Annotated in this window: 51 protein-coding genes and 3 pseudogenes (1 of these 54 running past the window's edge); 27 read left to right on the forward strand and 27 right to left on the reverse strand. The window is 64.0% G+C overall.

From position 1 onward, the window contains the following. The 4 genes and pseudogenes from H156_RS16525 to parE all read right to left on the reverse strand — a co-directional run. Positions 1–423 (reverse strand): annotated as a pseudogene (locus tag H156_RS16525) (transposase); the annotation flags it as partial. Between the two features lie 135 nt (positions 424–558). After that, a pseudogene (locus H156_RS17405) lies at positions 559–660 on the reverse strand (transposase); the annotation flags it as partial. A gap of 7 nt (positions 661–667) precedes the next feature. Continuing rightward, positions 668–2,902 (reverse strand): DNA topoisomerase IV subunit A, encoded by a 2,235-nt coding sequence (gene parC, locus H156_RS0100440; RefSeq protein ID WP_017365095.1) that lies wholly within the window; start codon positions 2,900–2,902, stop codon positions 668–670. A 19-nt stretch (positions 2,903–2,921) separates the two neighbouring features. After that, positions 2,922–4,808, reverse strand: a complete 1,887-nt coding sequence (parE, locus tag H156_RS0100445) for a DNA topoisomerase IV subunit B (RefSeq protein WP_017365094.1) — start codon at positions 4,806–4,808, stop codon at positions 2,922–2,924. 156 nt (positions 4,809–4,964) lie between these two features. On the opposite strand from parE, the gene H156_RS0100450 reads away from it, so the two are divergent. From H156_RS0100450 to H156_RS0100465, 4 genes are all read left to right on the forward strand, one after another. Then, positions 4,965–5,195, forward strand: a complete 231-nt coding sequence (locus H156_RS0100450) for an exodeoxyribonuclease VII small subunit (RefSeq protein WP_010960143.1) — start codon at positions 4,965–4,967, stop codon at positions 5,193–5,195. After that, positions 5,185–6,087 carry a (2E,6E)-farnesyl diphosphate synthase gene (ispA, locus tag H156_RS0100455; protein ID WP_017365093.1) on the forward strand — a complete coding sequence of 301 codons (903 nt, stop codon included), beginning with the start codon at positions 5,185–5,187 and terminating at the stop codon, positions 6,085–6,087. Before H156_RS0100450 ends, ispA begins: the two co-directional genes overlap by 11 nt. Positions 6,088–6,226: 139 nt before the next feature. After that, the gene (gene dxs, locus H156_RS0100460) at positions 6,227–8,146 is read left to right on the forward strand and encodes a 1-deoxy-D-xylulose-5-phosphate synthase (protein ID WP_017365092.1); all 1,920 of its coding nucleotides are present in this window, start codon (positions 6,227–6,229) and stop codon (positions 8,144–8,146) included. After that, a complete protein-coding gene (locus H156_RS0100465) occupies positions 8,146–8,661 on the forward strand; it encodes an adenine phosphoribosyltransferase (protein WP_017365091.1) in 516 nt (171 codons plus the stop codon). Before dxs ends, H156_RS0100465 begins: the two co-directional genes overlap by 1 nt. Before the next feature lie 75 nt (positions 8,662–8,736). On the opposite strand, the gene hpnH is transcribed toward H156_RS0100465, so the two are convergent. Next, on the reverse strand, positions 8,737–9,852 hold the full coding sequence (gene hpnH, locus H156_RS0100470) for an adenosyl-hopene transferase HpnH (protein WP_010960139.1): 1,116 nt from the start codon (positions 9,850–9,852) through the stop codon (positions 8,737–8,739). Positions 9,853–10,240: 388 nt separating this feature from the next. Here hpnH and H156_RS0100475 point away from each other — a divergent pair, with 388 nt between their 5' ends. The 7 genes from H156_RS0100475 to H156_RS0100505 are packed head-to-tail and all read left to right on the forward strand — an operon-like array spanning position 10,241 to position 20,230. Then, on the forward strand, positions 10,241–11,317 hold the full coding sequence (locus H156_RS0100475) for a phytoene/squalene synthase family protein (RefSeq protein ID WP_017365090.1): 1,077 nt from the start codon (positions 10,241–10,243) through the stop codon (positions 11,315–11,317). 31 nt (positions 11,318–11,348) lie between these two features. Continuing rightward, entirely contained in the window at positions 11,349–13,313 is a 1,965-nt protein-coding gene (gene shc / locus H156_RS0100480; RefSeq protein ID WP_017365089.1) for a squalene--hopene cyclase, read from the forward strand. Further along, the gene (locus H156_RS0100485) at positions 13,310–14,020 is read left to right on the forward strand and encodes a phosphorylase family protein (protein WP_010960136.1); all 711 of its coding nucleotides are present in this window, start codon (positions 13,310–13,312) and stop codon (positions 14,018–14,020) included. Before shc ends, H156_RS0100485 begins: the two co-directional genes overlap by 4 nt. Positions 14,021–14,028: 8 nt before the next feature. Then, positions 14,029–16,683: an MMPL family transporter gene (locus H156_RS0100490; RefSeq protein WP_017365088.1), complete on the forward strand. Its 2,655-nt coding sequence runs from the start codon at positions 14,029–14,031 to the stop codon at positions 16,681–16,683. Between the two features lie 53 nt (positions 16,684–16,736). Next, the gene (locus tag H156_RS0100495) at positions 16,737–18,125 is read left to right on the forward strand and encodes an aspartate aminotransferase family protein (protein WP_010960134.1); all 1,389 of its coding nucleotides are present in this window, start codon (positions 16,737–16,739) and stop codon (positions 18,123–18,125) included. A gap of 26 nt (positions 18,126–18,151) precedes the next feature. After that, on the forward strand, positions 18,152–18,532 hold the full coding sequence (locus tag H156_RS0100500) for a copper resistance CopC family protein (RefSeq protein ID WP_010960133.1): 381 nt from the start codon (positions 18,152–18,154) through the stop codon (positions 18,530–18,532). An 18-nt stretch (positions 18,533–18,550) separates the two neighbouring features. Further along, entirely contained in the window at positions 18,551–20,230 is a 1,680-nt protein-coding gene (locus H156_RS0100505; RefSeq protein WP_010960132.1) for a copper resistance D family protein, read from the forward strand. Positions 20,231–20,305: 75 nt separating this feature from the next. On the opposite strand, the gene H156_RS0100510 is transcribed toward H156_RS0100505, so the two are convergent. The 6 genes from H156_RS0100510 to H156_RS15565 all read right to left on the reverse strand — a co-directional run bounded on the left by H156_RS0100510 (position 20,306) and on the right by H156_RS15565 (position 25,348). After that, entirely contained in the window at positions 20,306–20,935 is a 630-nt protein-coding gene (locus H156_RS0100510; RefSeq protein WP_161625722.1) for an HpnM family protein, read from the reverse strand. 173 nt (positions 20,936–21,108) lie between these two features. Further along, a complete protein-coding gene (locus tag H156_RS0100515; protein WP_017365086.1) occupies positions 21,109–23,604 on the reverse strand; it encodes a heavy metal translocating P-type ATPase in 2,496 nt (831 codons plus the stop codon). Further along, positions 23,597–24,181: a heavy-metal-associated domain-containing protein gene (locus H156_RS0100520; RefSeq protein ID WP_017365085.1), complete on the reverse strand. Its 585-nt coding sequence runs from the start codon at positions 24,179–24,181 to the stop codon at positions 23,597–23,599. Before H156_RS0100520 ends, H156_RS0100515 begins: the two co-directional genes overlap by 8 nt. A 50-nt stretch (positions 24,182–24,231) precedes the next feature. Beyond that, positions 24,232–24,666 (reverse strand): hypothetical protein, encoded by a 435-nt coding sequence (locus H156_RS17175; protein WP_154656616.1) that lies wholly within the window; start codon positions 24,664–24,666, stop codon positions 24,232–24,234. 73 nt (positions 24,667–24,739) lie between these two features. Next, entirely contained in the window at positions 24,740–24,949 is a 210-nt protein-coding gene (locus H156_RS0100530) for a hypothetical protein (RefSeq protein WP_017365083.1), read from the reverse strand. 126 nt (positions 24,950–25,075) lie between these two features. Then, positions 25,076–25,348 (reverse strand): hypothetical protein, encoded by a 273-nt coding sequence (locus H156_RS15565; RefSeq protein WP_017365082.1) that lies wholly within the window; start codon positions 25,346–25,348, stop codon positions 25,076–25,078. Between the two features lie 319 nt (positions 25,349–25,667). Between H156_RS15565 and H156_RS0100540 the strand changes: the two genes are divergently transcribed. From H156_RS0100540 to H156_RS0100570, 7 genes are all read left to right on the forward strand, one after another. Beyond that, the gene (locus tag H156_RS0100540) at positions 25,668–26,600 is read left to right on the forward strand and encodes a sulfite exporter TauE/SafE family protein (RefSeq protein ID WP_017365081.1); all 933 of its coding nucleotides are present in this window, start codon (positions 25,668–25,670) and stop codon (positions 26,598–26,600) included. 64 nt (positions 26,601–26,664) lie between these two features. Beyond that, entirely contained in the window at positions 26,665–27,348 is a 684-nt protein-coding gene (locus tag H156_RS0100545) for a methylthioribulose 1-phosphate dehydratase (protein ID WP_017365080.1), read from the forward strand. Continuing rightward, complete coding sequence (locus tag H156_RS0100550) at positions 27,345–27,905, forward strand: 1,2-dihydroxy-3-keto-5-methylthiopentene dioxygenase (protein ID WP_017365079.1); 561 nt, start codon at positions 27,345–27,347, stop codon at positions 27,903–27,905. The genes H156_RS0100545 and H156_RS0100550 overlap by 4 nt, the downstream gene beginning before the upstream one ends. Further along, positions 27,902–28,585 carry an acireductone synthase gene (mtnC, locus tag H156_RS0100555; protein ID WP_017365078.1) on the forward strand — a complete coding sequence of 228 codons (684 nt, stop codon included), beginning with the start codon at positions 27,902–27,904 and terminating at the stop codon, positions 28,583–28,585. Before H156_RS0100550 ends, mtnC begins: the two co-directional genes overlap by 4 nt. A gap of 235 nt (positions 28,586–28,820) precedes the next feature. Continuing rightward, on the forward strand, positions 28,821–29,408 hold the full coding sequence (locus H156_RS0100560; protein ID WP_017365077.1) for a YcbK family protein: 588 nt from the start codon (positions 28,821–28,823) through the stop codon (positions 29,406–29,408). A 178-nt stretch (positions 29,409–29,586) separates the two neighbouring features. Continuing rightward, positions 29,587–29,931 carry a hypothetical protein gene (locus H156_RS0100565; RefSeq protein ID WP_017365076.1) on the forward strand — a complete coding sequence of 115 codons (345 nt, stop codon included), beginning with the start codon at positions 29,587–29,589 and terminating at the stop codon, positions 29,929–29,931. 19 nt (positions 29,932–29,950) lie between these two features. Then, entirely contained in the window at positions 29,951–30,619 is a 669-nt protein-coding gene (locus tag H156_RS0100570) for a thiopurine S-methyltransferase (RefSeq protein ID WP_010960120.1), read from the forward strand. A 15-nt stretch (positions 30,620–30,634) separates the two neighbouring features. Here the strand turns inward: H156_RS0100570 and H156_RS0100575 are convergent, their stop codons facing one another. The 3 genes from H156_RS0100575 to H156_RS15570 form a co-directional block, all read right to left on the reverse strand. Next, positions 30,635–30,901 (reverse strand): RNA recognition motif domain-containing protein, encoded by a 267-nt coding sequence (locus H156_RS0100575; protein ID WP_026045904.1) that lies wholly within the window; start codon positions 30,899–30,901, stop codon positions 30,635–30,637. A 172-nt stretch (positions 30,902–31,073) separates the two neighbouring features. Continuing rightward, positions 31,074–31,283 carry a cold-shock protein gene (locus tag H156_RS0100580; protein ID WP_010960118.1) on the reverse strand — a complete coding sequence of 70 codons (210 nt, stop codon included), beginning with the start codon at positions 31,281–31,283 and terminating at the stop codon, positions 31,074–31,076. A 160-nt stretch (positions 31,284–31,443) separates the two neighbouring features. After that, entirely contained in the window at positions 31,444–32,718 is a 1,275-nt protein-coding gene (locus H156_RS15570; protein WP_238536840.1) for an ArsB/NhaD family transporter, read from the reverse strand. Between the two features lie 256 nt (positions 32,719–32,974). Between H156_RS15570 and H156_RS15575 the strand changes: the two are divergent. Next, positions 32,975–33,582, forward strand: a pseudogene (locus H156_RS15575) (transposase); the annotation flags it as partial. 163 nt (positions 33,583–33,745) lie between these two features. On the opposite strand, the gene H156_RS0100595 reads toward H156_RS15575, so the two are convergent. From H156_RS0100595 to H156_RS0100645, 11 genes are all read right to left on the reverse strand, one after another. Then, positions 33,746–34,270, reverse strand: a complete 525-nt coding sequence (locus H156_RS0100595) for an SRPBCC family protein (protein WP_017365074.1) — start codon at positions 34,268–34,270, stop codon at positions 33,746–33,748. Between the two features lie 18 nt (positions 34,271–34,288). Beyond that, a complete protein-coding gene (locus H156_RS0100600) occupies positions 34,289–35,260 on the reverse strand; it encodes a vWA domain-containing protein (protein WP_017365073.1) in 972 nt (323 codons plus the stop codon). Further along, on the reverse strand, positions 35,257–35,820 hold the full coding sequence (locus H156_RS0100605; RefSeq protein WP_017365072.1) for a hypothetical protein: 564 nt from the start codon (positions 35,818–35,820) through the stop codon (positions 35,257–35,259). Before H156_RS0100605 ends, H156_RS0100600 begins: the two co-directional genes overlap by 4 nt. Then, positions 35,817–36,800: a vWA domain-containing protein gene (locus H156_RS0100610; RefSeq protein WP_017365071.1), complete on the reverse strand. Its 984-nt coding sequence runs from the start codon at positions 36,798–36,800 to the stop codon at positions 35,817–35,819. The genes H156_RS0100605 and H156_RS0100610 overlap by 4 nt, the downstream gene beginning before the upstream one ends. Next, the gene (locus H156_RS0100615) at positions 36,797–37,669 is read right to left on the reverse strand and encodes a hypothetical protein (protein ID WP_017365070.1); all 873 of its coding nucleotides are present in this window, start codon (positions 37,667–37,669) and stop codon (positions 36,797–36,799) included. Before H156_RS0100615 ends, H156_RS0100610 begins: the two co-directional genes overlap by 4 nt. Positions 37,670–37,851: 182 nt before the next feature. After that, positions 37,852–38,694 (reverse strand): DUF58 domain-containing protein, encoded by an 843-nt coding sequence (locus H156_RS0100620; RefSeq protein WP_017365069.1) that lies wholly within the window; start codon positions 38,692–38,694, stop codon positions 37,852–37,854. Then, the gene (locus H156_RS0100625) at positions 38,691–39,710 is read right to left on the reverse strand and encodes an AAA family ATPase (protein WP_017365068.1); all 1,020 of its coding nucleotides are present in this window, start codon (positions 39,708–39,710) and stop codon (positions 38,691–38,693) included. Before H156_RS0100625 ends, H156_RS0100620 begins: the two co-directional genes overlap by 4 nt. Before the next feature lie 163 nt (positions 39,711–39,873). Beyond that, positions 39,874–40,158 (reverse strand): methanol dehydrogenase [cytochrome c] subunit, encoded by a 285-nt coding sequence (locus H156_RS0100630; protein WP_010960109.1) that lies wholly within the window; start codon positions 40,156–40,158, stop codon positions 39,874–39,876. 41 nt (positions 40,159–40,199) lie between these two features. After that, positions 40,200–40,679 carry a cytochrome c(L), periplasmic gene (gene moxG / locus H156_RS0100635; protein WP_010960108.1) on the reverse strand — a complete coding sequence of 160 codons (480 nt, stop codon included), beginning with the start codon at positions 40,677–40,679 and terminating at the stop codon, positions 40,200–40,202. Between the two features lie 5 nt (positions 40,680–40,684). Beyond that, positions 40,685–41,545: a methanol oxidation system protein MoxJ gene (gene moxJ / locus H156_RS0100640; RefSeq protein ID WP_017365066.1), complete on the reverse strand. Its 861-nt coding sequence runs from the start codon at positions 41,543–41,545 to the stop codon at positions 40,685–40,687. A 68-nt stretch (positions 41,546–41,613) separates the two neighbouring features. Then, entirely contained in the window at positions 41,614–43,419 is a 1,806-nt protein-coding gene (locus tag H156_RS0100645; protein ID WP_010960106.1) for a methanol/ethanol family PQQ-dependent dehydrogenase, read from the reverse strand. Positions 43,420–43,679: 260 nt separating this feature from the next. Between H156_RS0100645 and H156_RS0100650 the strand changes: the two genes are divergently transcribed. Genes H156_RS0100650 through H156_RS0100660 form a run of 3 tightly spaced genes read left to right on the forward strand, consistent with a single transcriptional unit; the run spans position 43,680 to position 46,245 of the window. Then, complete coding sequence (locus H156_RS0100650) at positions 43,680–45,026, forward strand: histidine kinase (RefSeq protein ID WP_026597553.1); 1,347 nt, start codon at positions 43,680–43,682, stop codon at positions 45,024–45,026. Beyond that, on the forward strand, positions 45,023–45,670 hold the full coding sequence (locus H156_RS0100655; protein WP_010960104.1) for a response regulator: 648 nt from the start codon (positions 45,023–45,025) through the stop codon (positions 45,668–45,670). The genes H156_RS0100650 and H156_RS0100655 overlap by 4 nt, the downstream gene beginning before the upstream one ends. 5 nt (positions 45,671–45,675) lie before the next feature. Further along, positions 45,676–46,245 (forward strand): hypothetical protein, encoded by a 570-nt coding sequence (locus tag H156_RS0100660; protein WP_010960103.1) that lies wholly within the window; start codon positions 45,676–45,678, stop codon positions 46,243–46,245. 10 nt (positions 46,246–46,255) lie between these two features. Here H156_RS0100660 and H156_RS0100665 read toward each other — a convergent pair whose 3' ends face one another. Together H156_RS0100665 and pepN are read right to left on the reverse strand one after the other, a co-directional pair. Continuing rightward, positions 46,256–47,284 (reverse strand): zinc-dependent alcohol dehydrogenase family protein, encoded by a 1,029-nt coding sequence (locus tag H156_RS0100665; RefSeq protein WP_017365064.1) that lies wholly within the window; start codon positions 47,282–47,284, stop codon positions 46,256–46,258. Positions 47,285–47,312: 28 nt separating this feature from the next. Further along, entirely contained in the window at positions 47,313–49,964 is a 2,652-nt protein-coding gene (gene pepN / locus H156_RS0100670; RefSeq protein ID WP_017365063.1) for an aminopeptidase N, read from the reverse strand. Between the two features lie 192 nt (positions 49,965–50,156). Between pepN and H156_RS0100675 the strand changes: the two genes are divergently transcribed. The 5 genes from H156_RS0100675 to nifJ all read left to right on the forward strand — a co-directional run. Further along, positions 50,157–50,678: a Spy/CpxP family protein refolding chaperone gene (locus H156_RS0100675; RefSeq protein WP_017365062.1), complete on the forward strand. Its 522-nt coding sequence runs from the start codon at positions 50,157–50,159 to the stop codon at positions 50,676–50,678. 7 nt (positions 50,679–50,685) lie between these two features. After that, entirely contained in the window at positions 50,686–51,417 is a 732-nt protein-coding gene (locus H156_RS0100680; protein WP_017365061.1) for a response regulator, read from the forward strand. Continuing rightward, positions 51,405–52,571: an ATP-binding protein gene (locus tag H156_RS0100685; protein WP_017365060.1), complete on the forward strand. Its 1,167-nt coding sequence runs from the start codon at positions 51,405–51,407 to the stop codon at positions 52,569–52,571. The genes H156_RS0100680 and H156_RS0100685 overlap by 13 nt, the downstream gene beginning before the upstream one ends. Before the next feature lie 363 nt (positions 52,572–52,934). Then, positions 52,935–54,575: an NAD(P)-binding protein gene (locus H156_RS0100690; RefSeq protein ID WP_017365059.1), complete on the forward strand. Its 1,641-nt coding sequence runs from the start codon at positions 52,935–52,937 to the stop codon at positions 54,573–54,575. A gap of 5 nt (positions 54,576–54,580) precedes the next feature. Further along, a protein-coding gene (gene nifJ, locus H156_RS0100695) for a pyruvate:ferredoxin (flavodoxin) oxidoreductase (RefSeq protein ID WP_017365058.1) crosses the window boundary here: on the forward strand, positions 54,581–57,671 show its 5' portion. The gene runs 476 nt beyond the window's last position; only the first 3,091 of its 3,567 coding nucleotides appear in the window; it begins with the start codon at positions 54,581–54,583; its stop codon lies off the right edge, out of view.

Here is a 57,671-nt window from a genome sequence, read left to right on the forward strand (position 1 = left end):
GCAGCAGCCAGTCGGCGATTTCTTCGTTCTCGGCATTGCGCTTGGCGCTGTACCGATAACAGGTTCCGCTGACCTGAAATGTCGCGCAGGCAAGGCGGATTGACACCCTGTGCCCGCTGACAGCACGCTTGGCCATCTCACGGAGGTGAGATGGCCTCACCACTTTTTTGAAATCGCCTCCTGAAGAATGCCGGCCTTCAGGCGCTCGTCCGCGTACATCTTCTTCAGCCGGGCATTCTCGGCTTCCAGTTCCTTCATCCGGGCCATCATCGACACGTCCAGGCCGCCATGCTTCGCTCGCCACTTGTAAAACGTCGCCGTGCTGATCCCCAATTCCCGGCACGACGCCGGCACCGGCAGCCCAGCTTCAACCCGCTTCAGCGCCTCGATGATCTGGCTGTCCGAAAACTTCGACTTCTTCATGCAGAACTCCCCATTAACGAGAAAATTCTACTTCTGAACCCCTTCATTGGCCGGAGGGATTACCGTCGTCGAAGGGCGCAGGCGCTTGCCGATCCTCGGCAGCCTCTTCTCGTGGTGCGGCGTCGATCGTCGCCCGGCACGGCAGCGGTTGGCGAGCCAGCCGAAGTGGCGGATGCGCATGAAGCCCTTGGGCAGCACATGCAGCAGGAAACGCCGGAGCGGTTCTTCGCCCGGCAGATTCCGCTTATACCGTCTCCAGCCGCTCCACCCGCTGAAATCCCCGTGGCAGCGGATTGCCGCGCCGCCCTCTCGACCCCCGGTAATGATCCAGGTCAGCTGGCTGCAGTGTGAGGGTGCGCTTGCCGGCGGTGGCGCGCAGCGCCGCGCCGGCGGGCAAGGCGGCCATGGCGACGAGGTAGTCCTGGCGCGCTTCGAGGTCGGCCGGGGTGATCTGGATCAGCTTGCTGCCTTTGCCTTTGTTGAGGCGGGGTATTTCCTCCGCCGGGTAGACCAGCAGCCTCCCTTGCGCCGAAACGAAGGCCAGGCGGTCGCCATCGGGGTTCGCGACACGCAGCGGGGGCATGACCTTGGCGTGATCGGGCACGGTCAGCAGCGTCTTGCCGGAGCGGTTTTTCGATCCCAGTTCACCGAGCTGGACCAGGAAACCGTAGCCGCCGTCGGTGGCCAGCAGATACCAGTCTTCCTCCGAGCCTGCCAGCACGGCGACGAAGATGGCGCCCGGCGGCGGGTTGAGGCGGCCGGTCAGCGGCTCGCCCTGGCCGCGGGCGGAGGGCAGGTCGTGCACGGCCAGGCTGTAACTGCGCCCGGTGGAATCGAGGAAATAGGCGGGCTGGGTGGAGCGGCCCAGTGCGGCGCACAGGAAGCCGTCGCCGGCGCGGTAGCTCAGGGTCGCGGGATCGACTTCGTGGCCCTTGGCCGAGCGTATCCAGCCCTTCTCCGAAAGGACGATGGTGACCGGCTCGCTGGCGATCAGGGCGGTGGTGTCCAGGGCCTGGGATGCCTGGCGGGCGACGATGGGCGAGCGGCGGGCGTCGCCGAATTTCTCGGCGTCCTGCCGCAGTTCCTGCTTGATCAGGGCATCGAGTTCCGCCCGGGAACCCAGGGTTTTTTCGAGCCGGGCGCGCTCCTGTTCGAGCGCCTCCTGTTCACCGCGGATTTTGATTTCCTCCAGCCGGGCCAGATGGCGCAGCCTGAGTTCCAGGATCGCCTCGGCCTGCAGATCGGTGAGGCCGAAACGCGTCATCAGCACCGGCTTGGGTTCGTCTTCGCCGCGGATGATGGCGATGACTTCATCGATGTCGAGGAAGGCGAGCAGCAGCCCTTCCAGGATGTGCAGCCGCGCCAGCACCTTGTCCAGACGATGCTGGAGGCGGCGACGGACGGTCTCGGTGCGGAAGCTCAGCCATTCCGTCAGGATCTCGCGCAGATTCTTGACCTGCGGCCGGCCGTTCAGGCCGATGATGTTGAGATTGACGCGGTAGGAGCGCTCCAGGTCGGTGGTGGCGAACAGGTGTGACATCAAGGGTTCGACCTCGACCCGCCGGGATTTGGGCATGATGACCAGCCGGGTCGGGTTCTCGTGGTCGGATTCGTCGCGCAGGTCCTCCACCAGCGGCAGCTTCTTGGCCTGCATCTGCGCGGCGATCTGTTCCATCAGCTTGGCGCCGGACACCTGGTAAGGCAGCGCGGTGACGACGATGTTGCCGTCCTCCAGCTCGTAGCGGGCGCGCAAACGCACCGCACCGCTGCCGGTCTGGTACAGCTTCAGCAGCTCCTCCCGCGGCGTGATGAGTTCGGCCTCGTTGGGGAAATCGGGACCGCGGATGCAGCCGCACAGTTCCTCGACCGTGGCTTCGGGCCGATCGATGAGGAGGATGCAGGCCTCGACCACCTCCCGCAGATTGTGGGGCGGAATGTCCGTCGCCATGCCGACGGCGATGCCGGTGGCGCCGTTGAGCAGGAGATTGGGGAGGCGGGCCGGGAGGAGCTGCGGTTCTTCCAGCGTGCCGTCGAAATTCGGCACCCAGTCCACGGTGCCCAGATCCAGCTCGGACAACAGCGACTGCGCATAGGGCGTCAGCCTCGCCTCGGTGTAGCGCATCGCCGCGAACGACTTGGGGTCGTCGGGCGAACCCCAGTTGCCCTGGCCGTCGATCAGCGGGTAACGGTAGGAGAAGGGCTGCGCCATCAGCACCATGGCTTCATAACAGGCCGAATCGCCGTGCGGGTGGTACTTGCCCAGCACATCGCCTACGGTGCGGGCGGATTTCTTGGGCTTGGACTGCGCCGACAGGCCCAGTTCGGACATGGCGTAGACGATGCGCCGCTGTACCGGCTTGAGGCCGTCGGCGATGTGCGGCAGGGCGCGGTCCAGGATGACGTACATGGCGTAATCGAGGTACGCCTTCTCGGTGAAATCCCGTAAGGGAATGCGCTCGTAATTCGCGACTTCGTTCATGGTGGATGCTTGCCAAGGGTCAGATGTCGGCGAGATTGCCCTTTTCCTCCAGCCAGACGCGACGGTCCCCTGCCCGCCGCTTGGCCAACAGCATGTCGAGGCGCTCATCGGTCGCAGCGGCGTCGTCCAGCGACAACTGCACCAGCCGCCGGGTGTCGGGATTCATGGTGGTTTCGCGCAGCTGGACGGGGTTCATCTCGCCCAGGCCCTTGAAGCGCAGCACATTGACCTTACCCTTGATCTTCTCGGCCTCGATACGATCCAGCACGCCCTTTTTTTCGGCCTCGTCCAGCGCGTAATACACCTGCTTGCCGACGTCGATGCGGTACAAGGGCGGCATGGCGATGAACACGTGGCCGGCCTTGACCAGGGCGCGGAAATGGCGCAGGAACAGGGCGCACAGCAGGGTGGCGATGTGGTTGCCGTCGGAATCGGCATCGGCCAGCACACAGATTTTGCCGTAGCGCAGGCCACTCAAATCGGTGGCACCGGGATCGACGCCGATGGCCAGGCTGATGTCATGCACCTCCTGCGATGCGAGGATAGCGCCGGATTCCACTTCCCAGGTGTTCAGGATCTTGCCGCGCAAGGGCATGACGGCCTGGAAATCCTTGTCGCGCGCCTGCTTGGCCGAACCGCCGGCGGAATCGCCCTCGACCAGGAACAGTTCGGTGCGGCTGACATCCTGTGCCGCGCAATCGGCCAGCTTGCCGGGCAGCGCCGGCCCGCTGCTGACCTTCTTGCGGGTGACCCGGCGGGCGGCCCGCAACCGCTTCTGGGCGCTTTCGATCACCAGCTCGGCGATGCGCTCGCCGACCGCGGGATGCTGGTTCAGCCACAGGCTGAAAGCATCCTTCACCACGCCCGAGACGAAGGAGGCGCATTCGCGCGAATTCAGCCGCTCCTTGGTCTGGCCGGCGAACTGCGGCTCCTGCATCTTTACCGAGAGGACGTGATTGCAGCGTTCCCAGACGTCGTCCGGCACGATCTTGAGGCCGCGCGGCAACAGATTCCGGTACTCGCAGAATTCCCGCACCGCCTCGGTCAGTCCCGTGCGTAGGCCGTTGACGTGGGTACCGCCCTGCACCGTCGGCACCAGGTTGACGTAACTCTCGGCCACCGGCGCCGCGCCTTCCGGACACCAGAGCACGGCCCACTCCACCGCCTCCTGCCGACCCTCCATCGCGCCGGTGAACGGCTCATCCGGAATGCAGGCGCATCCCTGCAACTGGTCCAGCAGGTACTGCGGCAGACCATTCCGATAACACCAGGTTTCGGTTTCGCCGCTGGCATCGTCGGTCATCCGGATTTCCAGCCCTGGACACAACACAGCCTTGGCGCGCAGCAGATGTTTGAGACGCGAGCGGGAAAACCGGGCATTGTCGAAATAATGTGCCTCCGGCCAGAACCGCACCGTCGTACCGGTTGCGCGCCTGGGCGTCGTGCCGGTCTCGGTGAGATCCTCCACCTTTTCGCCCTTTTCGAAAGCGATGGCATGGACTTTCCCGTCACGTCGCACTTCGACCTCCAGCCGCAGCGACAGCGCATTGACCACAGAGACGCCGACGCCGTGCAGGCCGCCGGAATAGCGATAAGCCTTCCGGGAGAATTTGCCGCCGGCATGAAGCCTGGTCAGGATCACCTCGACGCCGGACACGCCAAGTTCGGGATGGATGTCCACCGGCATGCCACGGCCATCGTCCCGCACTTCCAGGCCGCCGTCGGCCAGGAGCCGGATCTCGATGAGGCGGGCGAAACCGGCCAGCGCCTCATCCACTGCATTGTCGATGACCTCCTGGGCGAGATGGTCGGGGCGGGTGGTGTCGGTGTACATGCCTGGCCGGCGGCGGACCGGATCCAGGCCGCTCAGGACTTCGATGGCTGAGGCATCGTAAACTTCGTTCATGGGGTGAGATGGCGATACGGACAGGGTGGAGAGAGACGAGGCGGCCGTCGCGAACCGCGGCGCATTTTAATCAACTTGGCAAGTTTGAGATAATGCCGTGTTCGGCCGCGACGCAAAACCGGCTTCCCTCAGTTTCGACTACCGCGCAGACCTGCCATGGCCCGCAAACCGCCAAGCTTTGAAGAAGCCCTCACCGAGCTGGAGCAGCTGGTGGAACGCATGGAACAAGGCAACCTGCCGCTGGAGGAGTCCCTGAAACTGTTCGAGCGGGGCATCGAGCTCACGCGGACCTGCCAAAAATCGCTGCAGGATGCCGAACAAAAGGTCCAGATCCTGCTAGAGGAAAACAGTTTACCCACTTTGAAGCCTTTTCGTGATGAACCCTGAACGATCTCTGAGCGATTTCATGCGGTCCAGCCAGGAGCGGGTGGAACGAGCCCTGGATGCACGCCTGCCGGCCGCCGACCGCATGCCGGAGCGGCTCCATCAAGCCATGCGCTACTCGGTGCTGGGTGGCGGCAAGCGCATGCGCCCCCTGCTCACCTACGCCACCGGCCAGACCATCGGCGTGGCGGCGGACCTGCTCGACGGCCCCGCCTGCGCGGTTGAATTCATCCATGTCTATTCGCTGATTCATGACGATCTGCCGGCGATGGACGACGACGACCTGCGCCGAGGCAAACCGACCTGCCACAAAGCCTATGACGAGGCCACCGCGATACTCGCGGGAGACGGCCTGCAGGCCCTGGCCTTCCACGTCCTCGCCCAGGATCCCAGCATCGCCGTGCCGGCGGAAAACCGCATCGCCATGATCGAAACCCTGGCAAAAGCCAGCGGCCCCGCCGGCATGGTCGGCGGCCAGGCGATCGACCTGGCTTCGGTGGGTAAGAAGCTGGACCTGCCGGGGCTGGAGAACATGCATATCCGCAAGACCGGCGCCCTGATCCGTGCCAGCGTGCGGCTGGCCTGCCTGGCCCGTCCCGGTCTGCCGGCTGAACAATTCGACCGCCTGGACCACTACGCCAAGTGCATCGGCCTCGCTTTCCAGATCCAGGATGACATCCTCGACGAAGAGAGCGACACCCAGACCTTGGGAAAAACTCAAGGCAAGGACCGCGACCACAACAAGCCCAACTACCCGGCCTTGCTGGGGCTGAGCGGCGCCAAAGAAAAAGCGGAAGAAATGCACGAGGCAGCCCTGGAAAGCCTGGCCGGCTTCGGCCCCGAAGCCGATCTGCTGCGAGAACTCGCCCGCTTCATCATCCAGCGGCAGAGCTAGCGGCGAGCCGCGCTTTCCTTGGGCTTTCCTTGATAAGGAGAGGGTCGCAGTTACATAATTTCCGAGTAACCCACTTTACTTAATTAAGTCTGGACAACCGAAGTCTCCGGCCGGACCGAGCAACCTGGAACGCGATTACATGACCGAAACCAAAAGATATGCCCTTCTCGAAGCGGCAGACCATCCCGCCGCACTGCGCAACCTGCCGGAAGACAGGCTGCCTGAGCTCGCCGAAGAACTGCGGGGCTATCTCCTGGAAAGCGTGAGCCGGTCGGGCGGGCACCTGGCCGCGGGACTCGGGACGGTGGAGCTGACCATCGCCCTGCATTACGTCTTCAACACCCCCGAAGACAAGCTGGTCTGGGACGTCGGCCATCAGGCCTATCCGCACAAGATCCTGACCGGGCGGCGCGCCCGCCTGCCGACCATCCGCAAGAAGGGGGGATTGTCGGCCTTCCCCAATCGGGCCGAGAGCCCTTACGACTGCTTCGGCGTCGGCCATTCGAGCACCTCGATCAGCGCGGCCCTCGGCATGGCCGTCGCAGCCGCGCTGGAACGGCGCCCCATCCATGCGGTGGCGATCATCGGCGATGGCGGCCTCACGGGGGGCATGGCCTTCGAAGCACTCAACCATGCCGGCACGCTGGATGCGAACCTCCTGATCATCCTCAACGACAACGAGATGTCGATCTCACCCAACGTCGGCGCGCTCAACAACTACCTGGCGAAGATATTGAGCGGGAAGTTCTACTCCTCGGTGCGTGAAAGCGGCAAGCATCTCCTGGGCCGCCACATGCCCGGCGTTTGGGAGCTGGCGCGGCGCGCCGAAGAACACGTCAAAGGCATGGTGGCGCCGGGAACGCTGTTCGAAGAACTGGGCTTCAATTATTTCGGCCCGATCGACGGTCATGATCTGGACACCTTGATCACGACCTTGCGTAACCTGCGGGATCAGAAAGGCCCCCGCTTCCTGCACATCGTCACCCGCAAAGGCAAGGGTTACGCACCCGCGGAGAAGGATCCCGTGGCCTACCACGGCGTCGGCGCCTTCGACCTCGACGCCGACGAACTGCCCAAGTCCAAGCCGGGAACGCCGAGCTATACGGAAGTATTCGGCCAGTGGCTGTGCGACATGGCGGCGCGCGACCGGCGGCTGCTGGGCATCACGCCGGCGATGCGCGAAGGCTCGGGGCTGGTGGAATTCTCACAGCGCTTCCCGGATCGCTATTTCGACGTCGGCATCGCCGAGCAGCATGCCGTGACATTCGCCGCGGGACAGGCCAGCGAAGGCTACAAGCCGGTGGTGGCCATCTACTCGACCTTCCTCCAGCGCGCCTATGACCAGTTGATCCACGACGTCGCCCTGCAGAACCTGCCGGTGCTGTTCGCCATCGACCGCGCCGGCCTGGTCGGACCGGACGGCCCGACCCATGCCGGCAGCTTCGATCTGAGCTTCATGCGCTGCATCCCCAACATGCTGATCATGGCGCCCTCGGATGAAAACGAATGCAGGCAGATGCTCTATACCGGCTTCATCCATGACGGCCCGGCGGCCGTGCGTTATCCGCGCGGCAGAGGCCCCGGCGTCAGGCCGGAAGAAACGATGACTGCCTTCCCCGTCGGCAAAGGAGAGGTGCGCCTCCGCGGCAAGGGTACCGCCATCCTGGCCTTCGGCACCCCCCTGGCCGCCGCACTCGCGGTCGGCGAGCGGATCGGCGCCACGGTGGCCAACATGCGTTTCGTGAAACCCCTGGATGAGGCGCTTATCCTGGAGCTGGCAGCCACCCACGACCGCATCGTGACCGTCGAGGAAAACGCCATCGCCGGCGGTGCCGGCAGTGCGGTCGGCGAATTCCTCGCCGCCCAGCACTGCGGCATTCCGGTCTGCCACATCGGTCTCAAGGACGAATTCCTCGACCAGGGCACCCGGGAGGAACTCCTGGCCATCGCCGGCCTCGATCAGGCCGGCATCGCCCGATCGATCGACGCATTCATCCAGGCCACGGCTGCCGCAGACAAACCACGGCGGGCCCGCGGCCAGGCCAAGGACAAACACTGATGGACAGGCTGCGCGCGAAAATTCGGGACATCCCGGACTTCCCCAGGCCCGGCATCCTGTTCCGGGACATCACCCCACTGGTCAAGGATCCGGCGGCGCTGAGGCTGGCCATCCACCAGCTCGTCCACCCCTTCGTAGGCGAAGACATCACCGCCGTCGCCGGCATGGAAGCCCGGGGATTCATTTTCGGCGCGCTGGCGGCCTGGGAGCTGGGCGTCGGCTTCGTACCCCTGCGCAAACCGGGAAAACTTCCCTACAACGTCCAGTCCATCGACTACGATCTGGAATACGGTTCGGCCCGCCTGGAAGTCCATCTGGATGCGTTGGGAGTGGGCGACCGGGTGCTGATGGTCGACGACCTCCTGGCGACCGGCGGCACCGCCCGCGCCAGTTGTTCGCTGGTGGAGAGCCTCGGCGCCGAAGTGGCAGCCTGCGCCTTCGTGATCGAGCTGGACGCCCTCGAAGGCCGGGAGGCCTTGCACGGCCGGCGCGTGCATTCGCTGCTGCATTACTGAGCCAACGATAACCGTGCGGATACAAAAAAGCCGGCTTCGAAGCCGGCTTTTTTTGCGGGCGGCCGACCGGGCCGATTACTCGACGGCCTCGATGCGGATCGTCGGACGCGCCTTGACGGGCGCCGCTTCGGGCGCGCCGGTTTCGTATTCCGGCTCCGGCTCGGGCGCCATCCTTCCTTCCGTTTTCGGCCCGAACAAAGCGACCCAGGCCGCTTTCCAGGGACGGCGCATGGCGTCTTCCACTGCGCTGGCCTCGTAGCCGCAGTGCGCCATGCAGTTGGCGCATTTCGGATTTTTCGAATTGCCGTACTTGTGCCAGGGGGTCTCCTCCATCAAGGCGCGGAAGGAAGGCGCGTAACCTTCATCCACCAGCAGGTAGCACGGTTTCTGCCAGCCGAAAACGTTCCGGGTCGGGTTGCCCCAGGGCGTGCAGTTATAACTCTGGTTGCCCGCCAGGAAATCGAGATAGAGCCCTGAATGATTCAAACGCCAGCCGCGGCCGCGGCCCAGCTTGAACACCTTGCGGAACAGCTCCTTGCTGTCGCGCATCCGGATGAAAATGTTCTGCTGCGGCGCGTGCTCGTAGCTGAAACCGGGGGCGATGGTCACCCCCTCGACCCCCAGACGCTGGGTGTGATCCAAGAACTCGGCCACCTCCTCGGCCGACTCCCCCTGAAACAGGGTACAGTTGATGGTCACCCGGAAACCCCGGGCAATCGCCATCTCGACGGCTTCGACGGCCCGGTCGAACACACCGGCCTGACAGACCGAGGCATCGTGCCGCTCACGGTTGCCGTCCAGATGGATCGACAGCGTCAGGAACGGGGACGGCTCGTAATCGTCGATCCGTTTCTTGAGCAGCAGGGCATTGGTGCAGAGATAAACGTATTTCTTGCGTGCGATGATGCCGCGCACGATCTCCGGCAATTCCTTGTGAAGCAGCGGCTCTCCCCCTGCGATCGACACGATCGGGGCATCGCATTCGTCAACGGCCTGCAGTGATTCCTCGACGCTCAGGCGTCGGTTCAATATCTCATCCGGATAATCGATTTTCCCGCAGCCGGCGCAGGCCAGGTTGCAACGGAACAGCGGCTCGAGCATCAACACCAGAGGATAACGCTTGACACCGAAAATCTTTTGTTTGAGCAGATACTTCGCGACGGTCAGTTGTTGACGCAGTGGAACGCCCATTCGTTTCTCCTCGATTCTTCAGCTAAGGACGGAACGGGTTGAGACCACCGCTCCGACGACCATTTCATGTCAGCCCTGGCATGCCGACCCAACCATCGCCCGCAAAAGACAGCCTGACGGGATCACAAGGGGACGGTTTCCTAGTCTGGCACTAGGAAATGTGCCCGGATTGTAACAACAATCCTTTTTTCTTGTTCAAAAATGGGGATTGCGGCATTCCCTTGAATGGGAACGCATGCTAGCATCCAGTTGCATATTACTCAACTCATCTTTGATAAAAAAACAACAGAACTTGACTCAAGCCCGCGAACCTGTAGAATTTTATCCCTTTTACAAGGAGTTAGCCCCCGTGGCCGACTCGCGCCCGAGCAACCGACGCCTACCCTAGATGAGCGGAACACCCCCCTCACAGCCCGCCAGACATGAGCATCTGTCGGACGACGAATTCCAGGCCCATTTCCTGGACGGCGTATCCCGTACTTTCGCTTTGACGATCCCGAGGCTGCCGGAAGGTTTGGCCCGTCCGGTATCCAACGGCTACCTGCTGTGCCGTATCGTCGACACCATCGAAGACGAGGTGGCGCTGACATCGACCCAAAAGCGGCGATATTGCGAGCATTTCGCCCGGGTCGTCGCCGGAACGGCACCCGCTGCCCCGCTCACCGACGAACTCTTTCCACTGCTCTCCGACCAGACCCTGGCCGCCGAGCGGGAGCTGATCGCCGCCATTCCGCGCGTCATCAGCATCACCCATGGCTTCGCCGCGCCGCAGCGGGAGGCACTGGCCGAGTGCGTGGCCACGATGTCTAGAGGAATGGCCGAGTTTCAGGACAAGGACCTGCGGCACGGTCTTGAGGACCTGCGACAGATGGGCGATTACTGCTATTACGTCGCCGGCGTGGTCGGAGAAATGCTGACTCGGCTGTTCTGTCACTATTCCCCGGAAATCGCCGCACATCGGTCGCGGCTGATGGAACTCGCGGTGTCCTTCGGACAGGGACTGCAGATGACCAACATACTGAAGGACCTGTGGGATGACCATGCGCGCGGCGTCTGCTGGCTGCCGCAGGAGGTGTTCACGGAATGCGGTTTCTCCCTCACCGAGCTCCGGCCGCACCACGCCAACCCCGATTTCGTCCGCGGCTTCGAGCGACTGATCGGCGTGGCCCACGCCCACCTGCGCAATGCGCTGGAATATACGTTGCTGATCCCGCGCCATGAAACCGGCATCCGCGAATTCTGCCTCTGGGCTCTGGGGATGGCGGTGCTCACGCTGCGCAAGATCCATCGTCACCCCTATTTCAGTGATTCCGCCCAGGTGAAGATCACACGGCAGGCAGTCAGGGCGACGATCGTCACCTCGCGGCTGACCCGCGGCAGCGACACCTTGCTGAAAGCCACGTTCCGGCTCGCCGGTCTCGGCCTGCCCGCCGCTGTGCTGCAGCCCCGGCCCATCGACATTTGAATTCGCACCGAACCGTCAGGAAACATCGCCCATGTTGAGAGAAGCGACAGCAATATCCAACCTCGAACCGCCGCTGACCGCCTCATACGTCGAGTCCCCTCTCGATGCGGCGATCCGGCAGGCCAAGGACCGTCTGCTGAGCCTGCAGCACCTGGAAGGCTATTGGGTGTTCGAACTCGAAGCCGACTGCACCATCCCGGCCGAGTACATCCTGATGATGCATTTCATGGATGAAATCGACGCGGCACTGCAGGCCAAGATCGCCAACTATCTGCGCAGCCACCAGAGCGCCGACGGCAGCTATCCGCTGTTCCGGGGCGGCGCCGGCGACATCAGCTGCACCGTCAAGGTCTATTACGCCCTCAAGCTGGCGGGCGATTCCATCGACGCCCCCCACATGAAGAAAGCCCGTGAGTGGATTCTTGCCCAGGGCGGCGCCGCCCGCTCCAACGTCTTCACGCGCATCATGCTCGCCATGTTCGAACAGATTCCGTGGCGCGGAATCCCTTTCATCCCGGTGGAAATCATGCTGCTGCCGAAGTGGTTTCCCTTCCATCTGGACAAGGTGTCGTACTGGTCGCGCACGGTGATGGTGCCGCTGTTCATTCTGTGCAGTCATAAAGTGACCGCGCGCAATCCATCCCGGACCCATGTCCGCGAACTGTTCACGGTCGATCCGCAGAAGGAACGCCATTATTTCGACCACGTCAAGACGCCGCTCGGCAAGGCCATCCTCGCGCTGGAGCGGTTCGGACGGATGCTGGAACCCCTCATTCCCAAAGCCGTACGCAAGAAGGCCACCCAGAAAGCCTTCGACTGGTTCACGGCCCGGCTCAATGGCGTGGATGGGCTCGGCGCGATATTTCCGGCCATGGTCAATGCCTATGAGGCGCTGGATTTCCTCGGCGTCCCTCCAGACGACGAGCGCCGCCGACTCGCTCGCGAATCCATCGACCGGCTGCTGGTGTTCCAAGGCGACAGCGTCTACTGCCAGCCCTGCGTCTCGCCGATCTGGGACACCGCCCTCACGTCCCTCACCTTGCAGGAAGTGGCACGTCATACCGCGGACCTCCGGCTCGACGCGGCTCTCAGCAAGGGCCTCAAGTGGCTGGCCTCGAAGCAGATCGACAAGGACGCGCCCGGTGACTGGCGGGTCAACCGGGCCGGTCTGGAAGGCGGTGGCTGGGCGTTCCAGTTCGGCAACGACTATTATCCCGACGTGGACGACAGCGCTGTCGTGGCCCACGCGCTGTTGGGCTCGGAAGATCCCAGCTTCGACGACAACCTGCGGCGGGCGGCCAACTGGATCGCCGGCATGCAGTCCCGCAACGGCGGCTTCGGCGCCTTCGACGCCGACAACACGTACTATTACCTCAATTCCATCCCCTTCGCCGACCACGGCGCCCTGCTCGACCCGCCGACGGCAGACGTGAGCGCCCGCTGCGCCATGTTCCTCGCCAGATGGGTGAACCGGCAACCGGAGCTGCGTCCCGTCCTGGAGCGCACGATCGATTACCTGCGCCGGGAACAGGAAGCCGACGGCTCCTGGTTCGGCCGCTGGGGCACCAACTACATCTACGGCACCTGGTCGGTGCTGCTGGCCTACGAGGCCGCCGGTGTTCCGAACGACGACCCCAGCGTGCGGCGCGCCGTGGCGTGGCTCAAGAGCATCCAGCGCGAGGATGGCGGCTGGGGGGAAGACAACTTCAGCTATCACGATCCGTCGTACCGCGGCCGCTTCCACACCAGCACTGCATTCCAAACCGGATTCGCCCTGATCGCGCTGATGGCGGCGGGCGAAGCCGGCTCACCGGAAGTCCAGGCCGGCGTCGATTACCTGCTCCGCCAGCAGCGGCCCGACGGATTCTGGAACGATGAATGCTTCACCGCACCGGGTTTCCCCCGTGTGTTCTATCTGAAATATCACGGCTACGACAAATTCTTCCCCCTGTGGGCGCTGGCTCGTTACCGTAACGAACGCTACGCCCTGGCGTGATTCGGATAGGTGTCGTCGTCGCCCTGCCGGCCGAAAGCCGTACGCTGACGCGGCGCCCGCTGCGCCGCGGCAAACTGCTTGCCGTCAGAGACACGCTCCATTTCTGCCTGTCCGGCAGCGGTCCGGACAACGCGGCGAAGGCCGCACGCCGGCTGGTGGAAGCCGGCTGCAATGCACTGGTCAGCTGGGGATGTGCCGGCGCTCTCGAAGAACATCTGCAAGCCGGTGATCTCATCCTGCCCGCCGAAGTCGTGAACGTCGACGGCACGGTGTGGCCGGCGCATCCCGGCTGGCATCGGGAAGCGGTGCGGTACGCAGAGGCGCTGCCTTGCAGGGTGTCCACCGGGCGGATGACCGCCAGCGGCGGCATCGTCCATGGCCGCGAAGCCAAACGGACGTTGGCGGCCGCCACCGGCGCCGAAGCCGTCGACATGGAAAGCGGAGCCGTGATCCATACCGCCACGGTACTGGGATTGCCGGCCCTGGCGATCCGCGCCATCGCCGACGATGCGGCGACGGCGATTCCCCGCAGCGTGCTCGACGCGCTCGACCCGCATGGCGACACCCGGCTGCCGAAACTGGTCTACAACCTGGCGCGGCGACCGTCGGACATTCCCGACTTGCTCCGCTTGGCCATGGCTTTCAAGGCGGCATCAGCGACCCTTCGCGCAATGGGCCCCCACTTGCACGCTCCCGGAAAATTCTGACTCAAGCAATGTCCAAAGGAAAAAAGACCGCAACGCAGGAAGCCCGGACGAGTTTTCTCATCCGGCTGATGCACGGCTGGGAATCCAGGGTACTGACCCACCCATGGCTGGTCTTGTTCGTCGCGTTGGCCGCCTGCGGCGTGACGCTGCAGTACACGATGAAATACCTGACCGTGAATACCAACACGGCGGACACCCTCTCGACGGAACTCCCGTTCCAGAAGAACAGGATCCGGTTCGAAACGGAATTTCCCCAGGACGTCTCCACCGTCGTGTTACTGGTCGAGGGCAAAACGCCCGAACAGGCGTCGGATGCCGTCGACGCCCTCCAGCAGAAGCTGGCCGGGCAGCCGGCAACGATCGAGTCGGTCTATGTGCCCGACGGCGGCGATTTCTTCGCCCGCAACGGACTCCTTTATCTGAACCTGGAAGACCTGGAAAAGGTCAGCCGGGATCTGTCTGCCGCCCAGCCATTCTTCGGACGGCTGGCCGAAGACAACAGCCTCGACGGTTTTTTCGGCATCTATGCCCAGGCGTTGGACGCCAAGGAATCGGACCTCCCGGTGGAACTGGGCGCCTTCACCCGCCGCCTCGACGAGGCATTTCGAGCCGCGCTGGAGCAACGGCCCTACCGCCTGTCCTGGCAACAGTTGATCATGGGGCAAAAGGAAGGCCTCGGTATCACCAAGCGTTTCATCGTCATCCGGCCGAAACTGTTCTTCGAGGAACTGATGCCGGCGGCAAAGGCCATGGCCACCATCGACCGGGCCATAGACGACATCCGCGCCGACACCCTGTCCGACGTCCAGGTACGCAAGACCGGCGAAGTCGTCCTGGAATACGAGGAAATGCTGACGGTGCAGGAAAGCGTCACGGTCGCCGGCCTCGTCTCCACCGTGCTGGTCTGCCTGACACTGTGGTTGGCCTACCGGTCGTTCAGGCTGATGTTCGCCACGTTCCTGACACTGGGTATGGGTTTGGTGTTTTCCATGGGTTTCGCCACCCTGGCGATCGGCCAGCTCAACCTGATCTCGATCTCCTTCACAGTGCTGTTCATCGGCATGGGGGATGCCTATTCGTCCCATTTCTGCCTGCGGTACCGGGAGCTGATCCTGCGCGGCATGCCGCAGCGGGCCGCCTTACGCGAAACCTTCGCGTCGACGGGCTCGGCGCTGCTCCTGTGTACGCTGACCGCTGCCATCGGCCTCTACGCGTTCATCCCGACGGCCTACTCCGGCGTCGCGGAACTCGGCATCATCGCCGGCACCAGCATGTTCATCGCCCTGGCGACCACCTTCACCGTGCTGCCGGCGATCATGAACATATTGCCTTACAAGCCTTCCCGCCGCGCGGTCCAGCACAGACCGCGCGCGTTGACCCGGGCCCTGCTTTCCAACTGGCCGATGCGCTATGCCGGGCCGATCCGGATACTGACCCTGATCCTGGGCGTCGCGGCCGCTGCCCTGCTGAGCCGCATCATGATCGACTTCAATCCGATCAACCTGCGCGATCCGTCCACCGAATCGGTCAAGACTTTCAAGTATCTGCTCAAGTCTCGCGACACCTCGCCAATGACCCTGGCCTCGCTCGCCTCGAACGAAGAGGATGCCCACGCCAGGATTCGACGGTTCGAGGAACTCGCTTCGGTCGACAGCGTGCGCAGCATATTCGATTTCGTTCCCGACCGGCAGGACGAAAAACTTGCCGCCATCGCGGATCTGGCGCTGGTGCTCGGACCTCAGCTGCAGAATTTTCCGGCCGCCTCCGAGGCCAAGCCGAACCTGCAGACCCTGGAAAAACTGCATGCCGCGCTGCGCAAGCGCCTCGAAAAAAGCCACGATCCCGATGTCGCCGCGCTGGACGGCAGCCTCGAACGGCTCCTCGAACAACTCCGTGCATCGCCCCCACAGGCGGTTCAGGACCGCCTCGACGCTCTCGAAAAAAGCGTTCTGGGAGGCTTGAGGAAAACCATCACCCATCTGAGTACCAGTCTGGAAGCCGAGCCGATCACTCTGGACTCCCTTCCCGCGGACATCCGCGAGCGCTGGATCAGCAAGGACGGGCTCTACCGCCTGCAGATCTTCCCCAGATACGACCTGAATGATCTGGACAAACTGCGTGAATTCATCCAGCAAGCCCAGACGGTGGACCCCGACGTGACCGACCTGCCGGTGACCTACCTGGAATCGATGAACGCCGTCATCGTCGCTTTCGCCCAGGCGTTCGGCACGGCGCTCGGTGCGATCACGCTTCTGCTGCTGCTGATACTGAGAAACCTCAAGGATACCCTGCTGGTCCTGTTGCCCCTGCTGCTCGCCTCTCTGTTCACCGCAGCCGTGACGGTGCTCATCCACGTGCCCTTCAATTTCGCCAACATCATCGCCCTGCCGCTCCTGTTCGGCCTGGGCGTAGACAACGGCATCCACATGGCGCACCGGCTGCATTACCTGAAATCCACGCACGATGCCTTGCTGGATTCCAGTGAAGCCAAGGGCGTGTTTTACGGCGCCCTGACCACCGTATTCAGCTTCGCCAGCCTCGCCTTCACCCCGCACCCAGGCATGTCGTCCATGGGCATCCTGCTCGCCATCGGCCTGATGCTGTCCCTGGTCTGTGCCCTGATAGTGCTGCCGGCGTTCGCCGCGCGGCGGGTCAAGGTCTGAGGGGCTTGGTGTAGAATGCGAGATTTGACAATTTACCAAACCCGAGGTTGTCGATGTCGAGTCGTATTGCCGACCTGCTGAAGAACCGCAGAGGCGAAAATTTCGATCTGCATGAGAAACATCTCAATACCCAGATGGTCCGGGTGTTGAAGACGATCGGCTACGACCGGGTGTACGTCCGGGCGCAGGGCCCTTACCTCTACGACGATCAGGACCGCGAATACCTGGACCTCCTCAGCGGCTTCGGCGTGTTCGCCCTGGGACGCAACCATCCCCAGGTGGTCGGGGCGCTCAAGGACGTGCTGGATGCCCAGCTTCCCGATCTGGTGCAGATGGACGTATCCCTCCTGAGCGGCCTGTTGTCGGAAAAGATTCTGCAGCGCTGCCCCGGCGACTTGTCGCGGATGTTCTACTGCAACTCCGGCGCCGAAGCCGTGGAAGCGGCCATCAAGTTCGCCCGCTACACCACCAAGCGGGAAAAGATCGTGTATTGCGAACACGGCTTCCACGGCCTCACCCTGGGAGCGCTTTCGCTGAACGGCGAGCAGGTGTTCCGCGACGGCTTCGGCCCGCTGCTGCCGGCCTGCAAGGCCGTGCCATTCAACGACCTCGGCGCCCTCGAGGCCGCCCTCCGCCACAACGACGTGGCCGCCTTCATCGTCGAGCCGATCCAGGGCAAGGGGGTCAACCTGCCGGATGAGGGTTATCTGGCCGAGGCCGCCCGTCTGTGCCGGAAGCACGGGGCACTGTTCGTGGCTGACGAGATCCAGACCGGTATCGGCCGCACCGGGAAATTCTGGGCGATCGAACACTGGGGCGTCGAGCCGGACATGATCCTGATGGCAAAGGCACTGTCCGGCGGATTCATTCCGGTCGGTGCCGTCGCCATGAAAAAGCACATCATGGAGGCGGTGTTCAACCGGATGGACCGCGCCGTGGTCCATGGATCGACCTTTTCCAAGAACAACATGGCGATGGCCGCCGGCATTGCCACCCTGGAAGTCCTGGCAGAGGAGCGCCTGGTCGAAAACGCGGCCAAGCTCGGCGAGCAGATCATTTCCGGAATCCGGGCGATGACCGACCGATACGAGCTGCTGCACGCGGTGCGAGGGAAAGGCATGATGATCGCGGTCGAATTCGGCGCGCCGAAGAGCTTTTCGCTCAAGGCCGCCTGGAGCCTCCTGGAAACTGCCAACAAGGGCCTGTTCAGCCAGATGATCACCATCCCGCTGTTCAAGAATCACCGCATCCTGAGCCAGGTGGCGGGGCATGGCATGAACGTGGTCAAGTTCCTGCCGCCGCTGGTGATCGGCCAGAGGGACGCCGACTGGATACTCCAGGCCATGGACACGGTCATCGCCGATTGCCACAAGGTTCCCGGCGCCATCTGGGACCTGGGCAAGAACCTGACCAGCCACGCCCTCAAGACCAAGGCCGGCTGACCCTTCACTCAATCGGACAGGTAGCCATGTTCCTTCACGCCATCCAGCCATTCGGCAAGCCCCTCCGGGGCATCGCCGTAAGTCTCCTTGTATTCAGCTCCGCGGCCTGGAGTCATGCCGTCGTCACCGAATCTTCGCTGACCAAGGAGCCGGTGGAGCCCCATCACGCAACCAAGGTGGTGCTGTTTTTCAACTCCGGGGTCGAACTCGCGCTCTCGCGGGTGTTCCTAGTCAGCAAAGGCGACGTGTTCCACCCCGTCCACATCGCCAAGGGCAAGAAAGCGGGCGAGATGCTGGTCGACATCCCCCCTCTGGAACCCGGCGACTATGCCCTGAAATACAAGGTGTTCGCGGCTGACGGGCACTTCACCGAAAACGTGATCCGTTTCCGCGTCGATAACCCGTAACCCGAGGTCGCTCCCTCCATGTTCATACAAGGCTTGGCCAATTTCATCGATGACTTCCTCGGCGGCTTGATGCTCATCAGCTATGCGCTGATCGTCGGCAGCCTGATCTGGGCCGCCTGGATCCTGCGGATCTGGGACAGAGCCGGGGGAGACGACGGCGCGCCGGAACCGGTCGTCGCCGTTTGCGTCCGTCTGCTGAAGGGAGGCGCGATCACGCTGGCGGCCATGCAGGGCACCAAACTGCTGATCAAGGGCGTGCTGCTCGCCGCGACGCTCGGCGATTTCCCTCTCGAGGCCTATTTCGGGACGGTACAGTTCATCGCCGGCCTGCTCCGCTTCTTCCTCTCGTGTGGATTCATTTACGTGGCCGGGCGACTCAGCGTTTCGCCGGCTGACCGTTCGGCCTGGAACACCGCAGCGATCCTGACCGTGCCGCTGGTGATCAGCGGTGCCTGGCTGGTGCACGGGGTCGGGCGTTTCGAACACCGCGAACGGCTCATGATACTGACGGTGATCCACCAGCTGGCCGCTGCGGTCTGGGTCGGCGGCGTCGCTCAGCTTCTGTTCCTCTGGCATTCCCGGCGCTCGGAACGGGTGGCTCATCAGTTCTGGCCCCGCGCCATCACGCGTTTCGGGTGGCTGGGCGCGGCCTCCGTGCTGCTGCTGGTTTCCACCGGGCTGCCGCTGGCCGTGGAATACATCGGCTCGCTGGACGGACTTTTCGGCACCGGCTATGGCAGCCTGGTGGCGACCAAGGTCGCACTGATGGCAGGCGCACTCTACTTCGCTTACCGCAACCACAAGGCCGGGAAGGAGTGGAAGGAACGCGGCGCCTCCGCCGATCTGACCGGCAAGGTGCCGTATTTCATCGAAGCCGAGACTTTCGTACTGGTGGGCGTCCTGTTCGTCGCCGCCACACTGTCGTCGCAGCCGCCCTCGGTGGACATCAAGGACACCACGGCGACGGTCTCGGAAGTGGCCTACATGTTCTCACCCCGCCTGCCCAAGATCAGCTCCCCGACCCATGAGCAGCTTCTGGCCGGTGAACCAGGCAGAGTCGCGGTGGTCGACAAGGTCCCTTCGGTCGCCGCCACCGAGTGGTCGGACTACAACCACAACATCTCCGGCATCTTCCTGACCGGTATGTGTCTGGTAGCGATGCTCTCCTATACCGGACGCTTCCGCTGGACCCGTTACTGGCCCGTGGGGTTCATCGGCCTGAGCATCTTCCTGTTCTTCCGCAGTGACGCCGAAACCTGGCCGCTGGGGCCGATCGGATTCTGGGAGAGCACCTTCGGCAACGGCGAGGTTTTCCAACACCGCATCGCCACGCTGCTGGCGTTCATGCTCGGCGTCCTGGAGCTGCGCGCCCGCACCCGACCCGATGCCCACCGGCTGCGCTATATGTTTCCAGTCCTCAGTGCCTTCGGCGGCATTCTGCTGCTCACACACTCACACGCCGAATTCGAGCTCAAAAGCGAGTATCTGATCCAGTCGACCCACACCGCCATGGGCCTCCTGGCGGTCGTGGTCGCCAGCGGACGCTGGCTGGAGCTCAGACTGGCGGCTGCGCCGGTGGTGTCTTCGCAGTCTGCCTCGAGCCGCTTCGACACGGGTCAGGTGGCCGGCTTCCTGTCGATCCTCGCCATGTTCGTGATCGGCAATTTCCTGATGTTCTACCGGGAGCCGCTGTACTGACCCAGGGAGGACCACGGCGCGCAGAAAAAAAGCATCCCGCAGGATGCTTTTTTCTGCCGCCCATCGCAGGGCGAGTCAACTCTTGGAGTTATTTTCGTTGTTGGCGTAGTCGGTGATCTTCTGAGTCAGCTTGCTCATGAGCACATCAAAACCCTCCCGGTCGATGACGCTGGTGTACTGGGCTTTTTTCAGCGCCAGATCGCTGATGCCGTCGACGACGATGTTGATGATCTCCCACTTACCGTCGAACTGGTTGACCATGTAGTCGAACTTCACGGGAGTTTCCTTGGGCGCCACCATTTTGTAGCGCACCACCACGCGGTCGGGCTTGACCGCCTGATCCGAATCGTACTGGAACTGTTCGCCGGCGTAGCTGTTGAACTGAGCGGCATAGGTGGCAATGCTCAGCTCCGTGAGCTTTTTCACGAACTCCCGCTTCTGGTCATCATTCAATGTCTTCCAGTGCGCCCCCAGGGCAATCTGGGCCACGGCTTCGAACTGGAAGACCTCGCGCACGATGGGATCAAGCTTCTTGTATCGGCCTTGATAACCCAATTGTTTTGCATTTCTCATCACGTCGATGAGCGCGCCGTTCAATTTATCCACCACCGCGCGCGCGGCCTCCGTACCGGTGTCGGCGGTGGCGACCCTCCCCGCCGACAACATCAAGGCCAGCGCCAACCCGCCAAGCATTCGTAAGAACATGGGATTCCTCACCATAGGCATATTTGCAACAAAATATACCATAAGACCCACATCCCCCGAACCGGTTTTGAACCAAATGGCGGCATCGCGCTCCCTTCGATGCAGGCGTCGCGTTTGAAAGACGGGAGGATGATACGCCCGGGAACACCTTCCCGGGGGAAACGGCAGGGCGCCTACCGCCGCTGCAGACGCAGGGAATTCAATACCACGGAAACGGAACTGAAAGCCATGGCGCCCGCCGCGATCATGGGACTCAACCGTCCCATGACCGCGAGAGGAATCGCGATCGTGTTGTAGCCGAAGGCCCACGCCAGATTCTGATGGACGACCCGCAGTGTGAATTGGCTCAGCGCCATGCCGTCCGCCACCCGGCTGATGTCGCCCTGGCTGATGATCATGTCGGCGGTCTGGATCGCCACGTCGGTGCCGCTACCTATGGCGAAGCTCACGTCCGCGGCGGCCAGCGCGGGCGCATCGTTGACGCCGTCGCCGATCATCCCCACCCGCTCCCCTTGCTCCTGCAGGGCGCGGATGATCTCCAGCTTACGCTCCGGACGGGCACGGGCGGTCACTTCCGCAATGCCCACCTGCTGCGCAATGTGCTGGGCAGCCGCTTCCACGTCGCCCGTCACCATCAGGGTGCGGACGTTCAGGTCCTGCAGTCTCTGAATGGCGGCCCGCGCATGCTCCCGGGGCCGGTCCGCGATGCCGAACACTGCCGCGAGCTTGCCGTCCAGCGCCATGAAAACCGGGGTCTTGCCCTGCCCGGCCAGGTTCGCGACCGGCTCTACCGCCGCCGTAAGACCGACGCCGGACTCTTCCAGCCATTCAGCGTTGCCTATCAATACCTCACGCCGATCCACCCGGGCACGGATACCTCGTCCCGGCACGCTGTCGAACGCATGGGAAACCAGCGGTTCGGCTCCGACGTCCCGAGCCTTGCGGACGATCGCCCGTGCCAGGAAATGCTCGGAATCGATTTCCGCCGCCGCCGCCAGGCTCAGCAACCGGGTCTCGCCCAGCCGCGCAAACCGGATGAGGTCGGTGACTTCCGGCTTGCCTTCGGTGATGGTGCCGGTCTTGTCGAACACGATCGCAGTGAGTTTCGACGCCATCTCCAGGCTTTCGCCATTGCGGATGTAGATGCCCTTACGGGCGGCCTGCCCCGTGCCGACCATGATCGCCGCCGGCGTCGCCAACCCCAGTGCGCAGGGGCAGGCGATGAGCAGCACCGCGATGGCATTGGCGAAGGCCCTGGCCGCGGGCGCGCCGAGCCAGACCCAGCCCAGGAAGGTGCCGGCGGAAATCACCAGGACGGTCGGCACGAACACCGCGGAAACCCGGTCCACGGTCTTCTGGATCGGCAGCTTCGAGGACTGGGCCTGCTCCACCATGTGGATGATCCCGGCCAGTACCGTGTCCTCCCCCACGGCCGTGACCCTGACCTGGAGCGCGCCGGAGCCGTTGACGCAGCCGCCGATCACCCGGTCGCCGGGCCGTTTGATGGCGGGAACGCTTTCACCCGTCACCATGGATTCGTCGATCCCGGAAATGCCGCTGAGAACCTCGCCATCGGTGGGCAGACGGTCACCGGGACGCACCCTTACCACGTCTCCCACCTGCAAAGATTCGACCGGCACCTCGAATTCCTCGCCGTCCTTCAGGAGCGTAGCGGTGGCAGGCTGCAGGTCGAGGAGACGCCGAATCGCTTCATGAGCGCGCCCGCGGCTGGTCTCCTCCACGTAACGCCCGTACAGCACGAAACTCACGATGGCGGCCGCGGCCTCGAAATAAAGCTCCCCGCGCCGCGTCAGCAAGGCCACGACACTGGAACCGTAAGCCGCCCCGACGCCCAGCGCGACTAGCGAGTCCATGTTGGCGGTACCCTGACCGGCGAGTTTCCATGCCTTGGAGAAAAACGAGCGGCCGCTGCCGAGTACCACCGGTGTCGTGAGGATGGCGCTCAGCCAGGCCCATACCCGTCCGTGCGGCATTACCATACCGAGGACGATGACGGGAGCGCTGAGGAGGACCGACACCAGAGCCTGACGCCGCGCCTTACGCAGGCGTTCGGCTTCCCGCGCCGCCATGAGTTTGCGCTGGACGATGCTGTCGGCCGCATGGGCGCGATAGCCGAGCCGCGCGATGGCCGCCATGACTGCATCGCGGCCGAGGACGGCCCGGACGGTGGCGGTTTCCGTGGCGAAATTGACTGATACGTCGCGGATACCCGGCTGCCGCTTCAGCATCATTTCGATGAGCAGCGCACAGGAAACGCAGGTCATTCCTTCGATCGCGAACTGCCACTCCCGCACCGGCCCGTTACCAACCGGGATCCCGGGCGTTTCCGGCGCCGGTCTGCGGCGGCCCAGGCTGGCGATCAGGTGATCCGCCACCTGCAGCAAATTCGCACGCGGCAGCTGTTCCGGATTGAAGCGGATCGCCACCGAGCCGAGGTCCGCCACCACCCGCACGGACCGTATGCCGGCATGCTTGAGCAGGAGAATCTGCAAGAGGTAACAACGCTCCGGGTCCTTGCGCAGCGCCGGCGCCTGGATCCGGATACGCCGCCGCAAGGCATGCACGACATCCAGATTGGGCCAGGCATGCGCGAACGGCGCCGCCGGAGCTCGGGGCGTCGAAGTATCCAACCCTGCGGAGTCAGACATTGCGGGGACGCCGGGACCGGACCAGCAGGAAAATCAGGTAGAACACCGCCATCCACTCGTAGCGGTAGCGCAGCGGCTGTCGCAGCCAGTGCTGGGTGATGAGATGCCAGTGCAGCTTGATGAGATAGAGCACCAGCACATCATTGAAGAACTCTATGAATCCTCTTTCCCGCGCTGGCGTCAGCAGCCTGGGCGATTTTTTCAGGGTCCGCCCGGCGACTATTTTCATGGCCGCCAGGGTTTCGCCCGCTTCCTGCGCTTTTTCCCGCAGCCAGCCGAACGGCCGGCCGCCCACGATGCCCACCCTTCCCGGCACCCGACCCGACTGTCCGACACCGGCATCGACGAGTTGGGCCAGCCGCCGCGCAATGACTTTGAGATCGCACACGGCGATGTCGAAACGCACCGATAGTTTGCGGCTGCCCGGCGACAGGCTGACGCGGTAAACGCCGTCGAGCGCCCGCAAAGCAGCCTTGATCTGAGTCCGGGCCGAAACCTCGCAGAGCGGGGCCGGCAGCTCGAACCGCACGTGGCCGACACCGTTGTAACGCAAGATGATCTGTTTTTTCAGTGACATGATCTCATCGACGCATCGCCTCGGACTGCCCGCTGGTTTCATCCACCTGTTCAGGCATCACCCCGCTCGGACCCCTCCTGGCGTTCGGCCAGCAGGTCTTCCAGATTTTCCCGCTGCTGAAGGATGAAATCCTTGCCGCCTTCGGCTACGCTCATGGCCGAGCCGATGATTTCCTTGCGGTATTTGTGAATGTAATAGCCTGCGGCCATGCCCAGGCCGAACAGCACCAGCGGATGGGTGAACACCCGCTTGAACAGCGAGCGGCCGGTGTGCGTCCCCGCCGTCGCTGCCGCGCCCACCGCCGCACCCTTGGCCACCGTGGCGACGTTGTGCGACGACTGGACCAGCTGGCGGGCGCCGTGCATCACACCGTGATTCATCATGCCCTCCATACCCGCCATCGGCCCCATCATTCCGTGCTCCATCGCCTTGGCCGCGCCCATCGCCGCGTCCGCCATCGTCTTTCCGCCGTGTACATGAGCCATGATCTAGTTCCTCGCTGACTTTGCCGAACAATCCGACGCCCCTTCGAGGGGAGCGGTCGAGAGCCGTGTCCGATTATCGGTCATCGCTCGAAAGAGGTAAATCCGGCGATCCTGCGCGGGCGGGTCCGGCCTCCGGCAGGATATCGGCCTCGTGCAGCATCGCGTAGATGCCCTGGCAGCCTTCACAGCAGAAGACCTTGAGCCCGCTGGTGGTATTGAGGGGAAAGCCCGGCGGGATCACCGACAGACTGCACAGGTCGCAAACACGCGGTTCGGTGTCCATCCATCGCCTCCTTGACGTCTCTAACGAAAAATCAACGAACTCGAGCAGTTATAATAATAAAAAACTCCGCGGCAGCTTGACAGCTTGCGGAGTCTGCACCGGGATTCCCGGCGGGAAGGTTGGAATTCAGTGACAGCTGAAGCTCATGGTCGCAGCTTCGGCGCCGTCGCCCGACCCCCGGATGGCACGGCTGGAAGCCTTCATGAGGGCGATCCGGAGTGCCCCGGTCAAACTGGTCCCCAAACCGACCTGGGTCGCGATCGCAGGCACCAGAATCAATGAAGCGAAAGCGAGACCGGTGCCGATCAGCAGGGGTCCGAGGGGCGCATCCTGCTTCCGCGTGCGGGCCGTTTTTGACTTTTCGACGGTTTTCACATGGGCTACCTGGGAAGTTTTCATGTTCGGCTCGCTCTGATGGAAATGAATGCTGCGACGAAACAATCTTTTTCAACATTCGTGCCCAATACCCAGCCGATTGATTCGCAACGAGCCGCGACTCGACGGTGACGCGGCGACGCATGAGGTCATGGCGTATCACACAGGCAGGCTGCGTGATATCACGCACTTTTGAAACCAATCTTTCCTCCCCCGCTCGCCAAGATCCGGGGACCCGCGAGATTCGACTTACGGACAAACTGGCAGAAAACCTGCACGCTTTATAATCTCCAGGCATCCTGGCCGTCCTCACACATCTTCCGTACCACTACCCATCGGAACTATGAACTCGACCAACGCAGCGAACCGGCAGTCCCTCGCGAGCCCCTCGACCTGGCTCAGACGGCCTGGCGCGATCGTCCTGGGAATCCTGGGCGTCATCGTCATCCTCTTCCTGGACGAACGCATGGGTACCCTGGCCCAGATGCCGGAGTTGGGGCGCGACATGAACTACTGGCTGCTGTTCGTCACCGGTCTTCTGACCGGTTTCCACTGCGTCGGCATGTGCGGGGCGCTGGTGCTGGCGTATGCGGCCAAACCCGCCAGCGGCGGCAGACCCACTCCCTTCTCCCATCTGCTCTACGGGACCGGCAAGACCCTGTCCTACACCTTGATCGGAGCGGGTTTCGGCCTGATCGGCTCGATATTTTCCTTCTCGCCGATACTTCGGGGTGCCATCGGCATCGCCGCCGGCCTGTTCCTGGTGCTGTTCAGCTTAGGGATGCTGCGCTGGATTCCCGCCCTGAGCCATTTCCAGATCAAGACCCCGAGCTTCCTGCTGCGCTTCATCGGCGCTCAGTCGAGGCGGTCCCACAGCCCCTTCGTCATCGGCCTGCTCAACGGTCTCATGATCATCTGCGGCCCGCTGCAAGCCATGTACGTCATGGCCGCGGGCACCGGCAGCCCGCTTGAGGGCGCCCTGCTGATGTTCTTTTTCGGTCTGGGGACGCTGCCGGTGATGCTCAGTTTCGGATGGTTCGCCACGCTCATCTCGGCCGGGCTGAAACCCAGGCTGGTCCGGTTCTCGGGTGTCATCGTGCTGATCCTGGGGATACTGATGGTTAACCGCGGCCTCAAGGCCAGCGAAAGCGGGTTCGATTTCCACTCCCTGGTGGTAAGACTCTCCGGCTTCACCGAATCACGCTGGGGGTTCGTCCTGGCCACGCCGGATGCCCCCATGTCACCGGACATGTCCGGGATGCATCACAACCACTGAATGTCCGCTTCCCCCGGCGGCTCGATGAATCGACCGAACGAGAAGCGGCCCGCCACCGCCGATTTTGAGTCGGCCCGCCGGGCCCGCTAGAATCGGCGCTTCCTCTCTCAATTTCCTCGGGCGGACCTCCATCTTGCACGACACCGAATTCGAAACCCGCGCGGCCGAACTCATCGAAGCCGGCCGCTTCATCGACGGCCGCGGTTGGGTTCCCGCCACCAGCGGCAATTTTTCCGCCCGCCTCGGCGACGGCCGGATCGCCATCACGGTTTCCGGCCGGCACAAAGGCCGGCTGCGCCCCGAGGACATCATGCTGGTGGACGCCGCAGGCCGTTCGCTCGATGGCAGAAAGCCCTCGGCGGAAACCCTGCTGCACACCGGGATCTATCGGCGCTATCCAGAGGCCCACGCCGTGCTGCATCCGCACTCACCCGCTTCGACCCTGTTATCGCGGCTGGTGACCGGCGCGGTCATCCTGGAAGACTACGAGTTGCTGAAGGCCCTGGCCGGCATCGATACCCATGCCACCCGCATCGTTGTTCCGGTCTTCCCTAACGATCAGGACATTCCCCGCCTCGCCCTGAAAATCGAGGAATACCTGGTCCGGCACGACAGGGTTCACGCCTACATCATCGCCGGCCACGGCTTCTACACCTGGGGAAAATCGGTCGCCGACGCGCTGCGCCATGTGGAAGCACTGGAATACCTCTTCGACCTGGAAACCCGCATGCACGGAGTCAAACGATGAGCCTTCTGACCATACACCCCGAGTCCGGGACCTCGGCGCCGGAGATCATCCGCGAAGGCGATGCCATCGCCGCACGGCTGGCCGAAATCGGCGTTTTGTTCGAGCGCTGGCAAGCGGGCCGGGCATTCGAACCGGATGCCGAACAGCAGACGATCCTTGCGGCTTACGCCGATTCGGTCGAACGCCTGAAGGCGAAATACGGTTTCGAATCGGCCGACGTCATCAGCGTCGGCCCCGATCATCCGCAGAAGGACGAACTGCGGGCGCGCTTCCTGAGGGAGCATACTCACGGCGATTTCGAAGTTCGCTTCTTCGTCGAAGGCCGCGGCCTGTTCTACCTCCACCCCGGCGACCGCGTCTACGCCATCCTTTGCGAGCGGGGCGACCTCCTGAGCGTCCCTTCGAATACCCGCCACTGGTTCGACATGGGCGCCGAACCCTGCCTGAAGTGCATCCGGCTGTTCACCACCGCGGAAGGCTGGGTCGCCGATTTCACCGGTAGTGACATCGGCGACCGCTTCCCCCGGCTCGAGGATTACCTGAAGCATTACGCATGATCCGCGCGATTCTCACTGACATCGAAGGCACGACCTCCTCGCTGTCCTTCGTGAAGGAAACGCTGTTTCCCTATGCCCGCGCCCGCATGGCCGACTTCGTGCGCAGCCATGCCCGAGACGCCACCGTGCAGGCCCTGCTCGCCGATGCCAAGGTGGCGGCCGGCGACCCCTCAATGGACGATGAACACGTCATCGCCCGGCTCGTCCGCTGGATCGACGAAGACCGCAAGATCACGCCGCTCAAGGCGCTCCAGGGGCTCATATGGGAAGAAGGCTACCGTAACCGCGACTTCTTCGGGCATGTGTACGACGACGCCGTGCGACGGCTCAAAGCCTGGCATGAACAGGGCATCAGCCTGTATGTGTTCTCCTCCGGTTCGGTGCACGCCCAGCGCCTGCTGTTCGGCCATACCGCCGCTGGCGATCTGCAGCCCCTGTTTTCCGGCTACTTCGACACCCGGATCGGCGCGAAGCAGGAACCCGCCGCCTATAGCGCCATCGCCCGGGAACTGAATCTGCCGCCGTCGGAAATCCTGTTCCTGTCGGACATCGAAGCCGAACTGGACGCCGCCAGGGAAGCGGGCTACAAGACGTTCATGCTGGTTCGGGAGGGCGGGGCCAAGGCGAGTCATCACCCACAGGGTGCGGATTTCGACGCCATCCGACCGGAACTCCTCTGATCCTCGGAGACTGCGCCACTCACGCGACCGCGGCGACTCGTAACGGTTTCGTAACATTCAGAGGGTTGATTTCGCGCGTTCGTAGCGCTTAAAGTTTGGCCTTTGCCCGATCGGGGTGCGTCGATGCGCCCCCCGGGCCACCAGGATGTCGCAAAAGCCACTGGCATCGGCTCCGGCCGCAGCGGCTTTTCCCGCACCCTGTCATCAAGACGTTCGACTACCGATAGGGGTAATCATGGGATTCAATTCGTCCTTGCGCGCGCCGTCGCGCGCATCCGAACCCAATCTCAGCCGCCGCAGTTTTCTCACCCGTGCAGGGATCGCCGCCGCCGGGGCCCTGCTGATTCCCAGCTTCGACGCCTATGCGTACTCCTTGAGCAGGGAACGCACCCTGTATCTCTACAACAAGCATACCGGCGAAGACATGACCCTGGTGTGCTGTCCGGAACGGAACTACGACCGAGCTCTGCTGCGGCAATTCAGTCACTTCCTCCGGGACCATCACGCCGATGAGAGCTATCCCATGGATCCGGGGCTGATCGACATTCTCTACGCGATCTCCGCGATGACCCGCTCCAGCGGCACCTTCGAAATCATTTCCGGCTATCGCGCGCCGGAAACCAACCGGATGCTGCGCAGACACAGCCACGGGGTGGCGGAACACAGCCTGCACATGGAAGGGAAGGCGATCGATCTGCGCATGAGCGACGTCAGCACCCGCACGATCCGCAAGACCGCATTGGCGCTGCAATACGGCGGCGTAGGTTATTACCGCCGCGCCGATTTCGTGCATCTGGACACGGGACGCATCCGCTCCTGGTAAGGCCCTGGGCCGGGCACGCTGGACAGGTCGGGCCCGCTTGCGCAAACTATGCGGGACCCGCCGTACGGTCGCCGGCGCCCTCCGCGGCCGGCCCAGCGCTTGCCCGGTTCCCTTCAGGATACTCCGGCCGCAGGACGAGACGGTTCGCCCACCTTCTGGAATGGATACTCGCCTACGCATGAAAACCCCGCGCCTCATCCTGCTGTGCCTGATCTTCACCACCGCCCAAAATGCCGCAGCCATGGGACCGAACACGCTGAAGGGCCCCATGAGCTTCATCGAAGTGCTCAACGAGGTATTGGTCATGCGGCCGGTCGGCCTGGTGGCCACGATCGTCGGCACGACGCTTTTCCTGGCAACCAGCCCCTTCACCGGCATCGCCTCGGCGGCCGAGCCACACGACGCCTTCCGCAAGGCCGGCGATGCTTTGGTGGTGGGACCGGCGGCGTTTACTTTCTCCCGCCCGTTCGGCGTCTACGGCTACAACCCCAAAGGGGTTTATCCTGAGCGCCGGCCGGACTGAGCGCGGAAATTCGCAGGCCATGGATCCCGATTTCTGGCACGAGCGCTGGCGGCAGAAGCAGACGGGCTTTCACCAGACACAAGTCAATCCGCTGCTCGAGACCTTCTGGCCTCGATGCGTCGGTCCTGCGCGGCCCAGGGTTTTCGTTCCCCTCTGCGGCAAGTCCCTGGACATGGTCTGGCTGCGGAATCGGGGGCATTCCGTACTCGGGAACGAACTCAGCCCCATCGCGGTCGACGAGTTCTTCCGGGAAAACGGCTTGTCGGCGGTTACGACACCGCTCGGAAACGGCTTCGTCCGCGCCGAGAGCGGCGATATAAGCCTGCTGTGCGGAAACTATTTCGACTTGACTCCGGACCTCATCGGCAAGGTCGGAGCGATCTACGACCGGGCAGCTCTGGTGGCGATGCCCCCGGAAATGCAGGGCCGCTATGCCGAGCAGGTCTTCCGGCTGCTGCCGGAAACCCCGCCCATGCTGCTCATTACGCTGGAATACGACGCCGAGGAAATGAGCGGCCCGCCGTTCCCCGTCCCTGAGGAAGCGGTGGTTCGCCTGTTCGGACCAGCCTACCGGATCGAGCTGCTGTCGGCGCGCGATGCGTTGGAAGGGAATCCGCAGCTGCGCGCCAAAGGATTGAGCCGCCTGACCGAAAAGGCCTATTGGCTGCGGGCCCAGGCCTCGGCCTGAACCATGAGGGCAGGCTCAGCGGCGCCCGCGGCCGCCAGAGCGTGGCCCCTTGTCCAAGGCGACATAGATCGTCTTGCCTTCGTAATCGGAACCGTCCAGAGCCTCGATGGCCTTACGGGCCTCGTGGCCTTCCATGCTGACCGAAGCCGTGCCGCGCGCCTTGCCGGTGAACATGTCGCGGCTGAGCTGCAGCTCGAAGACCTTGCCGTAGCCGGTGAACAGTTCCTTGAGGCCCGCCTCGGTCGTTTGGGGCGGTAAATTTCTGACAAAAAGTTTCAACATGGGCTGGGCACCTTCATAAAGGAGGGTCGAGCGGAGCGCTGCGACGAAGCGCGGCGTCGCGCTGAGTGAAGAGGAAAAAACAGGCCGCTTGAAGCGGCCTGTTTTCGTCAGTAGCGGTACGCGACAAGCGGGCTTGCCGCCCGCATGCCATCCCGGCACAACGAGATGGTGGTTACAGAACCACGACGTTCTCGGCCTGCGGCCCTTTCTGGCCGGCGACCTCGGTGAAGCTCACCCGCTGGCCTTCTTTCAGGGTCTTGAAGCCTTGGCCCTGGATCGAACGGAAATGAACGAAAAGATCACTGCCGTTTTCACGCTGGATGAAACCAAATCCCTTGCTTTCATTGAACCATTTAACGGTTCCCTGTTGCTGTTGTGACATATCGAATCTCTCGAAAAAATGGGTGGAAACGTAAAGCGTAGTATTACGGCGAGTGGGCAGGTGGAGCGGGTATGGTTCCGGGTGGAACGAACGCTACTGAAACTTGCGTGGCACGGACCCCAATACGACGGGGCTAAAGTAAAGTAATTCGGTACCGTTTTCAAGAAAAATCGAAAAATACGGATCGAGTGCTCACCGAAACGGATGGAAGGCGGACAGCCAGCCCCAGTAAACGGCCAGGTTCATCAAGGCCAGGGGCACACCCGCCATCGCAAACGTGTGGAAGCCAAGCGTAACTCGATGTTTTTTCCGCATGCTGAGCGATGATGACGTTGCTGGCCGCGCCGAGGATCAGAAAATTCCCCGCCACCGTGCTGCCGGCCGCCAAAGCCATCAGCGCCTCGGTCGAAATACCGGCTTCGCGCAGCATGGGCAGATAAAGCGCAACCAGAGGCACGTTCGAGACCAGTTGGCTAAGCCCGGCACTCAGGCCGAGGACGGTGGGAACGTCCGTCGGATCCAAAGGCCATCGGACCATCCAGGACTGGATGGCGCCGCTTTGCCAGACGCTCGCCATCAGAACGAACATGGCCGGGAAGAATGCCAGGGTCGGCCAGTCGATCCGCCGCAGCAACGACCGCCGTTCCGAGCCAAACAGCAACACGGGGGTTGCCGCGGCGAGGGCGATCCAGCTCAACCGCATCCCCTTCTCGCCGCCTGGCAAATGGCGCCAGGCAATGAGCGCAACCATCAGCCAGAGTCCCGCTCTGGCGAGCCTTGCCAGTCGCCAGTCCAGCATCTCGACGGGCGTATGGACCAGACGCGCTCCCCGCAGACTGCCGCGGTAGAGCCAGCGCAGCCACAACCACGCCAACCCCAGGTTCACCACCGTCGGCACGCCGAGCATGCCGAGAAAAGTCGGAAACGGATCCGGCAGGCCGGTCATGGTCGCAATCAGCAGATTCTGGGGATTGCCGATCGGACTCGGAACGCTCCCCAGAGTCACCGCAAAGGCCAGCGCAAGCAGCATCATGCGCGGATCGAGATCGTGCTCCCGAGCCAGCCGCAGCACCAGCGGCGTGCCGACGATGGCTACGGTATCGTTCATCAGCAGCGCCGACGCCAAACCGCCGCCGTACAGCACCACCAGGACCAGCCCCTGGGGCGAGCGGAGACGGGAAAACCACCGATAGGCCACGTAATAGAGGTAGCCGCTCGCCACCAGCGCGTCCCCCAACACGAACATCCCGAACAGGAACAGCATGACGTCGGGATCGATCGCCGCAAGCGCCTCGCGCCAGCCGATCTCTCCCGTCGCCAGCACCGTCAGCGCCCCCGCGCACATCGCCTGCCATATCCTGACCGGCAAGCCGCCGATGGTTCGGGCCGCGATCAGACAGAAGACCACGCCGAGCGTAACGAGGGAGATATTCATGGACGACTTTGAGAAAAATTCTGCCTATGGTAGAGGCCGCACACTTCCACACCGGTGTGTCCGTCAAACCAAGGAGGCACGGGAAAAAAAGGCGTATCTTACCCTGCTCGCCGCGGCCGGCTCCGGGATCGTTGCAGTTTCGGCCCAGGTGGGCGAAACCGGACGGTCCAAGACCAAAGGGCACCTCGAAAACCCCCCAACCTGACCCGCCCGGTAAAATTGCTGCCATCGGATCGTGACCTGTGGCCAGAGCGCCATGAAGAAGCGCAGTGCCATCAAGACGGACCTGTTTGCGGACACGCATCATCGGGAGAAGCTCGACAAGCCGGGCGGCCCGCTCATGGCAATCGAAGCCTGTATCGACTTTGCCGCGCTGGCGGCGGAAGTCGACCGGATAGCGCCCCGCCCGGTCGGTCCCGAAGGAGATCGGTCGCCGCTTCCCACTGAAACCATGGTGCGCATTCGGGTTCTGAAGCGCCCGTACGACCTGTCCGACGAGCAGATGGAGTATCAGCTGCTGGATCGCATGAGCGGCAAGCGCTGCTGCGGCCTGGTCCAGGCCACGAACATCCCCGACCGGACCATGGTGTGGCCGTCCGGGAACCGGACCGACGAAGCCGGCGCCAAAGCGATCTTCAAGGGCGTCACGGCGCAACTGCTCGAGAACGGCTTCATCGCCCGGGCGGACAGATCATCGATGCCACGCGGGTTCCGGCGCCGAAGCAGCACGTCACCCGGAATGACAGGGAAACGCTCAAAGAGGGTGACATGCCAGCCGCCTGGAAACCCGCCAAGCGCCGCCAGAAAGACCTGGATGCGGCCCGGCCCCGGAAGCATGGCCAGTGCCACCATGGCTGCAAGCTCTATGGCCGCATAGCGCCCGAAGTGGGCCGCATCGCCGCTGCCCACGGCGGTCCGGAACAAGAATCGGGCGAAGCTGCCCGGAAAAGCCGCAGTTTGTCGAGGAATTGGAGCCGGACTCGGTCAGTGGAATCGCCCGGTGGCCGGATTCATTGGAAATCGTGGGTCATTCGAGGGGCCCAAGACTTTTCTTGAGATTGTCCAGCCCGGCGCGGAAAAACCTCTGCATCGCCGCAACGGCGGCCTCGTCGTTCAGCTCGTCCGGCGGGAAGTTTCCGGTATCGCCGCGATAGAGCCGACTCTTCCATTCGATCTGGCTGCCCGTCTCGGTGGCCTTGACCTTGAGCACGGCGGAGTAGGAACTGGCCGGCAGCGCCTTGACGTTATCCTTGCCCAGCCGGTAGGTATATTCGTGGGCTGCCGGGTCGTAGGCATCGAGTTCCTCGGTGAGCTGCTCGCCGTTGAGAAAATGGAGGATGCGCTTCTCGCCGGTGGTGTTGCCGCCGGTGCTTTCGCTCTTGGCCAGAGCGGGATTCCACTGCGCGATGGCACCGAAATCCTTCACGGCGTTCCAGACCCGGTCCACGGGAGCCGCGATCTCCACGGTCTCGACGACCTTTTGGGGGGTGGGTCCGTGCGCCAACGAAACGGAGGCGAACAGCAACGCGGTCAGGATGAGCATCGGTTTCATGAGGTATCTCCTTGTTCTTCAGTTTGAGGTTGAAAATCCAGGACGCGGCAGCAGCACCCGCAGATACACCGCCATCAGTACGGCGAGCGCCAGGGCGGCGGGAATCCAGCGGACGTCTGTGGCGATCCGCTGGCGCCGCGCCAAGGCCGGTGCCGTGAGAGCGCGGCCCAGTCCTTCGGGCGATTCCAGGCGGTGGTAGCCCAGGCCGGCGGCTTCGGCGAGCTGGCGCAAATATCCTTCCTTGAGCTGGGACAGATGTTCCGTGCCCCCGGCTCTCTCGCTGCCGAAGGGAGCGTTGCGGGCGTGGTAGCCCTCGATCTGCTCGGGCGGCAGCTCCGACAGGCCGAAGCTCGAGCGCTGCGGGACTTCGTCCTCGCCATAAACGCCCGAACGCCGTCCCGACTCGTCGTACTTGGGGATGGGCGAGAGGCTCAGTCCTCCCACTCCGACGATCAGCCCCCGGACCTTGCCTCTGAGGTCGCTGAAGTCCGGGCGGTAACGGGGATTGAGAGGCGGCGCCTCATGGCCGTCGGTGACGAAAATCACGTCCGCATCGCCGCGCCCCAGCAAATCCAGGGTGTTGTGCAGACCAGCGGCGATCAGACTGTCGGCAGCCCAGGCCATGCGCCAGTCGAGCTGTTCGATGGCGGCGCTGATGGCGGAAAAGCCGGCGCAGGTTTCGATCGGCTCGAATAGCAACGCCGGCTCGCGTTCGGTGAAAACGCCCACCCCCACGGCGGAGCCGCAGGGCAGGTCGGCCACGGCGCCGATCAGGCTCTGCCTGACGAATTCCAGCCGCGACACGGCGCGCGCGCCTCGCCGGTAGTCCTCGACGTTCATGCTGCGGGTGATGTCGACGACGACGATGTGGCTGAACACCGACCGCTCCAGCACCAGCCGGAGCGGGAAACAGGCGGCTACCGCCAGAAGGAGGGCCACAATCAGGCCGGCAAAAACCGGATCGGCAACGCGCTGCCGCCAGATACTCAAGGCAGGCCTCGCGGGAGTCCGGGCAAACCGGTCCACAGCCGTTTGGATTCAGCCGCGGGCGCCTCGTCATCGGCAGGGCTGACCCGGTCCATTTCGGGCATGAGGCGCATGGCCACTTCCAGGTTGTATTTGGCGTCCCAGTGGCCGGGTGCCAGCGACAAGGCACGCCGGTAGGCTTCCTTGGCCAGTTCGGCGAAGACCCGGGCCTGGTCCATTTCCGATTTTTCGACGCGGTCCAGAGCCTGGGCAAGCTGCAGATTGCCCTGGTTGTAATACACGTCGGCGCGGAAGGCGCCATCGCCCCGGGTCTCCAGCAGGTTCAGCAGCTCCAGCGCGTCGCCGTAGCGCTCGTACCGCACGAAATACACGGCCCGCGCCAACAGGACTTGGGGCGATGCCGCCGCCAGCCGTTCCGGCGCGATGTCGTGCCCCCCCAGCAGCTCGGCGATATCGGCATTGGCCGCCGCGGCCTTCCGCCATTGCCTGAGCTCCAGCAGCGCCGACAAGGCCAGCATCAAGGTCAGCCCGGCCGCGATCCGAACACGCCAGTCGCCTCTCATCGCGCCACCTCCATGCCCTTCGCGGCGACCAGCCAGGCCAGCGCCAGCGCCGCCGCCAGATAACAAAAGGCTTGCAGATCCCGCCGCGGCACCCGCTCGGCATAGCGCAGCGGCCGCTGCTCCTCGCGGTCGACGTCGGCGATGGCGCGCTCGAGGGCGTCGGCGTCTTCCGCCTCGTAGGCGCGGTAGGGGATGCCCAGACTGCTGAAAAACAGATGCAGATAGCGCTCGGGCCGCGCCTGGGCGTTGTCGTCCTCCGGGTTGTCCGGAGTTTCGAAGATACCGTGGCTGCCCGCGGTGCGCAGGAATATCCAGTACAGCCGTATGCCCTTCTCCTTGAACCAGCGGCGCAGCTTCAGCTCGCTGTCCGGGTCCACCTCGGCGGCGCCGTCGGACACCAGCAGGACGATACGCGAACCCGCGCTCGAATCGTCGCCGAAATACGAAAGCGCCATCGCCAGCCCCTTGCTCACATGCGTCTGCGCCAGACCCGGCAGCTTCATGGCGTGGACCGCCGCCAGCACCGCAGCCTTGTTGTCGGTCAGCGGCAGCACGAACAACGGGGAGGTGCTGAAGGCGGCGACCCCGACCAGATCGTTGCGTCCGCTCGAGACGAAACCGCTCAGGAGGCGCTCCGCCGCGGCCGACTTGGATTCCTCGCCGCCCGTGGGGGTACGCCCGGCGAAGCTGTCATCCATGCTGCGGCTGCGATCCAGCAGCAGCACCATGTGGGCGCCGTAGCCGGTGCGTTCGACGGTGTACTCGCGCCGATGCAGACCGGCACTGCCCAGCAGCAGCGCCAGGATGGCGCCGGCACCGGCGAGGCGCAGACTCAGGTCGACGGCCCGCGACGCAGTATCGACGGGCAACAATGCATGCCAGGAACACGGGGCAGGACGCAGCGGCAACCGCCACAACGGAAGCAGCATCAGCGGCAGGCCCCACAGCAAGTACGGCGTGTCCAGCGCCCAATCGGTCATGGCCGCCTCCTTTCGGCAAGCTGGCACGAACGGGCCAACGCCTCCATGCGCGCCAGGTCGAACGACGGCGCCGGTGCCCCCTCTCCGAAAAAGACTTCATACGAGGCCAGGAAGAAGTCCTGGATCTCGTCCCGCAAGAGATCGTAGGCCGGATGGCTCCGGAAGAACTCGTCCAGCCCTTCGATGAACAGCGGCTCACCCGAAGTCCGATTGAACGCCTGGTGCAGACAGGAAAAACCTCTGCGCAATGCCTCCCGGCTGTCTCCCAGGCCGCGCAGATCCCGCAGCACCCGGCGGGCCTCGGCGAAATGGCGGCCGCGCGACACGAACGGCAGCCAGGCGCTCAGATAGGCCCACCAGGCCAGCGCGCCCGTGGCTGCGAGGCCGGAACCGACGCTCGCGGCGGCGGGGCCGAGAGTCGGCAGCGGCGCCGGTGCGGCGTCCGGACGCATCGACGGGCCTTCGGCGCGCAGCACCGACAGCGCCCGGATCGGCGCGGTGGTGAAAGTCCAGTCAGGGACCGCCAACCGTTCGCCCGAACCGGCCAGTTGCAGCTCGAAGCCGGGAATCGTGAGGTTCTTCACTTCCAACGGGGCGTAGAAGGTCTGGTATTCCAGCGTCAGTATCCGGCGCCTGCCCTCGCGGCGGACTTCGACCCGCCGCAGCAGCAGCCAGCGGTTGATCCAGCCTTCCCTGGGCAGGGACGCAGCCTCTATTCCCTGCCCCGCATCGGTTTCGACCCGCACCTCGTGGCGGATGAGATCACCGATGACGTAGCCGAAGGCGCGGGGCGTGTCGAACGAGAGCGAAGTGGCGCCATGAAGTGGAACCGATACCAAGGCCGCGACCGGCAGGAGAGACCAAACCACAATTGCTCCAATTCTGGAAGCCGCATGGGAAATCAGGCGTATCACACCCTCATCCCCTCTCCCAAAGGGAGAAGGGAGTAAGTCCCCTCTCCCTTTGGGAGAGGGGCAAGGGGTGAGGGCAAACCACACCGGACGACGCTCCAAGCACCAGCATACGCTCCTCCCCCATTCCTTCGGAAACATCAGCCTGCATGGAAGTAGCGTGTGACCGCGTCGGGATCGAAGCCGCCGGACAGAAACAGCGGTTCCCTGCCGAAGCCTCGCAGCATCGCAGCCAGCCGCTCGCGGCGCTCCTGGAAGGTCTGCGACAAACGGGCGCGCAAGGCCGGGCGCAGCCACATCAACCGCTCCATGCCATTCTCCATGTCCTGCATCAGGGCCAGTCCGGATGCCTCCGGCGCCGATTCCTCCGGATCCCACAGCACGACCGGCACGACGTCGTGATGCGCCAGGGATTCCATGACCTGCTTAAGGAAGCCCAAGGGAAAGTGGAAGTCCGACTGCAGAAACACCAGTCCGCGCCGCGACGGCAGATAGCGGACGGCGTGCAACAGCCCGCGCGCGCTGCCGCCCGTGGGTCGGAAACCGCGCAGACGCTCCGCCAGCATCAAGGCGGCTCCCACCTGCCGGGTCGGCGGTAGATGGAAATCCGGAACGCCACGGTCGGACAGTCCGACGAAACCCATGACATCCCCCGTCCGGTACGACGACAGCGCCAACCCCTCGGTGAAATCCGCCAGCACGGCCGTTTTCGATGCGCGCCCGCGGTAGCCCATCGAGGCGGACAGATCCGCCAAGGCGTAAACCGCGATCCGCCCCCGCTGCTCGTGCAGACGCACCCAGAAGTGGCCGCCAGGGTCGCCGAGGCTGGCCCGCAGATGCAGCCTGCGGGGATCGGGATGCGCCTGAAACGGCACCAGCCGCTGAAAGGCATGCACGCCCCCGCCCTGCCGGCTGGGATGGGCGCCCGGCTGGACGCCGTCGGCGCGCCAGGTCAGCCGGTAATGGAATTCCTTGTGCTTCATGGCGCCGCGATCCGGCGGATCAGCTTGCCGACCAGCTCCGGGATCAGCTCGGTGCGGCGGTATTCGTAGACCGGCTTGAGGAAGATGCGGTGGCCGACCGCCGGAGCGAACACGTATTGAACGTCCTCCGGCTCGACCCGGTCCCGGCCACTGAGCCACGCCTGCACCCGCGCCAGCCGGACCAAGTAGCTCATGCCGCGGGGACTGGAACCGGCCTCGATCATGTCGCCGGAATCCGCCTCGTGGAGAGCGATGCCGAAATCCTCCGGCCGCCGGGTCGCGCGCCACAGATCCTGGACATAGGCTCTGAGACGGGCGCTGACGTGGATGCCGCCTTGCAGGGCTTCGGCAATGCCGTTGAGTTCACGGAACGAGAGCGTATCGGCCGGCGCGGACGCGACCAGCCGGTCGGGATCGTAGAAACGCGGGTCGAACAGGATTCGGTCGATATGCGCAGGATCGGCCGGCGGCTCGATGGCGATTTCGAGCATGAAGCGGTCGCGCGCCGCCGCGGGCAATTCGAAAGTCTCCTCCTTTTCCACCCGGTTGCGGTCGGCGAACACCTGCAGGTACGGAAACCGGTACTCGCGGTTGAAAGCCGACACGCAGCGCTCGGCCATGACCCGTAGCAGGAGGGAATGCACCTGGGGCCGGGCGCGGTTGATCTCGTTGAAGAAAAAAATGGAAAGCTGCTCCCCGTGCTTGAGCAAAGGCCCCGGCGCGACGCCCGGCCTACCTTGCTCGTCCAGGTAGGTGTAATAGACCAGATCGTTCGGCATCAGGTCGATGGTGCCCTCGATCCGCTCGTAATCGCCGCCGATGCCGCGCGCCACCGCACGGAGCAAGGTGGTCTTCCCGACGCCGACGCCGCCTTCGAGCAGCGCATGGCCGCGGGCGAACACGGCCAGGGTCAGCAGGCGGATCGGGCGCTCCTGCCCGAGCACGACTTGCTGCAGCCCCTGTTCGAAGCGTTTGGCGCGTTCCAGGCCGTCGGCAAGGGGGGTGTCTAGATTCATGGGTGAGTGCCTATCGGCGGCTTTCGATAAGAGAGGTAGCAAGCCCCCAACCCCTCTCCCGGAGGAGAGGGGATTCACTCCCCAAAAGGGCCGGGGATGAGGGCGCGGTTCGATATACCCTTGCCGCCATGTACACGCTGCCGACAGCGTTACACCGCTGCCGTCATTTGATGTCTTCGACCTTGTAGACGAACTTGCCGGTCTTGGCGTAGTTCTCCACGCGCTTCTGGTTGCGGGCTTCCATCGCCTTGATCGACTCCGCCTGCTTGTTGAGCTCGTTCGGGTCGTGCTTGGGGTCGTACTTGCTGCCGGCGACCTTGTCCGGATAACCGGGTTTGGGCTCCCAGCAGTTTCCGGGCGCCTTGCAGTGGGTACCGTCATAGGCCTGGACACCCGCCGCGAACGAAACGGCCATGGCGGCCGCGACGAAACTCGTTTTCTGCATCATGAGGAATGCCTCCTGTCTTGAGGTGAAAGATTTGAGGGCCGTCATTTCAGCCATTCGGCCTTGGCTGGATCGCCCCGGTAAAGGCTGCGGATCCAGGCCATGATCTTGAGCATTTCGTCATTGTTGAGGTTGACGTACTGCGGCCCCATCATGCCCTGCGCGCCGCCGAACAGGATTTCGAACAAACCGACGTCGGTGGCCGCGCGGGGATAGGTCCAATAGTCGTCCGCCAATCCCGGACCGAGCTTGCCTTCGGCCTCATGGCCGTGGCAGCCGGAACAGGCTGACAGATACAGACTATGTCCCTGTTCCACTACCTCCTTGTTGCCGTTGTAAGGGTTCTTGCCGGTCTGCAGGAACTGCTTGACGGCTTGCGTGTCGCCGCCGGCCTTGGCGTAGGACAATTCCAGCGTCTCGCCGGTGACGGCATGCCGCAGGGTAATGTCGGCCTGCGCGGGCAGCGCCAACAACCCGGCGACACACATGCCAGCCACGTCGAACCTCGCATTCTTCAGCTTCATTTTCTCTAGCCTTTCCTTCGATCATGGGAAGCCGTCCTGGCCGGTTTTTCATCCATGGGCAACAGCGGAATGCCTTCCGCCTCCAGCACCGCATTCACTTCCTTGCCGAAGCGGGCCAGAACCTGGTCGATCTGCTTGAGCAGGGCCTCCTCGCCCTTGCGCACGCCGACGGAAGTCGAATAGTGGTGGGGCACTTTCTCGCCGTCGGACCGCCGGTTGTCGTCGGGGATGACGGTCATGGCCAGCCCCGCCCCTCTGACATAGCGCGCCGCCGCCGGCCCCCACAACACCGCGACTTCGGCGTTGCCGTCGGCGACTTCCGCCACCAGCTTGGCCGGGTCGTAGCGCACGTACTGGTTACGCCGCGACTTGAAACCGACCAGGGAGTGCATGTAGTTGAACATGTCGTTGTAGCGGCCGATGGTGCGGATCATCGTCTCAGCCGGGGTATCCGGCATGAACGCGATCCGCTTCACGGTCTTCAGTGCCGCGCTGTTCCAATCTTGGATGCTCAGTCCCGTGTCCTTGCGGTAGACGAATACGTAGCCGGACCGGTAATAAGGAGTGCTGGTGAGCATCCGCGGGTCGCCGGCATCGACGCCGATGACCACATCGCACAAACCCCTGTCCAGATAATCCCGGACGAAATAGCGGGCATCGGTCCACCACACGTTCTCGACTGGCCGTCCCAATCCCTTTCCAAGGAGCTCAGCCAACTTATTTTCGAAACCCTCGCCGGCCCTGTCCGAATACGGCATCTCGTTTTCCGCGGAGCAGACTTTGAGCGGTTCGACGCTCGTCGCTGCCTGCACGCATCCCACGACCGCGAGGTAAGCGGTCCACCCCGCGGCTGCAATACGGTTCATTCGCATGGTTCATCCTTTCGACAGCATGGGATAGGGGCGCTCCCCCGGAGCGCCTCCACCCCTTCGACTCAAAGCGAGAACACGAACACCGATCCACCCATCTGGGTGTAATGCGCCAGTTCCCTGAACGCACCCACAGCCCCCAGACCTGCGGTCGGGTCCTTCAGGTCGAATACCAGCCCTACTCCTGGCCAGCCGCCGACGCCGGAGTAGATGGCAATGTATTGCTTGCCGTTGTGCTGATAGGTGATGGGATGGCCGATCACGCCGGAGGGCAACTGGAACTGCCACTTCAGCTCGCCGGTACGGGTGTCGCGGGCCTTGATGAAGCCGTCGAGGGTACCGTAGAACACGAGGTCGCCGGCGGTCGCCAAGGTGCCACCCCAGACCGCAAACTTCTCTGGCACTTCCCATTCCATCTTGCCGGTGACCGCGTTCATCGCCTTGACCTGACCCAGCATCCCCTTGGGTCCCGGATACATGTTGAGGGTCGCCCCCACAAAGAACTGGCCGGCGCGGTAGGGCAGCATGAACGGCTCCCAGTCCATGCAGATGTGGTTCACGCCCATGAAGAACAGCTTCTTGTCCGGATCGTAGGACTCGATGCCCTGGTTGTGATAGCCCATGGCCGAGGGACAGATGCCTTTGGCATTGTGGTCCATGCGGGTGCTGTACTCCGGATCGCGGATCGGCAGGCCGGTCTTCAGATCGACCTTTTTCACCCAGTTGACGGTGTCATCGATCTTGAAGGCATTGACCAGGGCACCGGTTTCCCGGTTCAGCGTATACACCAGACCGTTGCGGTCGGGATGGGTCAGCAGCGGCGTCAGCTTGCCGTCCACTTCCTGTTCGGACAGACCCATGTAGTTGACACCGGCGTAATCCCACTCGTCGTGCGGCGTCTTCTGGTAGCCGAACTTGGCGCGGCCGGTGTCGGCGTCGCGGCCCCAGATGGTCATGGTCCATTTGTTGTCGCCGGGCCGCATGGTCTCGTTCCAGGGTGCCGGATTGCCGGAACCGTAGTAGATCATGTCCAACTTGGGATCATAGGCATACCAGCCCCAATTGGTGCCGCCGCCGATCTTCCAGGCATCACCCTCCCAGGTTGAGAGCCCCAGGCCGAACTGACCGTAATGCGGGTTGTCCTTGTTGAAGTCCTTGTCCAGCAACAGGTCTTCGTCGGGACCGGTGGCATAGGCCCGCCATTCCTGCTTGCCGTCCTTGATGTTATAGGCCGTGACGTAGCCACGCACGCCCAGCTCGGCTCCGGCCGAACCTACCAGTACCTTGTCCTTCACCACGAAAGGCGCGCCGGTGAGGGTGGAGCCCATGGCGATGTCGGAATTTTCCATCTTCCATATCTCTTCGCCGGTCTTGGCGTTGAGTGCGACGATGTGGCCGTCGAGCTGGTTGAGGAAGATCTTCGCCGGACCGTGCTCGCCGGCCGGCACGTAGGCCAGACCGCGGTTGACCACGTCGCAGCAAGCCACCGCGCGGGCCGCCGGATTCTGCTTGGGCTTGTACTGCCACAGCATCTTGCGGGTGTCGTTCAGGTCGACTGCATAGACGTTGTTGGGGAACGGCGTGTGGATGTACATGATGCCGTCCACCACCAACGGCGCACCTTCGTGGCCATGCAACGTGCCGGTGGACAGGGTCCAGGCCACCTTCAGGTTCTTGACGTTGTGGCTATTGATTTCCGTCAGCCGGCTGAAGTGGGTGGCGCTGTAGTCCTTGGTCTGCATGACCCAGTTCCGGTCGTCCTTCGACAGCCGGTCCAGCTCCGAATTGGCGTGCGTGGATTGCGCGGCTAGCACGGCGGCCATCGCCAGCATCGACCCGCCGCAGCCACTTGCCAGTTTGCAAATTTGCATGTGTCTCCTCCAAGAATGATTGATGCCGACCCTGCATCGGCGCTCTACGAACAGCGGCGGAGATTCTGGGACAGATCATGTCGGCGGCGTTACGGAATAACCCCTCGAAGCCGCCTTGAAAAACTCTCGAATGCTCGCTGGAAAAACTCCCACGGCGGGAGGTTCCGCTCGAATACCCCGGATCCGTCGGGAATATCTCCCTGTCACAAGGACCGCCGATCGAGGCAAACTAATACGATCTTTCCCGGGAGCAAGCGCCCTTGAGTCTGCGGTTTCGCCTGAACCTCATGATCGGTCTGGTCATGCTGGCCATCATCGGCATGGGCACCCTGTTCGTGGTCCACAACGCGCGCCGGTCGGTGGCCGAGGAAGTCCGGTCATCGGTCAACCTGGCGTTACAGCTGATCGATGCCGGCCTGGAACAGGCGGTGGCGGCGGGTCGCTCGCCGGTCGAATGGATCGCCCAGCTCGCCCGGCTCGACCACGCCCGCCACCTGAGCCTCAGCATCCATCAAGGCGAAAGGACGATCATCGATCTGCCCTCCTCTGCCGGCCCCGCGGAGGGTGAGGAAGCGCCCGCCTGGTTCGCCTGGGCCGTCGCGCCGGACCCCCTGGTGGCGGAGAAACATCTGTACCAGATCGGCAACCCGATGATCCAGATCACCGTTGACGCCAACCCGGCCGACGAGATCGCCGAGGCCTGGATCGAAGCACGGGGGTTTCTGCTGCTGATGGTGGCACTCGCCGTCACGGTGTACCTGGTCGTCCACACCACCCTGGGCCGGGCGTTCAAATCCGTGGGCATCATCCTCGAAGGGCTGGAAGACCTGGAAAACGGTGATTACAGCCGCCGCCTGCCGGAGTTCTACCTGCCGGAATTCGCCCGCATTTCGAGGGCCTTCAACCACACGGTCGGCACGCTGGAAAAAACCCGCGAGGAAAACCGTGCGCTGGCCCAACGCTCACTGGCGATTCAGGAGGAGGAACGGCGGTACCTTGCGCAAGAACTCCACGACGAGCTCGGCCAGTCGCTGAGTGCCATCAAGGCGATCGCCGCATCCCTGCGCAAACCGGAGCGGGACGACGGACCGAACGCCGATGCCATCGGCGCCATCCAGTCGATTTGCGACCATCTGTTCGCCGTACTGCGCACCCTGATGCAACGGCTGCGCCCCTTGATGCTGGACGAGTTGGGACTGAAGGCGTCCCTCGAAGACATGATCGAAAACTGGCGCGGTCGCTATCCGGGCATCGCGCTGGACTTCAGCTGCGACGACGGCATCGACGAATGCATCGGCGACGCCCGGATACATGTGTTCCGGATCGTGCAGGAAAGCCTGACCAACGTGGTAAGGCATTCCGGCGCGGCCAAGCTCGGCATCCACCTCAACCTGATCGAGGCGACCGGTGAACGGCCCGAAGCCCTCCTGCTCGAGGTCAGTGACGACGGAGCCGGCTTCGACCCCGCCCGGGTCCCGGCCGGCTTGGGCCTGCTCGGCATCCGCGAACGGGTGGAAAGCCTGCGCGGCCAGTTCAGTCTGAACACCCGTCCCGGCGCCGGCGTCACCCTGCGCATCGAGATTCCCTGCGAAGGCACATGCCCATGAAATCCAAGATTACCGTGATGCTGGTGGATGACCACGCCGTGGTCCGTGCCGGCTACCGCCTGCTATTGTCCGGCACGCCGAACATCGAGGTCGTCGGTGAGGCCGAGCGGGGAGAGGAAGCATGCCAGCTCTATGCCGACACCCGTCCGGACGTGATCGTCATGGACCTCTCGCTGCCCGGCATCGGCGGACTGGCTTCGATCCGCCGCATCCGCAGCCGCGACACTTCGGCCCGAATCCTGGTGTTCAGTATCCATGACGAGCTGATCTACGTGGTGCGTGCGCTGGAGGCCGGCGCGCGGGGCTACATCACCAAGAGCTGCGCGCCGGAAATCCTGGTCGAGGCCGTGGCCCGCATCGCCTCCGGCGAATCCTTCCTGGAACCGGAAATCGCCCAGCGCCTGGCCATGCAGACTCTGGGGGGTGCCGAAGCCACGACGGCGCTCAACACGCTGTCGGCCCGCGAGTTCGACGTCTTCCTGCTGCTGGCCAAGGGCTACACCACCCGCGAGGTCGCCGAAGAACTGCGGCTCGGCTATAAAACCGTCGCCAATTACAGTACCCTCATCAAGAGCAAGCTGGGCGTGAACACCACCGCCGAAATGGCCCGCCTCGCCTACCAGAACGGGATATTCAAGACGTAACGACGATGGACGAAACCGCGCATTATTCCCAACCCTTCACCGAGCTCCTGGCGAACGAACGGCTGAACAGCCTGGTACCGGGCGCCCCCAACCTCGGCATGCGGCCGCGGCTGGATGCGTTGCGGATCGAAACGGCTTTCGAGCCCCGAACGGTCCGCGATCCGGACATGGCGCGGTGCTGTCTGGCGGCGGTCTGGCTCTATCACGATTTTTTCGATGAAAGCCACCGCATCAGCCAGGGCATCGCTACGACCAGCGGCAGCTACTGGCACGGCATCCTCCACCGCCGTGAGCCGGATGCATGGAACGCCAAGTATTGGTTCAAGCGCGTCGGCAGCCACCCGGTTTTTCCCGAAGTGACCGTCGCCGCGCGTGAGCTGGCCCAAGCCGAACCGCCCTCGCACGAGACGGAATTCCTGCTGCGGCAGACCGCCTGGGACCCCTTCGCCTTCATCGACCTCTGCGACACCGCCCGCCTCGGCCATACGCCGGCCGAGCCCTTGTGCCGGCGCATCCAGCTCGCGGAATGGCGGATACTGTTCGATTATTGCTACCGACGGGCCGTGGGGGACTGAAAACTCCGACTCAAGTCACCCGCAACACCTTCGCCCCGCGAATCCGGCGTTGCTTGAGGTCGAGCAGCGCCCGGTCGGCATCCTCGAACGCGTACTCCTCCGTCTCGGGACGGATGCCCATTTCCGCCGCCAGCGCCAGGAACCCGGCCACGTCACTGCGCGCCACGTTGGCGACCGACTTGATTTCCCGTTCCATCCACAAGTGCCGGGCATAGTCGAGTTCGGCGAGACAGGCGCGGTCGTCCGGCGCCTTGCGGATCGCATTGACGACCAGCCGGCCACCGGGAGCGAGGTTGGCGAGCGCTGCGACCACCGGCTTCCACGCCGGCGTCGTGTCGATGATGGCGGCCAGCGGGGCGGGAGCAATGTCCGCGGTGTCGCCGGCCCAGACCGCGCCCAGCTGCAGCGCGAACGCGCGCTCCTCGGGATGACGCGCGAAGACATAGACTTCCGAATCGGGAAACCGGTGCCGGGCCATCATCAGCACCAGATGGGCGGAAGCCCCGAACCCGGTGAGCCCCAGCGGCTGGCCGTTTTTCAGCCCGCTGAGATTGAGCGAACGGTAACCGATGGCGCCGGCGCACAGGAGCGGCGCGGCTTCGGCATCGGTGAATCCCTCCGGAATGCGGAAGGCAAAGGCCGCCGGGACGGTCATGTACTGGGCGTAGCCGCCGTCGACATCGCGCCCGGTGGCACAGAATGCGAAACAGAGGTTCTCCCGTCCCGACCGGCAGAATTCGCATTCTCCGCAGGCAGAAAAGATCCAGGCCACACCGACGCGGTCGCCCAAAGCGAATTCCGCCACGCCGGAGCCGAGAGCCGCGATCCGACCGACCGCTTGGTGTCCGGGCACGACCGGCAGGCGCGGCGGCGCGGTGCGGCCCTCGATCTCGTCGATTTCGGTGTGGCAGACGCCGCAAACCGCCACCCGCAGCAGGATTTCGCCAGGGCCGGGCTCCGGCACCGGGAGGTCGGTGGCGCGTAGCAGAGTTCGCGACGAGTCCAGCGGGCCGATTCGGTCGATCACCCAAGCTTTCATAACCCCCTCCGGCTCTGGCTCCCACCCTCTATGCCAGACTCTTCACCACCACCTCGTAAACATCCTTGGACACCCCGTCCAGCCCGGCGATGCGCTGCAGCTGGCGACGCATGGCTTGCTGCCGCCCCTGATCGTAGCGGCGCCATTGGGTCAGGGCTCCCAGCATGCGGGCGGCGACCTGAGGATTGATGGCGTCGAGGGCGACGATCTGGTCTCCCAAGAATTCATAGCCGCTGCCATCGGCCGCGTGGAAATTGACCGGGTTGGCCTGCGAGAACGCGCCGATCAGCGAACGCACGCGGTTGGGATTACGCAGATCGAAATCGGGATGTGCCGTCAGTGCCTTGACCTTCTCCAGGGTACCGGGCAGGTGACAGCTCGCCTGCAGGCCGAACCATTTGTCGATGACCAGGGCCTCCTCCCGCCAGCAGGCGTAGAATGACTCGAGACAGTCGGCTTTGTCCGGATGGGCGCTGTTGACGATCGCGCCCAGCGCCGCGATCTGGTCGGTCATGGTGCGGGCCTCGCGGAACTGGCGGACGCAGAGATGGTAAGACTCGGGAGTCTCCAGCTCCGCGATGAAACCGAGGCAGGCATTCTTGAGCCGGCGCCGGTTTCTCTCAGCCGGCTCGAGGCCACCCGTTTCGGCCGCGTGATGCTCCCGGTAGAGCCTCAGGAAATCCTCGGCCAGCGCGGTGGCCAAGGTTTTGCGGACAGTCTGGCGGGCCCGGTGGATGGCGTCCGGATCGGCCACGCTCATCAGGGAGGCGACATAGTCTTCCGAGGGCAAGCCGAGCAGCAGCGCCTGATAGGACAGGTCTGCCGCCGGTTGCGCCAGCAAGGTTCGGAAGGTCCCGATCAGGTTCGGGTCGAGGCTCTGCGGATTTTCGCCTGCCCGGATGCGCTCGATGAGGCCGAGCATCACCTGGACCATCAAGCTCTGGCCCGCGTCCCAGCGGTTGAAGGCGTCGGTGTCATGGGTGAACAGGAAGGCCAGTTCCTCGGCACTGCGCTCCATTTTCAACCCGACCGGCGCGGAAAAGCCGCGCAGGGCGGAGACCACCGGGCGTTCCGGGACGTCCAGGAATTCGAACACCTGTTCGGCCGCGCGCACGTGCAACACCCGGGTGGTTGGCCCGGCATCGGCCTCGCCCGCCAGTCGCAGCGGCAATTCGCGCCCGTCCCTCGCCAGCAGCCCGAGGGCCAGTGGGATGTGCAAGGGCTGTTTGACCGGCTGGCCCGGAGTGGGCGGACAGGACTGGCGCACCGACAGGCGCAGGGTCCGCGTCCCAGCGTCGTATACCGGATCGAGCCGCAGCTCGGGCGTGCCGGCCTGGCTGTACCACAAGCGGAACTGGCTCAGATCGATGGCGTTGGCGTCCTCCATGCAGCGCACGAAATCGTCGCAGGTCACGGCCTGCCCGTCGTGGCGATCGAAATAGAGGTCCATACCCTTGCGGAAACCCTCGGGGCCGACCAGGGTCTGGATCATTCGCACCACCTCTCCCCCCTTTTCGTAGACGGTGAGGGTATAGAAATTGTTGATCTCGATGTACGACTCCGGACGCACCGGATGCGCCAGAGGGCCAGCGTCCTCGGCGAACTGGCGGGTCCTGAGCAGGTTCACGTCCTCGATGCGCTTGACTGCCGGCGAGCTGCGGGAGGCTGAGAACTCCTGGTCGCGGAACACGGTCAGCCCTTCCTTCAGGCTGAGCTGGAACCAGTCGCGGCAAGTGATGCGGTTGCCGGTCCAGTTGTGGAAATATTCGTGACCGATGACGCCCTCGATGTGCTCGTAGTCGGCGTCGGTGGCGGTGTCGGGCCGCGCCAGCACGAACTTGGTGTTGAAGATGTTGAGCCCTTTGTTCTCCATCGCTCCCATGTTGAAATGGCTCACCGCCACGATCATGTACAGATCGAGGTCGTACTCGCGGCCGAAATGCTCCTCGTCCCAGCGCATCGCGTGCTTGAGTGACTGCATGGCGTGATCGCACTTGTCCAGATCGTGCGGTTCCACGTAGATCCGAAGCGCGATTTCGCGGCCGGATGCGGTGACGAAACGGTCTTCCCGGCAGGCCAGCTGTCCCGCCACCAGGGCGAAGAGGTAACAAGGCTTCTTGAAGGGATCCTCCCACTTGACCCAGTGCCGGCCGTTCCTGAGTTCTCCGCGGGCGACCGGATTGCCGTTCGAGAGCAGCACCGGATAACGGCTCTTGTCCGCCACGACCGTCGTGGTGAACAGCGACATCACATCGGGCCGGTCTATGTAGTAAGTGATGCGGCGGAAGCCGTGCGGTTCGCACTGGGTGCAGAACATGCCATTGGACAGGTACAGGCCTTCCAGCGCGGTGTTGGCTTCCGGGCTGATCCGGTTGACGATTTCCAGCTCGAACGGCCGGTCCGGCACCGCGTGGATCACCAATCCGGTCTCACTGGCGCAGTACTCGCCCTCGCGCAGCATCCGGCCGTTGAGCTTGACGGATTCGACTTCCAGGCGTTCGCCGTCGAGCGTGAGCACGGACCGCCGGTCTTCCACCGCCGGATCGTGGCGCAGCTTCAACCGGGAAGTGACGCGGGTGGAGTGGGGATCCAGCTCGAAGAACAGGTCGACGGCGTCGACCAGATATTCGGGGGGCTGATAGTCCTTGAGGTAGATGGTCTTCGGGGAGGCTTCACGCATCGTCGCGAATCTTGGTTCTGGGAAAAGCGTAAGTCCCGATGATACGGCCTAACCCGCTCCGCTCCAAACCCGTGGCCCGATTCAATCCTGATACATTCCTGAAATTCTGCCGAAACCGGCCTTCGGGATCATGCCATCGCCGGGTGAGACAGCCCCGGCCGCATCCGTTGACAACCCGATCAGGAGATCCCCATGAAACATTATCGTTCCCCCCTGCAAAAATTGATCGCAGCCTCCGTGTTCGCGGGACTGGTGTCTGTTGTATCGACGGCCGGCGCGTTCCCTCCGCCCAAACCCGATCCGGAGGAACGTCTGGCCGGGATGCTTTGGCGCATCCATGGCGAACTGAACCTGAACGGTGACCAAGAGAATCTTTGGAAACGCGCCGAAGACGACACCCGTCAGTTGACGAAGTCGCACCGCGAACGCTTCGATGCAGCCCAGAAGGACATCAAGTCGGCGCTGAGCGATGGCAACGCCGATCTTCGCGCCCTCTTCGACAGACTGGACGCGGACAAGAGCAGCATCGAAGCCAGGATGAAGGAAAACCGGAAACTGTGGCTGAACTTCTACGACAGCCTGGATGCGACCCAGAAAAAAACCGTAAACGCCCAACTGCTGGCCGAACTCGATAAAATGGGCCCCATGCCGGCCGACGGCAAATGCCGATTCAGTCCTGGCAAAGCCGAAGGCGATCCGCTCCCTCCGAAATAACAGCTCCATGCAGGCACCGACCACACGTATTCTGATCGTGGATGACGACGTCGAGATTCGGAATCTGCTCGGCGGATACCTCTCGCGCTTCGGCATGGAAGCCGTCGGTGTCCATGATGGCGCGGCGATGAAAAAGGCGCTGACGGAAAGTTCGTTCGACCTCGTCGTGCTGGACCTGATGCTGCCCGGCGAAGACGGCCTGACCCTGTGCCGGTCGCTCCGTGGCGAGAGCGACATTCCGGTCATCATGCTGACGGCCAGGGGCGATCCCATGGACCGGGTGGTCGGCCTGGAACTCGGCGCCGACGACTACGTAGCCAAGCCGTTCGAGCCGCGTGAACTGGTGGCTCGCATCCAATCCATCCTCCGGCGCGCCCGGCACGAGCGCGAACCGGAAAGCCCCGAATCCTCCGACATCGCCGTGGAATTCGAAGGGTGGCGGCTGCACCGGGTGCTCCGTCAACTGACCTCGCCCGAAGGCATGGTCGTTCCTCTCTCCAATGCCGAGTTCCGCCTGCTGAGCGTGTTCATCGAGCGTCCCAACCGCATCCTGACCCGCGATCAGCTGCTCGACTATGCCCGCGGCCGGGCCATGGACGTCTTCGACCGCAGCATCGACCTGCTGGTCTCCCGGCTGCGCCAGAAACTGCAGGATGACCCCAAGAATCCCAAACTCATCAAGACCATCCGCGGCGAAGGTTATTTCTTCAGCGCTCGGGTAAGCAAATGCGGCGCCTGATCCCGGACACGCTGTTCACCCGGCTGTTCCTGCTGCTGCTGGTGACCTTGACGGCCAGCCATTTCCTGGGCATGGCAGTGGTGTTCAACCTGGAGCTGTCCGAGCCTCCGCCCCCCCCTTCGCCCCTTCCGGCCCCTCCTCGCCTGCCGCCATTGCCGGAGTGGCTATCGCGACCTCCGCCAGTCGACTTCCCGCCACCGAAGGACAACTTCGGGTGGCGCGTGCCGGGGCAGGAGCCTGCGCCGACGCCCACCGTCACCCCGCTCCCCGGCGACGCCCCCGGGACCCGCCTGCCCCTCCCCTACCGTCCGCACGGCGGCTGGATCAGCGCGGCGATGCGGCTCATCGCCCTGGGCCTGACGGCCTGGATCGGCGCACGCTGGCTGTCCCGGCCGATCAACCGCATCGCCCAGGCCGCCGAGCATTTCGGCGACAGCCTCAGCACCCAGCCATTGGAGGAAAGCGGTCCGGCCGAAGCCCGCCAGGCTGCCCGCGCACTCAACCGCATGCAGGCGCAGCTGCTCGAGCAGATCCGCCAGCGCAGCCAGTTCCTGGCAGCGGTGTCCCACGATCTGCGCACGCCGATCACCCGTCTCAACCTCCGCGTCGAAGGCGTCGAGCCGCACGAACTCCGCGAAAAACTGCACGAGGACCTGCGCGAGATGTCGATCATGTTGGGATCGACCCTGGATTATCTCCGCGGCCATGTCGAACCCGAACCGCTGCAGCCGCTGGACGTCGAAGCCCTGGTGAACTCGCTCGCGGAGGACGCTCAGGATCAGGGCCAGCAAGTCAGTGTCAACGGCAAGGCCAAGCCCATCATGGCCCGTCCCGTCGCGCTGCGGCGCTGCCTGGACAACCTGATCGGCAATGCCCTGCGCTATGGCCAGAGCGCCGAGATCACACTGAAGGATACGCCCGGCACCCTGATCATCGAAGTCCGGGATCACGGCCCGGGCATCCCCGAGGACCATCTCGAAGCCGTGTTCGCACCGTTCGTCCGGCTCGAAACCTCCCGCAACAGGGCCTCCGGTGGCACCGGCCTGGGCTTGTCCATCGCCCGGGACGTCGCCCTCAGCCATGGCGGTCGCCTGACACTGCGCAACTGTCCCGAAGGCGGGCTCATCGCCCGCCTCAACCTGCCCCGGAAATGATCGCCCGCCCTCTGTATCGGGGCGCATACAAACAGGAGATAAGAGGGACAACCCCGGACCCCACGATGGCGACGTACCTGCAACCGGCGCACTCCTCCGGGGCCCGACATGAATCCAATCGAGAAGATATTCCTCGTTCTGGCTGCCGCCGCATTTGCGGTCATCGGCGGACTCAGCACGCGGGTGCCTTCCGTTGGGCCTCCACCCCCTTCCGCCCTGCCGTGGCTCGCCGTACCCAAATAGCCGGGCGCAAGGTGCGACCGCTTCCCGGCGTCCGTTTCTTATTTCCCGCTAAACTTGAGTCGAAGAGAGGATAATTCCTTTCCGTTCGGCAGGCCCGCCTCAACCCGATGGAGAAACGCCATGAGCGGCCCCAAGTTCAGCGACATCACCCTCCCTCCCGATCTGACCGGTCACGGCAAAGGCACCGGCCCAGTGCGCCGCCGCCGTCCGATCTACGTCGACCTGCTGCCGCCCTGCAACAGCGCCTGTCCGGCCGGCGAAAACATCCAGGCCTGGCTGGCCGAGGCCCAGGCCGGCCGCTACCGGCGCGCCTGGCAGATCCTGATGCGGGACAACCCGATGCCGGCGGTGCACGGCCGCGTCTGCTACCACCCCTGCGAGTCCCATTGCAACCGCAACGAAGTCGACGAGGCGGTGAGCATCCATGCGGTCGAACGCTTCCTGGGTGACCTCGCACTGCGGGAGGGCTGGGAGGCGGAGACCGAGGCGCCGCCCAGCGGCCGGCGGGTGCTGGTGATCGGCGCCGGACCCAGCGGGCTGTCGGCCGCCTATCATCTCGTGCGCCTGGGACATGAGGTCGAGATCCACGAGGCGGGCCCCTTGGCCGGCGGCATGATGCATTTCGGTATCCCCGCCTATCGCCTGCCCCGTCGCGAACTGGAGCAGGAAATCCAGCGCATCCAGCGGATGGGGGTCAAAATCCGGCTCAATCACCGGGTCGATGACGTACTCGAGGAGCAGACCAATGGACGTTTCGATGCCGTCTTCCTCGCCATCGGAGCGCAGCTGAGCAAACGGGTCGAGATCCCCTCCCGCGATGCCGGCAAGATTCTCGATGCAGTCAGTTTCCTCCGTCAGTCCGCCAGCGGCGATCCGCCGAAACTGGGACGCCGGGTCGCAATCTACGGCGGCGGCAACACCGCCATGGACGCCGCCCGCACCGCCAAGCGCCTGGGTGCGGAAGAAGCCCTCATCATCTACCGCCGCGACCGCGAGCACATGCCGGCCCATCCGTTCGAGGCCGACGAGGCGCTGGAGGAGGGCGTCAAGATCAATTGGCTGCGCAGCATCAAGCAGATCGACCAGACCCACATCCAGGTCGAGGTCATGCGCATCGACGAACACGGCTACCCGCAGCCGACGGGAGAATTCGAGACCCTGGAAGCCGACGCCCTGATCCTCGCCCTGGGGCAGGACACCGACACCGCCTTCCTGCACAGGATCCCCGGAATCCGCTTCAAGGAAGACGGCACGGTGCTGGTCGACGCCAACCTGATGACCGGCAAGGCCGGCATCTTCGCCGGCGGCGACATGGTGCCCAGCGAGCGCACCGTGACGGTCGCGGTCGGCCATGGCAAGAAGGCCGCCCGCCACATCGACGCCTATCTGCGCGGCACGACCTATGCCCCACCCCCCAAACATCCCGTCGTCGGCTTCGACCAGCTCCACGTCTGGTACCTGACCGAGGCCGACCAGCGCGAACAACCCGTGCTCGACCCGGTCGTGCGGGCCTATGGCTTCGACGAGGTCGTGCAGGGGCTGAGCGAGCCCGAGGCGCTGTTCGAGGCGCGGCGCTGCTTCTCCTGCGGTAACTGTTTCGAATGCGATGGCTGCTACGGCGCCTGCCCCGAGCAGGCCATCGTCAAGCTGGGCCCGGGCAAACGCTACCGCTACGACTACGACCGCTGCACCGGCTGTGCCGTATGCCATGAACAATGTCCCGCCCATGCCATTGAAATGATCAGCGAACCGGGAGCTTGAGACCCATGCATTCGACCATCGAAACCACGCTCGACGGCAATGAAGCAGTGGCTTACATCGCCTACCGGATCAATGAGGTCTGCGCGATCTATCCGATCACCCCGTCCTCCACCATGGCCGAGCTGGCCGACCAGTGGGCGGCGGAAGGCAAGACCAATATCTGGGGCAACGTGCCGCTGGTGGTGGAGATGCAGAGTGAAGGAGGGGCGGCCGGAGCGGTGCACGGGGCGCTGCAGACAGGCGCCTTGACCACCACCTTCACCGCCTCGCAGGGACTCTTGCTGATGATCCCGAACATGTACAAGATCGCCGGCGAACTGACCCCGACGGTGTTCCATGTCGCCGCTCGCTCGCTCGCCGCTCAGGGCCTGTCCATCTTCGGTGACCATTCCGACGTTGCCGCCGTGCGCCCCACCGGCTTCGCCCAGCTCGCTTCCGGATCGGTGCAGGAGGCGCACGACATGGCTGCCCTGGCCCAAGCCGCCAGTCTGGAATCCCGGATTCCCTTCGTGCATTTCTTCGATGGCTTCCGCACCTCGCACGAGGTCAACAAACTGACCCTGATACCCGACCAGACCCTCCGGGCTCTGATCGACCCGGTCCGTGTCCGCGAACATCGGGCGCGAGCCCTGAATCCAGACAACCCCTTCATCCGCGGCACCGCCCAGAACCCGGACGTCTATTTCCAGGGCCGGGAGACCGTCAACCCGTTCTATGCCCGTTTGCCCGAAATCGTGCAGTCGCAGTTCGACAAATTCGCCGGACTCAGCGGCCGGCAATACCGGCTGTTCGATTACTTCGGCGATCCCCAGGCCGAGCGGGTCGCAGTGGTGATGGGTTCCGGAGCGCTCACCCTGCGCGAGACCGTCGCCTTCCTGTGCCGGCGGGGCGAGAAGGTCGGCGTGGTGCAAACACGCCTTGCTCTGCCCTTTTCCGCGCCTCACTTCTTGGCTGCGTTGCCGCCGAGCGTCCGGGCCATTGCCGTGCTGGACCGGCTCAAGCTGCCGGGTGCCATGGGTGAGCCGCTCTATACCGACGTCGTCACGGCGCTGGCAGAAAGCGGATCACCGGTCCGGGTCATCGGCGGGCGCTACGGTCTCTCGTCCAAGGAATTCACCCCGGCCATGGCCAAGGCGGTGCTGGACGAACTGGCCCGGCCGCAACCGAAGAACCATTTCACCGTCGGCATCCGTGACGACGTGTCCCACACCAGCCTGGATTACGACGAACGGTTCGAGATCGAGCCGGAGGACGTGGTGCGCGCCCTGTTCTTCGGCTTGGGCGCCGATGGCACCGTCGGCGCCAACAAGAACAGTATCAAGATCATCGGCGAATCCACTCCGCTTTACGCGCAGGGCTATTTCGTCTACGACTCGAAGAAATCCGGCTCCCGCACCGTCTCCCATGTACGCTTCGGTCCCCGCCCGATCGAATCGCCCTATCTGATCCGCTCGGCCGGCTTCATCGGCTGCCATCAGTTCAACTTCGTGGAAAAGATCGACGTGCTGGAGCACTCCCGCCCGGGAGCGGTGTTTCTGCTCAACAGCCCCTACGGACCGGACACCGTGTGGGACCACCTGCCCCGCCCGGTGCAGGAACGTATCATCGCTCAGAACATCGCTTTCTACGTCATCGACGCGTCCAAAGTCGCCGCGGAATCCGGCATGGGCGGCCGTACCAACACCATCATGCAGACCTGCTTCTTCGCCCTCTCCGGCGTGCTGCCGCGCGAGGAGGCGATCGAACGGATCAAGACCTCGATCCGCAAGACCTACGGCAAGAAAGGCGAGGATGTGGTCAAGATGAACTTCGCCGCGGTGGACCATACCCTGGCGCATCTGTATCGGGTGGAGGTGCCGGCGCGGGCCACCAGCCGCCTGGAAATGCCGCCGCCGGTGCCGCCCGAGGCGCCGGATTTCGTCCAGCGGGTAACGGCAGCCATGATGGCCGGGGCCGGGGATACCCTTCCGGTGTCCGCCCTGCCGGTCGACGGCACCTATCCTTCCGGCACCACACGCTGGGAAAAGCGCAACATCGCCGACACGGTCCCGGTGTGGGAACCGGACATCTGCATCCAGTGCGGCAACTGCAGCTTCGTCTGCCCGCACAGCGTCATCCGCGCCAAGTTCTATCCGGAATCGCGGCTCGCCGGTGCGCCCGCCGGCTTCAAGTCCGCCCCCATCAACGCGCGCGGCTTCCCGGAAACCCGCTATACCCTGCAGGTCTACGTCGAAGACTGCACCGGCTGTGGTCTGTGCGTAGAGGTCTGTCCGGTCCGCAGCCCCCGGGAAGCCGGCGTCAAGGCCATCAACATGCGGCCGAAGGCACCGGTCCTGGAGCAGGAGCGCAGCAGCATCCCGTTCTTCGAACGACTGCCGGTCAACGACCGGTCGCGGGTGGACTTCTCCTCGGTACGCGGCGCCCAGTTCCTGGAACCCCTGTTCGAATTCTCCGGCGCCTGCGCCGGCTGCGGCGAAACGCCCTATGTGCGCCTGCTTTCCCAGTTGTTCGGCGACCGCCTGCTCGTCGCCAACGCCACCGGCTGTTCCTCGATCTACGGCGGCAACCTGCCGACCACGCCATGGTCCAAGAACGCGGAAGGCCGCGGTCCGGCCTGGTCGAACTCGCTGTTCGAGGACAACGCCGAATTCGGCCTGGGCTTTCGGCTCAGCGCCGACAAGCATCTGGCCCTCGCCCGTCAGCGGCTGAAAGAACTCGGGCCACGGCTTCCGGCCGGGCTGGCCGACGACATACTGAACGCGCCGCAACGCGCCGAATCCGAGATCCGCCGCCAGCGCCAGCGCGTCGCGACGCTGAAGTCCGCCTTGCGGGACATCGACTGCGAAGCGGCCCGGGATCTGCTCTCGGTCGCGGACCATCTGGTCCGACGCAGCATCTGGATCGTCGGCGGCGACGGCTGGGCCTACGACATCGGCTCGGCCGGGCTCGACCACGTCCTCGCCAGCGGCCGGGACGTCAACGTCCTGGTACTGGACACCGAGGTGTATTCCAATACCGGCGGCCAGATGTCGAAATCGACCCCGCTCGGCGCCGTCACCAAATTCGCCGCTGCCGGCAAACCGGTCGCCAAGAAGG

It is taken from the genome of Methylococcus capsulatus str. Texas = ATCC 19069 (genome assembly GCF_000424685.1).
GTDB classification, from domain to species: Bacteria; Pseudomonadota; Gammaproteobacteria; order Methylococcales; family Methylococcaceae; genus Methylococcus; species Methylococcus capsulatus.

Bases quoted from the DNA above. Each gene is read 5' to 3' on its own strand.
- H156_RS0100605 (WP_017365072.1), bottom strand. From the start codon at position 35,820: ATGAGAGGCGACTGGCGTGTTCGGATCGCGGCCGGGCTGACCTTGATG.
- mtnC (WP_017365078.1), top strand. From the start codon at position 27,902: ATGATCCGCGCGATTCTCACTGACATCGAAGGCACGACCTCCTCGCTG.
- H156_RS0100630 (WP_010960109.1), bottom strand. From the start codon at position 40,158: ATGATGCAGAAAACGAGTTTCGTCGCGGCCGCCATGGCCGTTTCGTTC.
- H156_RS0100505 (WP_010960132.1), top strand. From the start codon at position 18,551: ATGTTCATACAAGGCTTGGCCAATTTCATCGATGACTTCCTCGGCGGC.
- H156_RS0100660 (WP_010960103.1), top strand. From the start codon at position 45,676: ATGGACGAAACCGCGCATTATTCCCAACCCTTCACCGAGCTCCTGGCG.
- H156_RS0100475 (WP_017365090.1), top strand. From the start codon at position 10,241: ATGAGCGGAACACCCCCCTCACAGCCCGCCAGACATGAGCATCTGTCG.
- H156_RS0100685 (WP_017365060.1), top strand. From the start codon at position 51,405: ATGCGGCGCCTGATCCCGGACACGCTGTTCACCCGGCTGTTCCTGCTG.
- pepN (WP_017365063.1), bottom strand. From the start codon at position 49,964: ATGCGTGAAGCCTCCCCGAAGACCATCTACCTCAAGGACTATCAGCCC.
- moxJ (WP_017365066.1), bottom strand. From the start codon at position 41,545: ATGAACCGTATTGCAGCCGCGGGGTGGACCGCTTACCTCGCGGTCGTG.
- H156_RS0100655 (WP_010960104.1), top strand. From the start codon at position 45,023: ATGAAATCCAAGATTACCGTGATGCTGGTGGATGACCACGCCGTGGTC.
- moxG (WP_010960108.1), bottom strand. From the start codon at position 40,679: ATGAAGCTGAAGAATGCGAGGTTCGACGTGGCTGGCATGTGTGTCGCC.
- hpnH (WP_010960139.1), bottom strand. From the start codon at position 9,852: ATGGGCGTTCCACTGCGTCAACAACTGACCGTCGCGAAGTATCTGCTC.
- H156_RS0100530 (WP_017365083.1), bottom strand. From the start codon at position 24,949: ATGGACACCGAACCGCGTGTTTGCGACCTGTGCAGTCTGTCGGTGATC.
- parE (WP_017365094.1), bottom strand. From the start codon at position 4,808: ATGAACGAAGTTTACGATGCCTCAGCCATCGAAGTCCTGAGCGGCCTG.
- H156_RS15570 (WP_238536840.1), bottom strand. From the start codon at position 32,718: ATGAATATCTCCCTCGTTACGCTCGGCGTGGTCTTCTGTCTGATCGCG.
- H156_RS0100675 (WP_017365062.1), top strand. From the start codon at position 50,157: ATGAAACATTATCGTTCCCCCCTGCAAAAATTGATCGCAGCCTCCGTG.
- parC (WP_017365095.1), bottom strand. From the start codon at position 2,902: ATGAACGAAGTCGCGAATTACGAGCGCATTCCCTTACGGGATTTCACC.
- H156_RS0100520 (WP_017365085.1), bottom strand. From the start codon at position 24,181: ATGTCACTGAAAAAACAGATCATCTTGCGTTACAACGGTGTCGGCCAC.
- H156_RS0100575 (WP_026045904.1), bottom strand. From the start codon at position 30,901: ATGTTGAAACTTTTTGTCAGAAATTTACCGCCCCAAACGACCGAGGCG.
- H156_RS0100490 (WP_017365088.1), top strand. From the start codon at position 14,029: ATGTCCAAAGGAAAAAAGACCGCAACGCAGGAAGCCCGGACGAGTTTT.
- H156_RS0100595 (WP_017365074.1), bottom strand. From the start codon at position 34,270: ATGAAACCGATGCTCATCCTGACCGCGTTGCTGTTCGCCTCCGTTTCG.
- ispA (WP_017365093.1), top strand. From the start codon at position 5,185: ATGAACCCTGAACGATCTCTGAGCGATTTCATGCGGTCCAGCCAGGAG.
- H156_RS17175 (WP_154656616.1), bottom strand. From the start codon at position 24,666: ATGGCTCATGTACACGGCGGAAAGACGATGGCGGACGCGGCGATGGGC.
- H156_RS0100450 (WP_010960143.1), top strand. From the start codon at position 4,965: ATGGCCCGCAAACCGCCAAGCTTTGAAGAAGCCCTCACCGAGCTGGAG.
- H156_RS0100690 (WP_017365059.1), top strand. From the start codon at position 52,935: ATGAGCGGCCCCAAGTTCAGCGACATCACCCTCCCTCCCGATCTGACC.
- shc (WP_017365089.1), top strand. From the start codon at position 11,349: ATGTTGAGAGAAGCGACAGCAATATCCAACCTCGAACCGCCGCTGACC.
- H156_RS0100510 (WP_161625722.1), bottom strand. From the start codon at position 20,935: ATGTTCTTACGAATGCTTGGCGGGTTGGCGCTGGCCTTGATGTTGTCG.
- H156_RS0100465 (WP_017365091.1), top strand. From the start codon at position 8,146: ATGGACAGGCTGCGCGCGAAAATTCGGGACATCCCGGACTTCCCCAGG.
- H156_RS0100500 (WP_010960133.1), top strand. From the start codon at position 18,152: ATGTTCCTTCACGCCATCCAGCCATTCGGCAAGCCCCTCCGGGGCATC.
- H156_RS0100680 (WP_017365061.1), top strand. From the start codon at position 50,686: ATGCAGGCACCGACCACACGTATTCTGATCGTGGATGACGACGTCGAG.
- H156_RS0100610 (WP_017365071.1), bottom strand. From the start codon at position 36,800: ATGACCGATTGGGCGCTGGACACGCCGTACTTGCTGTGGGGCCTGCCG.
- H156_RS0100625 (WP_017365068.1), bottom strand. From the start codon at position 39,710: ATGAATCTAGACACCCCCCTTGCCGACGGCCTGGAACGCGCCAAACGC.
- H156_RS0100550 (WP_017365079.1), top strand. From the start codon at position 27,345: ATGAGCCTTCTGACCATACACCCCGAGTCCGGGACCTCGGCGCCGGAG.
- H156_RS0100645 (WP_010960106.1), bottom strand. From the start codon at position 43,419: ATGCAAATTTGCAAACTGGCAAGTGGCTGCGGCGGGTCGATGCTGGCG.
- H156_RS0100565 (WP_017365076.1), top strand. From the start codon at position 29,587: ATGAAAACCCCGCGCCTCATCCTGCTGTGCCTGATCTTCACCACCGCC.
- H156_RS0100620 (WP_017365069.1), bottom strand. From the start codon at position 38,694: ATGAAGCACAAGGAATTCCATTACCGGCTGACCTGGCGCGCCGACGGC.
- H156_RS0100580 (WP_010960118.1), bottom strand. From the start codon at position 31,283: ATGTCACAACAGCAACAGGGAACCGTTAAATGGTTCAATGAAAGCAAG.
- H156_RS0100495 (WP_010960134.1), top strand. From the start codon at position 16,737: ATGTCGAGTCGTATTGCCGACCTGCTGAAGAACCGCAGAGGCGAAAAT.
- H156_RS0100665 (WP_017365064.1), bottom strand. From the start codon at position 47,284: ATGAAAGCTTGGGTGATCGACCGAATCGGCCCGCTGGACTCGTCGCGA.
- H156_RS0100560 (WP_017365077.1), top strand. From the start codon at position 28,821: ATGGGATTCAATTCGTCCTTGCGCGCGCCGTCGCGCGCATCCGAACCC.
- H156_RS0100515 (WP_017365086.1), bottom strand. From the start codon at position 23,604: ATGTCTGACTCCGCAGGGTTGGATACTTCGACGCCCCGAGCTCCGGCG.
- H156_RS0100540 (WP_017365081.1), top strand. From the start codon at position 25,668: ATGAACTCGACCAACGCAGCGAACCGGCAGTCCCTCGCGAGCCCCTCG.
- H156_RS15565 (WP_017365082.1), bottom strand. From the start codon at position 25,348: ATGAAAACTTCCCAGGTAGCCCATGTGAAAACCGTCGAAAAGTCAAAA.
- dxs (WP_017365092.1), top strand. From the start codon at position 6,227: ATGACCGAAACCAAAAGATATGCCCTTCTCGAAGCGGCAGACCATCCC.
- H156_RS0100570 (WP_010960120.1), top strand. From the start codon at position 29,951: ATGGATCCCGATTTCTGGCACGAGCGCTGGCGGCAGAAGCAGACGGGC.